The 57,671-nt window shown below is 70.5% G+C and carries 39 protein-coding genes, 1 tRNA gene and 2 riboswitches (1 of these 42 running past the window's edge); of the genes, 24 read left to right on the forward strand and 16 right to left on the reverse strand.

Features of this window, described 5'->3' with window-relative positions:
- Positions 1-223: 223 nt before the first annotated feature.
- Genes ND747_RS18390 through ND747_RS18410 form a run of 5 tightly spaced genes read left to right on the forward strand, consistent with a single transcriptional unit; the run spans position 224 to position 8,868 of the window.
- Positions 224-1,879 (forward strand): aspartate aminotransferase family protein, encoded by a 1,656-nt coding sequence (locus ND747_RS18390; RefSeq protein ID WP_251734890.1) that lies wholly within the window; start codon positions 224-226, stop codon positions 1,877-1,879.
- Entirely contained in the window at positions 1,876-3,804 is a 1,929-nt protein-coding gene (locus ND747_RS18395; protein WP_251734891.1) for an IucA/IucC family siderophore biosynthesis protein, read from the forward strand. The genes ND747_RS18390 and ND747_RS18395 overlap by 4 nt, the downstream gene beginning before the upstream one ends.
- Complete coding sequence (locus ND747_RS18400; RefSeq protein WP_374216265.1) at positions 3,801-5,351, forward strand: lysine N(6)-hydroxylase/L-ornithine N(5)-oxygenase family protein; 1,551 nt, start codon at positions 3,801-3,803, stop codon at positions 5,349-5,351. Before ND747_RS18395 ends, ND747_RS18400 begins: the two co-directional genes overlap by 4 nt.
- A gap of 8 nt (positions 5,352-5,359) precedes the next feature.
- On the forward strand, positions 5,360-7,357 hold the full coding sequence (locus tag ND747_RS18405) for an IucA/IucC family protein (RefSeq protein WP_251734893.1): 1,998 nt from the start codon (positions 5,360-5,362) through the stop codon (positions 7,355-7,357).
- Positions 7,354-8,868, forward strand: coding sequence for a glutamine synthetase family protein (locus ND747_RS18410; protein WP_251734895.1), 1,515 nt, complete (start codon positions 7,354-7,356; stop codon positions 8,866-8,868). The genes ND747_RS18405 and ND747_RS18410 overlap by 4 nt, the downstream gene beginning before the upstream one ends.
- Here the strand turns inward: ND747_RS18410 and ND747_RS18415 are convergent.
- From ND747_RS18415 to ND747_RS18455, 9 genes are all read right to left on the reverse strand, one after another.
- Positions 8,865-11,246 (reverse strand): MMPL family transporter, encoded by a 2,382-nt coding sequence (locus tag ND747_RS18415; protein WP_251734896.1) that lies wholly within the window; start codon positions 11,244-11,246, stop codon positions 8,865-8,867. The genes ND747_RS18410 and ND747_RS18415 overlap by 4 nt on opposite strands.
- 182 nt (positions 11,247-11,428) lie before the next feature.
- Positions 11,429-12,499, reverse strand: coding sequence for a hypothetical protein (locus tag ND747_RS18420; RefSeq protein WP_251734897.1), 1,071 nt, complete (start codon positions 12,497-12,499; stop codon positions 11,429-11,431).
- Between the two features lie 657 nt (positions 12,500-13,156).
- A complete protein-coding gene (locus ND747_RS18425; protein WP_251734899.1) occupies positions 13,157-13,897 on the reverse strand; it encodes an FkbM family methyltransferase in 741 nt (246 codons plus the stop codon).
- Positions 13,898-14,377: 480 nt separating this feature from the next.
- The gene (gcvP, locus tag ND747_RS18430; RefSeq protein WP_251734901.1) at positions 14,378-17,362 is read right to left on the reverse strand and encodes an aminomethyl-transferring glycine dehydrogenase; all 2,985 of its coding nucleotides are present in this window, start codon (positions 17,360-17,362) and stop codon (positions 14,378-14,380) included.
- A gap of 56 nt (positions 17,363-17,418) precedes the next feature.
- Positions 17,419-17,549: riboswitch (glycine riboswitch) on the reverse strand.
- A riboswitch (glycine riboswitch) is annotated at positions 17,550-17,647 on the reverse strand.
- Between the two features lie 67 nt (positions 17,648-17,714).
- On the reverse strand, positions 17,715-18,464 hold the full coding sequence (locus tag ND747_RS18435; protein WP_251734904.1) for a PIG-L deacetylase family protein: 750 nt from the start codon (positions 18,462-18,464) through the stop codon (positions 17,715-17,717).
- Between the two features lie 120 nt (positions 18,465-18,584).
- Positions 18,585-18,878, reverse strand: a complete 294-nt coding sequence (locus ND747_RS18440) for a hypothetical protein (protein WP_251734906.1) — start codon at positions 18,876-18,878, stop codon at positions 18,585-18,587.
- 2 nt (positions 18,879-18,880) lie between these two features.
- Positions 18,881-21,430: a transglutaminase family protein gene (locus ND747_RS18445; RefSeq protein WP_251734908.1), complete on the reverse strand. Its 2,550-nt coding sequence runs from the start codon at positions 21,428-21,430 to the stop codon at positions 18,881-18,883.
- A complete protein-coding gene (locus ND747_RS18450; protein ID WP_251734910.1) occupies positions 21,427-22,923 on the reverse strand; it encodes a DUF58 domain-containing protein in 1,497 nt (498 codons plus the stop codon). The genes ND747_RS18445 and ND747_RS18450 overlap by 4 nt, the downstream gene beginning before the upstream one ends.
- 455 nt (positions 22,924-23,378) lie before the next feature.
- Entirely contained in the window at positions 23,379-24,332 is a 954-nt protein-coding gene (locus ND747_RS18455; RefSeq protein WP_251734963.1) for a MoxR family ATPase, read from the reverse strand.
- A gap of 787 nt (positions 24,333-25,119) precedes the next feature.
- Between ND747_RS18455 and ND747_RS18460 the strand changes: the two genes are divergently transcribed.
- Positions 25,120-26,781: a hypothetical protein gene (locus tag ND747_RS18460; RefSeq protein WP_251734912.1), complete on the forward strand. Its 1,662-nt coding sequence runs from the start codon at positions 25,120-25,122 to the stop codon at positions 26,779-26,781.
- A gap of 121 nt (positions 26,782-26,902) precedes the next feature.
- Here the strand turns inward: ND747_RS18460 and ND747_RS18465 are convergent, their stop codons facing one another.
- Positions 26,903-27,604: a hypothetical protein gene (locus tag ND747_RS18465; protein WP_251734914.1), complete on the reverse strand. Its 702-nt coding sequence runs from the start codon at positions 27,602-27,604 to the stop codon at positions 26,903-26,905.
- A gap of 142 nt (positions 27,605-27,746) precedes the next feature.
- Here ND747_RS18465 and ND747_RS18470 point away from each other — a divergent pair, with 142 nt between their 5' ends.
- The 3 genes from ND747_RS18470 to ND747_RS18480 all read left to right on the forward strand — a co-directional run bounded on the left by ND747_RS18470 (position 27,747) and on the right by ND747_RS18480 (position 29,896).
- Positions 27,747-27,920 (forward strand): hypothetical protein, encoded by a 174-nt coding sequence (locus ND747_RS18470; protein ID WP_251734916.1) that lies wholly within the window; start codon positions 27,747-27,749, stop codon positions 27,918-27,920.
- Positions 27,921-28,222: 302 nt separating this feature from the next.
- Positions 28,223-28,295 (forward strand) — tRNA-Thr (locus tag ND747_RS18475).
- 890 nt (positions 28,296-29,185) lie between these two features.
- Positions 29,186-29,896, forward strand: a complete 711-nt coding sequence (locus ND747_RS18480) for a hypothetical protein (protein WP_251734918.1) — start codon at positions 29,186-29,188, stop codon at positions 29,894-29,896.
- A 213-nt stretch (positions 29,897-30,109) separates the two neighbouring features.
- Here ND747_RS18480 and ND747_RS18485 read toward each other — a convergent pair whose 3' ends face one another.
- Entirely contained in the window at positions 30,110-30,976 is an 867-nt protein-coding gene (locus ND747_RS18485; RefSeq protein ID WP_251734920.1) for an HAF repeat-containing protein, read from the reverse strand.
- Positions 30,977-32,122: 1,146 nt separating this feature from the next.
- Here ND747_RS18485 and ND747_RS18490 point away from each other — a divergent pair.
- The 9 genes from ND747_RS18490 (at position 32,123) to ND747_RS18530 (ending at position 43,273) form a co-directional block, all read left to right on the forward strand.
- Positions 32,123-33,550 (forward strand): glycosyl hydrolase, encoded by a 1,428-nt coding sequence (locus ND747_RS18490; RefSeq protein ID WP_251734921.1) that lies wholly within the window; start codon positions 32,123-32,125, stop codon positions 33,548-33,550.
- Between the two features lie 172 nt (positions 33,551-33,722).
- A complete protein-coding gene (locus tag ND747_RS18495) occupies positions 33,723-34,529 on the forward strand; it encodes an SAM-dependent methyltransferase (protein ID WP_374216266.1) in 807 nt (268 codons plus the stop codon).
- A gap of 153 nt (positions 34,530-34,682) precedes the next feature.
- A complete protein-coding gene (locus ND747_RS18500) occupies positions 34,683-36,242 on the forward strand; it encodes a glycoside hydrolase family 3 N-terminal domain-containing protein (RefSeq protein ID WP_251734923.1) in 1,560 nt (519 codons plus the stop codon).
- 115 nt (positions 36,243-36,357) lie between these two features.
- Complete coding sequence (locus tag ND747_RS18505) at positions 36,358-37,365, forward strand: DUF2278 family protein (RefSeq protein ID WP_251734925.1); 1,008 nt, start codon at positions 36,358-36,360, stop codon at positions 37,363-37,365.
- Between the two features lie 517 nt (positions 37,366-37,882).
- On the forward strand, positions 37,883-38,359 hold the full coding sequence (locus ND747_RS18510) for a hypothetical protein (protein WP_251734927.1): 477 nt from the start codon (positions 37,883-37,885) through the stop codon (positions 38,357-38,359).
- 232 nt (positions 38,360-38,591) lie between these two features.
- Positions 38,592-39,635 carry an ABC transporter ATP-binding protein gene (locus ND747_RS18515; RefSeq protein ID WP_251734929.1) on the forward strand — a complete coding sequence of 348 codons (1,044 nt, stop codon included), beginning with the start codon at positions 38,592-38,594 and terminating at the stop codon, positions 39,633-39,635.
- Positions 39,632-40,516: an ABC transporter permease gene (locus tag ND747_RS18520; protein ID WP_251734931.1), complete on the forward strand. Its 885-nt coding sequence runs from the start codon at positions 39,632-39,634 to the stop codon at positions 40,514-40,516. The genes ND747_RS18515 and ND747_RS18520 overlap by 4 nt, the downstream gene beginning before the upstream one ends.
- A gap of 213 nt (positions 40,517-40,729) precedes the next feature.
- A complete protein-coding gene (locus tag ND747_RS18525) occupies positions 40,730-42,427 on the forward strand; it encodes a sensor histidine kinase (RefSeq protein WP_251734933.1) in 1,698 nt (565 codons plus the stop codon).
- 132 nt (positions 42,428-42,559) lie between these two features.
- Positions 42,560-43,273 carry a response regulator transcription factor gene (locus tag ND747_RS18530; protein WP_251734964.1) on the forward strand — a complete coding sequence of 238 codons (714 nt, stop codon included), beginning with the start codon at positions 42,560-42,562 and terminating at the stop codon, positions 43,271-43,273.
- A gap of 90 nt (positions 43,274-43,363) precedes the next feature.
- Here the strand turns inward: ND747_RS18530 and ND747_RS18535 are convergent, their stop codons facing one another.
- Positions 43,364-44,611: an EAL domain-containing protein gene (locus tag ND747_RS18535; protein ID WP_251734935.1), complete on the reverse strand. Its 1,248-nt coding sequence runs from the start codon at positions 44,609-44,611 to the stop codon at positions 43,364-43,366.
- A gap of 425 nt (positions 44,612-45,036) precedes the next feature.
- On the opposite strand from ND747_RS18535, the gene ND747_RS18540 reads away from it, so the two are divergent.
- Positions 45,037-45,597 (forward strand): hypothetical protein, encoded by a 561-nt coding sequence (locus ND747_RS18540; RefSeq protein ID WP_251734937.1) that lies wholly within the window; start codon positions 45,037-45,039, stop codon positions 45,595-45,597.
- Between the two features lie 180 nt (positions 45,598-45,777).
- Here the strand turns inward: ND747_RS18540 and ND747_RS18545 are convergent, their stop codons facing one another.
- The 4 genes from ND747_RS18545 to ND747_RS18560 form a co-directional block, all read right to left on the reverse strand.
- Positions 45,778-45,924 (reverse strand): DUF1059 domain-containing protein, encoded by a 147-nt coding sequence (locus ND747_RS18545; protein WP_251734948.1) that lies wholly within the window; start codon positions 45,922-45,924, stop codon positions 45,778-45,780.
- Positions 45,925-46,034: 110 nt separating this feature from the next.
- The gene (locus ND747_RS18550) at positions 46,035-47,252 is read right to left on the reverse strand and encodes an ABC transporter substrate-binding protein (protein ID WP_251734950.1); all 1,218 of its coding nucleotides are present in this window, start codon (positions 47,250-47,252) and stop codon (positions 46,035-46,037) included.
- Positions 47,253-47,425: 173 nt separating this feature from the next.
- Entirely contained in the window at positions 47,426-47,932 is a 507-nt protein-coding gene (locus tag ND747_RS18555; protein ID WP_251734952.1) for an SsgA family sporulation/cell division regulator, read from the reverse strand.
- 34 nt (positions 47,933-47,966) lie between these two features.
- Complete coding sequence (locus ND747_RS18560; RefSeq protein ID WP_251734954.1) at positions 47,967-49,493, reverse strand: serine hydrolase; 1,527 nt, start codon at positions 49,491-49,493, stop codon at positions 47,967-47,969.
- Positions 49,494-50,269: 776 nt separating this feature from the next.
- Between ND747_RS18560 and ND747_RS18565 the strand changes: the two genes are divergently transcribed.
- From ND747_RS18565 to ND747_RS18585, 5 genes are all read left to right on the forward strand, one after another.
- Positions 50,270-50,734 carry a hemerythrin domain-containing protein gene (locus tag ND747_RS18565; protein WP_251734955.1) on the forward strand — a complete coding sequence of 155 codons (465 nt, stop codon included), beginning with the start codon at positions 50,270-50,272 and terminating at the stop codon, positions 50,732-50,734.
- 370 nt (positions 50,735-51,104) lie between these two features.
- Positions 51,105-51,662 (forward strand): isopentenyl-diphosphate Delta-isomerase, encoded by a 558-nt coding sequence (gene idi / locus ND747_RS18570; protein ID WP_251734957.1) that lies wholly within the window; start codon positions 51,105-51,107, stop codon positions 51,660-51,662.
- A gap of 1,510 nt (positions 51,663-53,172) precedes the next feature.
- Positions 53,173-54,573: a family 2B encapsulin nanocompartment shell protein gene (locus tag ND747_RS18575; protein ID WP_251734958.1), complete on the forward strand. Its 1,401-nt coding sequence runs from the start codon at positions 53,173-53,175 to the stop codon at positions 54,571-54,573.
- Between the two features lie 104 nt (positions 54,574-54,677).
- Positions 54,678-56,945 (forward strand): family 2 encapsulin nanocompartment cargo protein terpene cyclase, encoded by a 2,268-nt coding sequence (locus ND747_RS18580; protein ID WP_251734960.1) that lies wholly within the window; start codon positions 54,678-54,680, stop codon positions 56,943-56,945.
- 310 nt (positions 56,946-57,255) lie between these two features.
- Positions 57,256-57,671, forward strand: part of the annotated coding region (locus tag ND747_RS18585) for a serine/threonine-protein kinase (protein WP_251734961.1) (this coding region is incomplete at its 3' end). Its footprint extends 394 nt past the window's final position; 416 of its 810 annotated nt are in view.

A 57,671-nucleotide genomic window follows, 5' to 3' on the forward strand; every position in this document is an offset into this window, starting at 1 on the left:
CCCCCCCCCCCCCCCCCCCCCCCCCCCCCCCCTTTTTTTAATGATCCGCCCACCAAGTTTTAATAATCTGGCATTGTTTGGTGGTCATGGTATTTTTTTTATAAGAGACAGCGCCCGGTACCGCCGGCGTCTCTGGCCGGGGGCCGGGCGCGGCTGGTCCGGATCGGCGGATCCACATCGGCTGCGGATCGCGGGAGAGACCGGACGCCGACCGCGAGGCCACGTGAGTAGTCCAGCCGGGCCCCCGCCGGCGCTCGCCGACCTCGTCCAGCTGTGCCTGTCCGCTCTGGCCGACGGGCACCGCCGACGGGGCGGCCCGCTGCCGGCCGGTGGTCCCGCACGGGTGCGCGCGGACATCCTTGCGGCGTTGGGCGCCTCCCCCGATCGGGCCGGTCACCGACCGGCCTGGGCGGGGCTGTTGACCGCCGACGGCATCGGCGCGACGGCCGCACTGACCGAACTGGTCACCGCGCTCGCCGCGGGCAGTGCGGCCCCGGCCGATCCGTGGTGTGCCGCCCATCTGCACTGCCCACCGCTGGCGGTGGCGGTGGCGGCCGACCTCGCGGTCAGCGCGCTCAACCCTTCGCTGGACTCCTGGGACCAGGCGCCGGCGGCGGCGACCGTCGAGACCGAGGTCATCGCCGCCCTCGCCGCACTGGTCGGCTTCGATCCGCAGCACGCCACCGGCACGATCACCACCGGCGGCAGCGAGTCCAACCTGCTGGGCCTGCTGCTCGCCCGGGATGCGACCCCGGACGGGCCGACGTTGCGGGTGTTCCGGTCGAGCGCCGCCCATCTGTCGGTGGACCGGGCCGCCGCGGTGCTGGGCCTGGGCAGCGGGCCCAACCCGCGCGGCGCGCATCGCCCGCACGATCTGTCGGTCGTCGAGATCGCCACCGACGAGCGCGATCGCATGCGGGTCGACCTGCTCCGTCAGGCGCTGGCCGACCATGACGGGCCGGCTGTCGTGGTCGCCACGGCCGGCACCACCGACGCCGGTGCGATCGATCCGCTGCCGCAGATCGCCGCCGTGCTCGAGGAGCACCGCCGACGCCCCTGGAGCAGCACCGGGCGGACGCACCGCCCGAACGGCCCGGGCCGGCCCACGGCCCGGGGCTGGCTGCACGTCGATGCGGCCTATGGCGGCGGGGCGCTGTTCTCCGCCCGCCTCGCCGGGCTGCTCACCGGCCTGACCAGCGCCGACTCGGTCGCGTTGGACCTGCACAAGTGGGGCTGGCAGCCAGCCCCGGCCGGAGTGTTCCTCACCCCCCGCCCGGACGGCTGGCCCAGCCTGCGGGCCGCCCACGCGGACTATCTGCGCGCCGACGATGACGAGGCGGCGGGCTACCCGAGCCTGCTCGACCGTTCGCTGCGGACCACCAGGCGCCCCGACAGTTTCCCGATCGCCGTGACCCTACGTGCACTTGGTCGCCGCGGTCTGGGAACCCGGGTCGATGCCTGTCACGAGCTTGCCCTGCATGCCGAGCGGGAGGTGCAGGCCGATCCACGGCTGGAACTGGCGCGTCCGGTCACGCTGAGCACGCTCGTGTTCCGCTACCGTCCAGCCACCCCCACCTCGGTCGAGGTAGAACCGGCCGGCCTCGACCCGGCCGGTTTCGACCCGGCTGGCCCGAACGGGCTGGACCAGGTGAACGCACAGATTCGACGCACCCTGCTTCAGGCCGGTCGGGCGGTCGTCGGTCGCACCCGGGCCGGCCCCGAACAGGCGGTCCATCTCAAGCTCACCCTGCTCAATCCAGATGCGAGCCGGGCGGATGTGACGGCGCTGCTGCACCTGATCGCCACCACCGGCGATCTCCTGGCCCACACGGGTCAGGTCACGGACGAGGAGCTCCCCCACCGGGGGATTGCCTCATGAGCGCGGACAGTTTCGCGAGCGGCGACGCCGGCACGGTCGGCGACAGCAGCGCCCGCGGCCTGGAGCTGAACGTGGCCGCGGTCGCCGCCGACATCACCACCGAAACCCTGCTGCGCTGCTGGCTACGCGAAAGCGGTGTGCCGGTGCCGGCCGGGACCGAAACCGTCCGGGTCCGGCTGGTCGCGTCGGGGCTGTCCGTGCGGGCCCGGTTGACACACCGCTCGCCGAGCGGTTGGCATCGCTTCGACCAGCCCGAACTGGTCGGCGCGAGCGGTGCACCGGCCGCGCCGGTCGACGCGGGCGTACTCGCGGCACTGATCATCCAGGAGATCACCGCGACGCACGATCCGCCGACGACAGGCATCACGGCACTGCAACGCATCGCCGATTCCACGGCACGGATCGCCGGGCATCTCCAGGCCCGCCGCTCGGCGCCGTCCGTACCGACGGCGACCGCATCGTCCCCCCTGGCCCAGGTACCGCAGGCCCAGGTACCGCAGGCACCGTTTCTGACTGCGGAACAGGCGTCGCTCACCGGGCATCCGTTTCACCCGGCGGCCCAGAGCCGCCATGGGGCCTCCGACGAGACGATGGCCCGTTACTCCCCCGAACGGGGTGGATCGTTCCCCCTGCACTGGTTCGCCGCACATCCCCGCGCGCTGGCCAGCTCCAGCACCCTCCCCCACCCGGACCTGCGGCGCCTGCTGACCAGCCTGTACGACGACGGCCGGCAGCAGGGATCTGCGCCGGTACCAGCGACATCGACACAGGCGTCACGCACGACAGCACTACCGTCCGGATTTGTGCCGATACCAGCGCATCCCTGGCAGGCTCGGGAGCTGCTGGCCGACCCGGACGGCCCGGTCGGTGCGCTGCTCGCGACCGGCCAGCTGGTCGACCTCGGGGTCACCGGAGCGCCGTGGCATGCGACCACCTCGGTTCGGACGGTCTGGCGTCCAGACCGCCCGGTGATGCTGAAGCTGTCGCTTGGCCTGCGCATCACCAACTCCCGGCGCGTCCTGCTGCGTGACGAGCTACGTCTGGGCGAGATGATCGCCCGACTGGTCGATGCGGGGCTCGGCACCGCTCTGGCCGCCCGGCATCCCACCTTTCGACTGATCGGGGAACCGAACTGGGTCGCCGTCGATGCGCCGGGACTCGAGACGGCGCTGCGGACCAATCCGTTCGGGGCATCCGATCGGGTGGTGTGCGCGTCCTCGCTCGTCGCCGTCCGGCCCGATCGGGCGGTGGACAGTCGCGGCCGGGCCCGCGCCGCGATGCTGCCCGCGATACTGGTCGCGCTGGGCCAGCGGCACCACGAGCCGCCCGGACTGCTCGCCGAGACCTGGTTCGACCGGTATCTGGCGGTGCTGGTGACCCCCGTGCTGGAGCTCTACCTACACCATGGCGTCGGCGTCGAGGCGCATCTGCAGAACACCCTGGTCAGTCTGGATGACGACGGCTGGCCGGTGGCCGGCTGGTACCGCGACAGCCAGGGCTACTACATCGGTGAGTCCGCCGTCGATGCCACCCAGCGGCTGCTCCCCGGCTTCGCCGCCGGACTGGACGTGGTGTTCCCCGACCCGCTGGTCATCGACCGGATCATCTACTACCTGTTCGTGAACAACGTGTTCGCGATCGCCGGGGCGCTGGGAGCGGCGGGGGTCGCCGACGAGCACCGCCTGCTCGGACGGGTCCGTACCCTGCTCGCGCGGCTGGACCACACCGCCCATCCAGGCCAGTCAGGTCCCCGGCCGCCCGAGGTACGTCGCCGGCTGTTGTCGCTTCTCCGCAGCGCCACGACGTTACCCAGCAAGGGAAATCTGCGGACCCTGATCGACGGGCGCGACGAACTGATCGGTCCGGTGGCCACCCAGTCGATCTACGTGCAGATCCCGAATCCGCTGTTGGAGGGCGCCCCGTGAGATCCCCCGTTCCGCCTGCCGCCGGTGTCCGCAGCGCGCCTGCCACCGAGGCGGCCGGGGCAGGTCCGCCCCGGCCGGCGGACACCGTCTACGACGTCGTCGGCATCGGGCTCGGCCCGTTCAACCTGTCACTGGCCGCGCTCGCCGACGGTCTGCCCGCCGTGCGGGCCGCCTTCGTCGATCAGGCGCCGGCTTTCAGCTGGCACCCCGGGCTGCTGTTGGACGGCACCACGCTGCAGGTGCCGTTCCTCGCCGACCTGGTCACCCTCATCGACCCGACCAGCCGGTGGTCGTTCCTGTCCTACCTGCGGGCCCACGATCGGCTGTTCCGCTTCTACTTCTACGAGCGTTTCCACATTCCCCGGCGGGAGTACGACGCCTACTGCCGCTGGGTTGCCCGCGGCCTGCCCTCGACACACTTCGGCATCCGGGCCGAGACGGTGCGCTGGGATACCGACGCCGGCCTGTTCCGGGTCGCGCTGCACCGCTGCGGATCTGCCCTGGACGGCGACGCACCCCCCAATGCGACCAGCACATGGTCCAGTCGGGTGATCTCCACCCGGCATCTGGTGCTCGGCCTGGGCAGCGAACCCAGCGTCCCCATCGCGTTCGCGGGCATCTCCCCCGATCGGGCCTTTCACAGCGCGCACTACCGCCAGCGCCGGGCGGAGCTGGCGGAGCGACCACGGATCACCGTGGTCGGATCGGGCCAGTCAGGGGCGGAGGTCGTCGCCGATCTGCTGCGTGACACCGGGCCCGCGGGGCGGCACCTGACCTGGATTACCCGTACTCCCGCCTTCGCCCCGATGGAGTACTCCAAGCTCGGCCTCGAACAGTTCACCCCCGACTATGTCCGGTACTTTCACGGCCTGGCCCAACAGCGCAAGGACACCCTGGTGCCGGCGCAGTGGCAGCTGCACAGGGCGATCGACACGGACACGATCGCCGAGATCTACGATCTGCTCTACGAGCGCACCATCGACGGTGGAGACTCCGCGGCCACACTGCTGCCGGGTGTCACGGTCGAGGCGGCGAGCCAGCGCGGCGAAAGCAGCGAGATCACTCTTGCCTGCCGCCACCGCGACCAGGACGCCCCCTTCACCCTGACCGCAGACGCCGTTGTGCTCGCCACCGGCTACGCCGCCCGTCACCCAAGCCTGCTGGACCCGATCGCCGACCTGCTCGAGCTCGACGATGCCGGCCGGTTCGTCATCGACGACCGGTATCGCGTAGGGACCTCCACCGAGGTCACCGGGCGGATCTATGTCCAGAACGCCGAGCTGCACACCCATGGAGTGGGCGCCCCCGACCTCGGGCTCGGCGCGTGGCGTTCCGCCGTCATCCTGGACGACCTGACCGGCGGCCAGGCCCATCGGCTCCCGCCACCGAACGCGTTCACCACCTTCGGCGCTCCACAGCCAACGCCTCCAACACAGCCAACCGACACCAGCACCAGCACCAGCACCGTGAGTGGCACCACCACGACAGCCGAGGCCGCCGGCGCCGTCTGGCCCGATCCGGCAGTGTTCGACCGGGCGCACCCGTGAACAGCCCGGTGCCACCGCCCGCGACGACATCGTCGACTCCCCCACAGGTCAGACCGGCGAACCAGCCGCCCGCCGGCGGGACCATCGCCCGCTGGCGTCAGGCCGGCGCGGCCCTGCTGGTCCGGCTCATCGCCGAACTGGCCTACGAGGAGCTGCTCGTCCCCCTGGCCGAACCGGACGGCACGCCCGACCAGGAGCAGATCATTTCGGACGTCCAAGGCGTCCCTGGTCCGATCGGGCGGGGTCCGCTCCAGGCCTACCGGGTGCCGACAGCCACTGCCGACTACCGCTTCCGGGCCCGACGTGGAACGTTCGGTTCGTGGTGGATCGAGTCCGTGAGCCTGCGGCGGATCCCCCCAGCCGGCCCGGAGTCGATGGCGGACGATCCGGTGCTGTTCCTGCGGGAGGCGCAGTCCCTGCTCGGCTGGCCCGATCCGGTCCTCGCCGATGTTCTGCGGGATCTGCTCGCGACCCAGGCCGCCGACCAGCGTCTACTGGCCGGCGCGCGGCCCGCGGCGGAGCTCGCCGACCTCGGCCTCGTCGACCTGGAGGGCGCCCAGACCGGTCACCCCTGTCTGGTCGCGAACAAGGGACGCATCGGGTTCGCCGCGGACGTGGCACGCTACAGCCCCGAGTCCCACCACCCCTTCCGATTGGTGTGGGTAGCCGCCCACCCGGACCTGGCGGTCTGGTCCGAGTGCACCGGCCGAACGGGCCAGAGCGATTTCCTGGCCGAGGAGCTCGACAAACCCGTCCGAGCGCGGTTCGCCGCGGTGCTGGCCGGGGTCCTGGCCGAGCTGGCAGCGGACGGGACCGGCTCGCCGGGAACCGCCGCCGCACCCACGGCCTACGTGTGGTTGCCGGTGCATCCCTGGCAGTGGGCGAACGTGATCGTCGCGCTGTTCGCGGCGGAACTGGCCACGGGACGACTGGTCCAGCTGGGCGAGGCACCTGATCGTTACGTCCCGATGCAGGCGGTACGCACGCTGGCCAACATCGATCGGCCGGAGCGCCGCAACGTCAAGCTCGCACTGATGATCCGCAACACACTGGTCTGGCGCGGGATGTCGGCAGCCGACGCTCTCGCCGGCCCGGCGGTGTCCCGCTGGCTGCTCCAGCTGCGGGCCGCCGACCCGTTCCTGCGGGACGCGAGCGGCATCCAGCCGCTGCCCGAGGTGGCCGGAGCCGCCGTACGCCACCTGGCCTACGACGCTCTTCCGGACGCGCCCTACCGGCTACATGAGCTGCTCGGGGTGCTCTGGCGCGATCCGGTGGACCGTTACCTCGCCGCTGGGGAACAGGCGCGCAGCCTCGCCGCGCTGCTCATGACCGGCTCGGACGGGCGATCCCTGGTCGCCGAACTGGTGGCCCGTTCGGGCCGTGACCCACGTGAGTGGCTCCGGGCGCTGTTCACCGCGCTGCTACCCGGGCTGCTGCACTATCTGTACCGGTACGGTATTGCATTCACCCCGCACGGCGAGAACGTCCTGTGTATCTTCGACGCCGACCAGGTCCCCCGACGTATCGCGATCAAGGACTTCGGGGCGGACATCGAGCTGGTTGACGGACCCTTCCCGGAACGCGGCCCGTTGCCGGTGCAGGTGGACGAGCACTGCCGGCGCTGGCCCGGCCGAGAGCTCGCGCATTCGGTGCTCTCCGCCGTCTTCGCTGGGCATTTCCGCTACTTCTCGGTCCTCGTGGCCGATCATCTGCACGTCGGCGAACCGGAGTTCTGGGCGCTGGTCCGCGCAACGCTGGATGACCACCAGGGCCGTTTCCCCGAGCTGCAGGCCCGCTTCGCCGAGGTCGACCTGCTCGCCCCCCGATTCGACCGGGTTTGTCTGAACCGAGAGCAGTTCGCCGGTGCCGGGTTCCACGACCGGCCCGCGCGTGACGGCGGGTTCGACCTGATGCGGGGTACGGTCGCCAATCCGGTGGCCGGCGTGCCCGTCCACTCCACCCCACCGGCGCCACCGGGACGGACGGGACGAACGGAGAACGGATGATGCCTGTGCCGGCGCCGATCCCACCCGCCCGATCGGGCCAGGGAGACACCCTCCCGGCCGCGCCCCCAGCCACGTCCTCGGAGGCGCCCCGAGACGCGCCGGAGGCAGCGGGGGCGCCGACACTGCATGAGCTGACCCACGGCGACGACGCGATCGACGAAATGATCGTTGCCACGGTCGATCTGCAGGGTCGCCTCGTCGGCAGCGCCGTGTCGCCGGAGCACTTCACGGACGATGTTCTCCCGCAGGGACTCGGCGCCTGCACCTACCTGCATGCGGTCGACGTCGACATGCAGACCGACCCGGGCTTCCCATCCACCCCCTGGCAGGGCGGCTTCGGGGACCTGCGGCTGCGTCCCGACCTGACCAGCCTGCGCCGGGCGCCCTGGCGCCGCTCGAACGGGGTGGTGTTCGCCGACGCCTACTGGCCCGACGGGACGGTCGTGGACGTCTCACCCCGGGCGGTGTTGCGCCGACAGCTCGACGCGCTGGGTGCGGCGGGCCAGCGCGCCCTGGTCGGCACCGAGCTGGAGTTCCTGGCCTTCCGCGAGTCCTACGATCGGGCGGCCCGACGGTCCTGGTCCGGGCTCACTCCGGCCAGTCGGTACAACATCGACTACGCGCTGTTCGGCACCGAGGGGCTGGACGACCTGGCCCGGCGCATCCGGCTGGCGATGCGCGAGGCCGGGATCGTGGTGGAATCGGCCCGGGGAGAGGTCCATCCGGGCCAGTACGAGATCGTGTTCCGCTACGCCGAGGCGCTGGCCGCCTGCGATGTCCACGTCCTGTACAAGACCACCGCCAAGAAGATCGCCGCGGCGGGCGGGCAGGCCCTGACCTTCATGGCGAAGTACGACGAGGGTGAGGGCAACTCCTGCCACGTGCATCTGTCCCTGCGCGACATCGTCAGCGGCGACCCCGCCTTCGCCGTCTCCCCCGGCCAGACCAGGACCTCCCCCGTCCGGACGGGACGACCCGCGCGGGCGGATACCGCTGGCATGTCCCCGCTGATGTGCTCCTTCGTGGCGGGGCAGCTGGCCTGCATGGCCGACTTCACCCTGCTGTTCGCGCCGAACGTCAACTCCTACAAGCGGCTTGCCCCCGGTGCGTTCGCGCCGACCGGGATCAGCTGGGGTCGGGACAACCGGACGTGCGCGGTGCGAGTGGTCGGGTCCGGTGCGGGGCTGCGCATCGAGCACCGGGTGCCCGGCGGGGACGCGAACCCGTACCTGGCCGTCGCCGGCATCCTCGCCGCCGGCCTGCACGGGATCCGCGAGCAGCTCGACCTCGAGCCCGGCCGGGTCGGCAACGTGTTCACGATGCCCGATGTGCCCGCCCTGCCGACGACTCTGCGAGCAGCCGTGGACCGGTGGCGGGCAAGCCCCGTTGCCCGGGCTGCCTTCGGCGAGCGGGTGGTCGCCCATCTGGCCCATGCGGCCGAGGTCGAACTGACCGGCTACGAGCGCACGGTCACCGACTGGGAACGTCAACGCGGCTTCGAGCGAGGCTAGGACCGGTGGGCGGAGTTCTGCGCCCCGGTCGGGACATCGTGCTCCTCGATGTCGCGCGCCGCCGGCGGCGCCACCTCGGCCGGAGGAGCGTCCTCGGCGTGTTCGTGTAGTCCGAACCGGCGATGCAGTGCGCGCAGCGGACCGGGCGCCCACCAGCTCGCCTCGCCGGCCACCCGCATGAACGCCGGGACCAGCACCCCCCGGATGAGAGTGGCGTCGAGCACGATGGCCAGCGCCGTGCCCACCCCGAACATCTGCATGAAGCGCACCGACGAGGTGGCGAACGCGACGAAGGTGACCGCGAGCAGCGCGGCGGCGGTGCTGACGATCCGGCCGACCCGAGCGAGGCCCGTGGCGACCGCCTCGATGTTGCTCGCCCCGGTGTCGTGCACCTCCTTGATCCGTGACAGCAGGAACACCTCGTAGTCCATGGACAGGCCGAAGGCGATGCAGAACAGCAGTACGGGCATGGAGGTGTCGAGGGGGCCGGGAGTGAAGTCGAGCAGACCTGACAGGTGACCGTCCGTGAAGATCCAGACTGCGACTCCGAACACCGCGCAGGTGCACAGGCCGTTGAGCACGATCGCCTTGACCGGAAGCAGCACACTGCCGGTGAACAGGAACAACAGAACGAACGTCGCCAACGCGATGAGGCCGAGCGCCAGCGGCAGCCGCGTGCCGATCGCGGACCTGCCGTCGACGAGCACGGCGGGTGCACCCCCCACCAGGACGGTGCTGCCCGCCGGTGCGGGCAGCGCACGGGTGGCGTGGACCAGCGCCTGCGCGCGCGGCGACGTGTAGTCCACCGCGGGGACCACCTGCAGCAGCTGCGCACCCGGTGCGCGGAACCGCACGCTGGTCGGATCGGGGGGTGTGACCGGGCGTCCCCGGACGACGGTACCCAGCGTGTAGTCCACCCGGGCCACATCGGGCAGCCGGGACAGGGTGGCCGCATAGCTGGACAGCGCGGTGGAGTCCAGGTCGCCCTGCCCGTCGACCTGCACGACCACATCCATCGAGCCGGCCAGGTCGGCGGGGAAACGCTCCCGCAGCGCATCGCCGACCGTGCGGCTGGCGGCGGCGCCCGGGCGCAGCACCCGGTCGTCCGGCGTGCCGAAGTGCACGTGCAGGAACGGGGCGGCGAGCACGAGCAGCACCACGATCACGGGCAGCCCGGTCAGGACCGGACGGGCCATGACGGTCGACGCCACCCGCCGCCAGAACGGCGACTCCGCGGACTCCCGCGCCCGCCGCCCCCGCGTACCCACGGCCGCCTCGCCGGTGCCGGCACCGGGAGAAGCCCCTGGGCCAGCCGCCCCCACAGCGGCTCGCTGCCGGCGCCGACGGACCAGTCCGATCAGGCCCCCCACCCGCCAGGCGTTCACCCGCTCGCCGAGCAGCATGAGCAGCGCAGGCAGCACAACCACCGCCGCGACGACCGCCACCAGGGTCACCGAGATGCCCGCATAGGCCATGGAGCGCAGGAAGAACGGTGGGAACAGCAGCATCATGATCAGGCTCACGACCACCGTGGCGCCACTGAAGAAGATCGTTTGACCGGCGGACCGCACGGTGATCCCGACCGCGGACGCCCGGTCCCGCCCGGTGGCGAGTTCCTCCCGAAACCGGCTGACCATCAACAGTGAGTAGTCGATGCCGAGTCCGAGGCCGAGCGCGGTCGTCAGGTTCACGGCGAAGATCGAGACATCGGTGACGCTGCCGATCACCGCCAGTACCGCGAGGCCACCGACCATTCCGATCAACCCCACCGCCAGCGGCAGCAGTGCCGCGACCACCCCGGCAAACGCCACCACCAGCAGAATCAGCGTGATCGGAAGTGCGATCGACTCCGCTACCGCGAGATCACTGGAAACCTGGTTGCTGACGTCATGGTTGACGGCCGCCGCGCCACCCGGCTCGACGGTCACCGCCGGCAGGCTGAACTCCCGGGAGGCGTATCGCCGGACAACGTCGGCGGCATCGTCGTCGTCCGCGACGCTGCCCACGACCAGGGCCGAGCGGCGGTCCCGTGAGCGCAGCGAACTGCCCGCCCCCGTCCAGTAGGAGACGACGTCGCGCGCACCGGGTTGAGCGGCCAGATCGGCGGCGACCGCCCGACCAGCCGCGACGATCCGCGTGTCGTCGACCTCCCCCGAACGGGCGGTGACGAGCAACAGCACATTCGCCCGGCCGTGGAAGTGTGCGTCCAGTACATCGGACGCCCGGCTGGAGTCCGAGCGGGGATCGTCGAACCCCCCGCCCTGCAACTTCCCGAACGCGGTGCTGCCGAGCAGGGCGCCGAGGACGACCAGGACCGCCGTACCGGCGAGTACCAGCCGTGTCCGACGTGTGACCAGAGTCACCAAAGCTGCGAACACGACATCTCCCCCAATCGGGACGGCTTGGAGAGAGACACTGTTCGCGACTGATGCACAGAGTCAAGGTCGATTGTGCGCACAACAACCAGCCCGACCCACCCAGATACTTGACGCGGGCAGGTCGGGCAGGTCGGGCAGGTCGGTCCGGGTGCGGCCTGGGCCGGGTGGGCCCGCGAGCCGGATCAGGCGGAGGTTCGCATCTGTCGGCCGAGGGTGTCCAGGGCCAGCCGACGGGAACTCTTGATCTCGGGGAGGCGGGCCTGGTACGCGGGCGAGGTGGCCAGCGGCTGGTAGAACCCGAGCCGCGGGACAAAGTCCGCGTCGTCGTAGCCCGACGGCCGGTGCAGAGCGTATGTACGGCCGGGGAACAGCAGGTCGTAGTTGTCGGCAATCTGCCAGATGGCCACGTGCGGGTCGACCCGGCGCCGCTGGAAGTAGGCCTCGAGGACGTCGATGGTGAAGCTGATCTCATGGAACTGCTTTACCAGTGCGTGGTAGTGCTGGCCGACCTGGTACTTGATCGGCAGCTCGATCTGCAGGCTGTCGGAGTAGTCCAACAGATCGAGGGCCAGAACCTTCAGGGACGTTTCGACTCCATAGCCCCGAGAGAAGGCCAGCGAGGCGAAGACGTCCGCATCAATGACGAACTCGCCGATCAGCGGCTGGAGGGTGCGTGTGATCGAGGGCACATACCGAGCGAGTTGTTTCGACAGCAACGACCTCAGCATCTCCGTCGTGCGCCCACCAGGTCGGCCATCGCCGGTCACCCGGCGCGAACTTCCGTTCACGAACAGGGGGGCGTTACCGGCTGTCGTGGCCGCCGCGAGAACGCCCACCGTGGACGGGTCGTAGCTTTCCAGGTCCGCGTCATGGAAGATCAGTCGGTTCCCGAAAGCGAGATACGCGAGGCTGCGCATCGCCCCGGCCTTGCCGCCGGTCGTCGTCGCCTCCCTGCCGGCATGCCGCTGAAGTACCGAGTTTCCACGGACGACCCAGCTCGCACCGGCCTCGGTTGCGATGCGCACCAGGTCATGCTCGTCGCCGTCGGACGTCGGATCGACGACCACGCCGATCTCGTCCAACACCCGGCGTTCCTGCATCCAGCGCTGCCGATCCTGCGCGATGATGTCACCAAGCGTTCGGGCAGCCTCCGGGCCACGGGCAGGGATCAGCAGGCTCAGGGTGATGCCCTTGGCAAGCTTGTCCGCCTCGATCGCGTCGAGGTCGAGGCTGGTGGGTTCGAGCGTTCGCACGGACGCCCCTCTCTCGTGACCTTTGTGAGGTACGGATCACCCTGCACCGGAGCTGGCGAGGCGGGATCCGTTGCTGGACAGCGGGTAAATCACACAGCCCGGCGGAAATCTTCGATCGCACCGCCGACCGTGGGATTAGCCACCTCCGTCCGCAACGCTCCGACCGTCACCCGGTTTCCGGTGACCTGGCCGTTTCCAGTACCTCCGTACGCCGGGTCGCCGCATCGACTTCACGACTTCCCGGGTACGACCGATCCGGCACGTGACTCGATGCCGGAGCGTCAAAGTATCGGCGTTGCGGCCGAATCCGTCACTCCCCCCGTTTCCCAACGAGTACCGGCCACCGCCGTTGCCGGCAGCCGGCGATCACACCGAGCCGCCCGCGTCGGCCGAGTTCGGCGAAACCGGCACGCCGAGTGCTGATATCGACACTCGACGTGAGAGCTTTCCGGGCGGGTGAGAGAGAACTACCCGCGCATCGACTCGGCGATGCCAGGCCGGCATTGCCGGGTGGGCCCGACCGACGCCGCCATATCCGGCCCAAACGGGCGAGGTCGACCGCAAGGCCAGCCCAGACCGAAACCGGGCCCACAATAAGGTGATTTACATCACACTAAAACGTCGGACGTCCTGCCCCCGGACGCCCGACGTGCGCGGTCAGGGGTGCGCGACGAAGTTGAAGTGCCGGCCCGTCTCGAAGGTGTCCCGGAACTTCGGCAGGGTGTACGGACCTTCACCGTCCAGATCGAAGATCCGAAGGCCGAGATCCCCGTCAACCAGCAGATACATGTCGTCCGCGGTCGTCCCGTAGTCACGGGCGCCGGCGCCGAACTCGAACACCAGGTGCGGGCGACTGGCCGCGATCAGCTTGGTGGCGCCACGGAAGACGCCGTACTCGGCACCCTCGACGTCGACCTTGATCAGAGCCGGCCGGTAGTCCGCCGGCAGCGCGTCGTCGAGGACCTCGACGGTGACCTCGATCTGTTCGACGTCCTCGGTGTCCGGCACCCGGTCGCGCAGGCCGCTGTAGGCCGGCCGGCTGCGCACGTAGGTGAACGGCAGGACACCCGGCTTGTCGGAAAGCGCAGCCTGGCGCACGTCCACGGTGGGGAAGTCGGCCTGGAGCGTGGCGGCCATGTGCGGCAGCGGCTCATAGGCGACATGTGTGCCGTGCGGAGCGTGCCGCAGGATTGTCCGCAGCACGTCGCCACGGTGCGCACCCACATCAATACAGTTCGACGTCTCGGCAAGCACGAACGACATTAGCAGCGCCAAGTGTCGATCATCGTTGCGGTTGCGCCGCGCAGTCGGCACAACATTGTCTCGCACCAGCTTCAGCGCCGGCCCGAGCCCCAGATCCACCGCCTTACGGCGGAGCGCAGCGACCTGTTTCTCCATCCGCGGATCCATCGGCCCCGCCCTTCTGTTGTCCCATCATCGACCGACCCTAGTGCAGCAGACCCCGTTTTCCACCAGCCCGGTGGGTCCAACTATTGGCGCCGGCAGATCTGTGGTCAACAGCAGGGTGGTCCAACCGGCCCGCAGGGCGATCGACAGGCCGGCTATCGGCCACGGAACGCAGGGAGTCGGCAATATGTCACGCAACGGAAGTGTTGCCGATAATCACAAAGAATGACTCTGCGCCACGAACGGCACTACGTTCCGACATAATTCACTACGCGCCAACACCGTTCCATCGCGTATCGCATAACCGATACGGCGCGACGTGGACGCGCTCCCGGCTGGCCGGGATCGGATCCGGCCGGCCGGCCGGCCCGCGCGGACCGCGCGGGCCTGGATCCCCGGCGGGGCCTGATCCCCGGCAGGAGCATCGGTCCGAGGACGTCCGCCCGGCCGCCGGGGACACGAGCGGGACGGTCAGCCGACGGTGGCGAGCGCCGCCTCCTCCTCCACCGGGTCGGCAAAGGACTCCACCGGCGGGCAGGTGCACACCAGGTTGCGGTCGCCATAGGCGCCGTCGATTCGCCGCACCGGCGGCCAGTACTTCCCGGTACGCAGCGTGGCCAGCGGATAGGCGGCGACCGAACGAGGGTAGGGGTGCGGCCAGTCGTCGGCGGTTACCATCGCCGCGGTGTGCGGCGCATTGCGCAGCGGATTGTCGTCGAGCGGCCAGGTTCCGTCGCCGACCTGTTCCGCCTCCGCCCGGATCGCAATCATCGCATCGCAGAAACGGTCGATCTCGGCGAGGTCCTCGCTTTCGGTCGGCTCCACCATGAGGGTACCCGCGACCGGAAACGACATGGTCGGCGCGTGAAAGCCGTAGTCGATGAGGCGCTTGGCCACGTCGTCCACGGTGACCCCGGTTTCTCGCGTCAACGGTCGCAGGTCAAGAATGCACTCGTGCGCCACGAGACCGTCCCGGCCGGAATAGAGAACCGGATAGTGTGGGCGTAGCCGGTGGGCGATGTAGTTGGCGTTGAGAACGGCCACCGACGTGGCTTCCCGCAGGCCGTCTGCGCCCATCATCTGGATGTATGCCCATGGGATCATCAGGATCCCGGCCGATCCCCACGGCGACCCGGAAATGGGCCCCACCCCGGTGGTCGGACCGGCCTCGGTCCGCAGCGGATGGTTGGGCAGATAGGGCAGCAGCTTTTCACCGACAGCCACCGGCCCGACCCCCGGACCGCCGCCGCCATGCGGAATGCAGAACGTCTTGTGCAGGTTCAGATGGCTGACGTCGGCGCCGAACTGGCCCGGTTTCGCGAGGCCGACCAGCGCGTTCAGGTTCGCCCCGTCGACGTAGACCAGACCGCCCGCCTCATGCACAAGAGCGCAGGCCTGCCCGATGCCCTCCTCGTACACCCCGTGCGTCGAGGGATAGGTCACCATCAGGGCGGCGAGGACGTCCGTGTGTGTCCGGGCGGCCCGGGCGAGGTCGTCGAGATCGACGTTTCCGTCATCGTCGCAGGCAACGACGACGACCCGCATTCCGGCCATCGCGGCGCTGGCCGCGTTCGTGCCATGGGCGGATGACGGGATCAGACACACGTCGCGCACGGGCGCGCCGGCCGGCGCGCGGTCACGGTGATAGGCGCGGATCGCCAGCAGCCCGGCCAGCTCGCCCTGGCTGCCGGCGTTCGGCTGCACCGAGACACCCGCATAGCCGGTGATCCGGGCGAGCCATTCCTCGAGCTGGCGGATCAGGGTGAGGTAACCGGCGGCCTGGTCCAGCGGGGCATACGGGTGGATGTCGGCGAACTCCGGCCAGGTGACCGCAGCCATCTCGGTGGTGGCGTTGAGTTTCATCGTGCAGGAACCGAGGGGAATCATTCCGCGGTCAAGGGCGAGATCGAGATCGGACAACCGACGCAGATAGCGCAGCATCGCGGTCTCGGACCGGTGCTCGTGAAACACCGGATGCTCGAGATATCCCTCCGTGCGGATCAGTGCGGCGGGCAGCGCGACCGCGGTCGTCGCCGGAATCGGCCCGTCCAGTTCGGCCTGCGTCGTCACCTCGGCGGCCGCGGCCGGTGGCACCCCGAAGGCGGCCCAGACCGCCCGCAGGTCCGCCTCCACGGTCGTCTCGTTGCACGAGATGCCCACGTGATCGTCATCGACGAGGCGCAGGTTCACCCCGTGCTCGAGTGCGCTGGCGACCACCTCGGCGGCCCGGCCCGGTGCCGCGGCGACAACCGTGTCGAAAAACGACGAGTCACCCAACGTGATTCCGCCGAGGCGCAGCCCCTCGGCGAGGCGCACCGCGAGGCCATGCACGCGTCGGGCGATCCCCGCCAGCCCCTGCGGGCCGTGGTAGACCGCGTACATCGAGGCGAGCACCGCCGGCAGCACCTGCGCGGTGCAGATGTTGCTCGTCGCCTTCTCTCGTCGGATGTGCTGCTCGCGTGTCTGCAGGGTAAGTCGGTAGGCCGGGGCACCGGCCGCGTCGATGGACACGCCGACCAGCCGACCGGGCAGCGTGCGTTCCAGACCGGAACGGACGGCGAGATAGCCGGCATGCGGGCCGCCGAACGACAGGGGCAGACCGAACCGCTGGGTGCTTCCGACCGCGATGTCCGCGCCGAGCTCGCCGGGCGAGCGCAGCAGGGTGAGGGCCAGCAGGTCGGCGGCGACGGTGACGATCAGGCCTCGCTCGCGGGCCTGCGCGATCACACCCCGGTGGTCACGCAGGGCTCCGCCCGGCCCAGGGTAGGACACCAGCAGCCCGAAGGCCGAGTCGAACAGCTCGGCGGGCAGCGACGCACTGCCGCCGAGCTCGACGACCTCGACGGTGGCGCCCAGCGCCTCGGCGCGGGTCGCCACGACCGCGATCGTCTGCGGGAGTGTGTCGGCGTCGACCAGGAAGACCCGCCGTCCGGCCTTCGCCCGGCGCAGCGCGATCTGCATCGCCTCGGCCGCCGCGGTGGGCTCGTCCAGCAAGGACGCACCGGCCACCGCCAGCCCGGTCAGATCCGTGATCATGGTCTGGAAGTTGAGCAGGGCCTCGAGCCGGCCCTGGGAGATCTCTGGCTGGTAGGGCGTGTAGGCCGTGTACCAAGCCGGATTTTCCAGGACGTTGCGCTGGATGACGCCCGGCATCACCGCGGGATGGAAGCCGAGACCGATCATCGAGGGCACCGGCCGGTTGGCCCGCCCGAGCGCCCGCAGCGCGGCCAGCACGGCCGGCTCGTCGAGCGGGGCTGGCAGGTCAAGGGTGCTGTCGGCGATGATCGCGGGCACGGCGGCGTCGGTCAGGGATCGCAGTGATTCGTGGCCGAGCGCGGCCAGCATGGCCTGGCGGGCGCTCTGGCCCGGGCCGATGTGCCGATCGGCGAAACGCGGATAGGACCCGGGGGGAACCGCCACCGGCGGGGTGTTCTGCTTGCTGCCGTCGTGCGTCATGGGCCGCTCCGGAGGTCGGGCGGAACCGACGGGGTGCGCCGGTGCCGCGACGGGCCTCCCCCTCTGTCATATGGCCTGAGAGCTTCGCCGCGCCTCGACCGCGGGCTCGCCATGACGGGCGGGCGCGCGAGGTCGGCGGCGGCTTTCACCGTCGGCGGGACGCCTCGGCGTCCACTTTCCAGAGTTGCCTGACCCGGCGGTTGGGGGCCTGAGAGTTTATGGGGAGAGCTTGCTCCTTCGGCGCCCCGGCCATGTGGTGACCGGGACTCTCCCGCACGGGCGTGAGCGGCAGCGGTATGCAGTTGGTAGGTCGACAGTAGCCGCGATACGGCCGCCCGGCCACCCGGTTGGCTCAGATGAAGACGGTCTCGGTCGAACGCAGCAGCCGGGCCAGGAACGGCGGCGGAAGAACGGCGGCGTCGGCGGGATGGTCCGACAGGGGGGCGATCTGCGTGCGGTAACAGTCGACGGCGCGTTCCTTGGCCCGCATCACCCGTTCGGGCAGGGTCACCGACCTCGCCCGGGACCAAGGCACGTCCGGATCATCGGGTACCGACCAGTGCCAGGTCCACACGGGGTATTCGACCAGCCGGGCCCCGGCGTGGTTCGCAGCCAGCGCCGCCGCGCGTCCCGTCGCCTCGTGATCGGGATGCCGATCACCCCGCCAGGTGGTGAAGACCCAGGTCCGGGCGGTCAACAGCGGCTCCACCAGCGCGGCGAGCGCCGCTTCGTGCCCGGCGACCCGTCCGTCTGGCAGCCCCGCCCGGTGCACCTGGGTATCCCCGAGACCGAGCGCTGCCAGCGCCGCGTGCTGCTCGGTGATGCGCTGCTCGGCGAGCTGTCGGGCCGACAGTGTCGGCGAACCGGGATGCGACCCGTCACCATCAGTGACGGCCATCACGGCGATCCGCGCACCCAGGTCGCGTAGCCGGACGAGCAGCCCCCCGACGCCGAGCACCTCATCGTCCGGATGGGGGGCGACGACAACCACCTGTGGCGGCGGGTCGCTCAGATCGAACTCCGGCCAGCCCGGCTCCCACTGCTGCCAGGCCGACGCAGGGGTACCGGCATCGGTGAAGGGCCGGTCGACGTCGAGTCCCATCTATCCTGCATACGGCACGCCGGCCCGTCACGCCGGGCGAACGCCCCCACGCGCGGGACGACCCGCCTCACTCGGGTGACCACCGGCCCGGGGGCTGTCCGGCCGGCCCGAGGACCCGCCTCACCGCCCGGGTCGACGCAGCAACTCGCTCTTGGCCGCTTCCTTGTCCGTCAGCGCCCCGTTCCGCTCCCGCTGGAAGACCTCTTCTGCCATCCGATCGGACGAGGTCTGGCTTGCCACCTGCCGGGCCATTTCGTCGTTGGACGTCTCCGCCCCGGCGGGCCGGGTATGCCCCTGCCACCCGCGGGTCCCCACCGCCTCCCGGGCAGGCACCGCCTCCCGGGCGGGCACCGCCTCCCGGGCGGGCACCGATGCCCCCGTCCGCGCGTCCGCTCGCTTCAGTGTCTGTGCCATGACTACTCCTCCCCCTGTTCACCTACCCACATTCCAATACCCGATGTAACTGAAAGAGAACCACTTGTCATCACGTGGGGCGCGTCGGCCTGCCCCTGCCAGGCCCGAGCGGGGTTCGACGCCGCCCACAGCAGCCGACCTGTCTCGACGGCCGTACGGACATCCGCAGCCCCACGCGTTTCGGTCGCCCCCCGCATCCCCGCCACTGCCCGCGGCTTGGCGGCTGCCCGCAGGTCGGCAGGCTCACCCAGACCGACGGCTGCCCGCACCTCGGCGGCCACCGCGACGGGCGCGATCCGGTGCGCGATGCGGCGGTGTCGGGACACGGACCTGTGCAGTGCCTGTTCCAGCGCGTCGGTCTGCCGCCAGGCCTCGGCGGCGCCGCCGCGGCCGGGGGCGGCCCGCAGCCGACTGTCGGTCAGATCGCCGAACAGGGCGACGGTGGCCAGTTCCGCCAACCCGCGCAGCGCCGTGCCGGCCGGTCCACCCGCCGGGGCGACCGCGACCGCGGCCATGGCCACGACCTCGGCCGGGCTCGCGGCGGGCGGCATCGGCTGGCCCGTTCGGGCCAGTACGTCCAACGCCTGTCGCCAGGCGGCGACGATGCGCATCCGTTCGGTTCCGCGCCGCCGTGCCCGGCGGCGACGCAGCCCCGGCAGGGACCAGGCCAGACCGAGATAACCAGCCAGAACGAGCAGGGTCGCCGTTCCCGCCAGCCGGACCCCCCGCGCCCAGTCGGACCAGCCAGGCGATGGGCTGATCGGCCGGGGGCGCGGATCCGTCCCGGGAACAGCCCCACCGGACGGCACGGCCACCGTGACGCCGAGCACGGCGTTGACAAGTTCGGCCTGCGCCATGGACTCGCCCTGGGCGGCCCCGGCAACGGCGGCGCCCCGCACGTCACCCGCCATCGGCGTGGGGAAGAAGGGCAGCCAGCCGGCACCGGCAAAATGGATCTCCGCCCAGGCCAGAGCATCGGCGCCATGGACCGTGCGGGGGACGCTGGGATCCGGGCCGGGGGCGCTGAAGCCGACGACGAGCCGGGCGGGCAGGCCGAGCAGCCGGGCAGCGAGCACGAACACCGTGGCGAACTGTTCGGAGGTCCCCCGTCCGGTCTGTTCGAGGAAATGGGCGATCTGCGCGAGGCTGTGCCCCGCGGGGGCGGTCGGGTCGAACACGAAGTTCGCCCGCAGGTACTGCCGCAGCAGCGCGGCGCGCTGGTAGGGCGAGCTGCCCCCGGCGGTGGCGATCGTAGCCAGGTTGCGCAGCACCGGCGGCACGGTGGCCGGCAGGGCGCGGTCGCGGGCGTCGGCCGGCGCGGCGGACACGGCGAGGGCCAGCGTCTGGGCAGGAGTGAGCACGGATGGCGACCAGGACTGCACCCGAAGGTGGGTGCCGGGGGTGAGCGGCTCGGTCCGCAGCAACGAGCCGGCACAGGCCGCCACCGCAAATCGCCCCGGCGCTGGCTGGCCGGCTGTGGTCGCGGCGACCGGACGGGACGGGCTCGAGAGCACGGCGAACTGCCTGGGCTGCCCCGACACCGGGATGAGCTGACCACCAAGCCCGGCGATGGTCAGCTCCTGCGTCACCGCGGCGCCGGTGTCGGTTGGCCAGGCGACCTCGGGGCAGCCGGCGGAGGCCGTCCCCGCCGGCAGGTAGCGGGTGGTGGCCGTCCAGGTGGCGCCGTCATAGGCGTCGAGGACGGCCAGGCGCAGTGCCACCGGTCCGGTGGTCGCCGGCGTCAGAGCCGTCCGAAACAGGACCTGGTCCGGATGGGCGGTCCAGCCGGCCAGTCGGCTGAGCGGGCTGAGGTCCGCCACGGCGGTGGCGGCGGGCGCGCGGTAGCTGCGCGGGTCGATGGGTGGACGGTCGTCGACCCGCAGCGGGCCGCCGGCCAGTCCGATCCCCACCGCGACCACGGCAATCACCGCACCCACCGGCCGGGCCAGGGTGGCCGGGCGGGCCGCTGCGCCCACCGCCGTCCCGATCCGGGGCCGGCGGACCTGAACGAGTAGGGCGGCGAGCGCGGCGAACCCGGCGGCGGCCAGCAGGTCCGAACCACCCGCCGCGGTGCCATAGCCCACCGTGACCAGCAGCAGAATCGTGCCCGGCAGTGCGGGTAGCAGCCGGGTCCGGGTGCGGACCACCAGTTCGGCGCCGAGCGCCGCGGCCAGCCAGGTCAGTGCGACCGGCCCCAGCAGCAGATCAGCCTCGGCCGGTACCGGAACGGCCGTGTCGAGTAGCCGCGCCCACCCGGTGACCACCCCCGATCCGACCAGGTGCAGCCGGGACCACACCCCACCCGCCGGGACGGCGATGGTCGCCGCGGCCCAGGCCACGAATCCGCTACTCCACGCGACGACCGTCACGACCGGTGACGATGGTTGGTGCCGGCCACCCAGCACCGCGACCAGCGTCACGGGCAGGATCACCGCAGCCACGACGTCCACCAGGATCTCGGGGCCGGCGAACACCTGGTGCCACCCGTAACCGGCGACGAACACGAGCCCGCCGATCAGCAGCAGCGCGGCCAGGCGGGTGCGCCCGCTCATCGGCGCCCCGCCCCGAGGCTGCCGCGTCCTCGCGGCCAGGCGGCCGGCCAGCTGTCGGCCAGTGCCGCCGCGTCGCGAACATCGATGACGGTGAGCCGTCCGACCGTTCCCGTGCCGCCACCCCCCGCTCGGGCCAGATGGGCGGTCCCGCCCCGCGGGCCGACCACGCCCGCGATCGACGAGCGGCCCCAGGCACGCACGGGCGAGGCCGGCCGCAGCCGGGCCCGGTCGGTGGAGTCGCGCCGAAGCACGGCCCGGGCGGTGGCCTCGGATCGTGGTCCGACCCGCACCAGCACCACCCGTCCGTAGGCGTGTCCGACCGGTGCGAGAGCGGCTGCGGCGGACCGGTCGAAGCCGCCGGTCACCAGGACGAGCGTGCCCAGCCCCCCGCGCCGCAGCGTGCCGAGGACGTCCAGGGTGGCGTCGCCGGTCAGCTCCACGGCGGCCAGTTCGTCGAGCAGCATGTCGGCGTCGCGCCGCCGACGCCGCCCGAGGGCACGTAGTCCGGCGGTGGTCACCAGGCGGACCCCGAACGCCTCCCGCGCGCAGGTCATCACCGCGGCGGCGGCCACGTCCACAGCCGACTCGAACGCCGCCCGTCCGGCCGGACCGGGGGGGTAGGCGTCCGGCCGGACGTCGAGCACCACGGTGGCCGCCGGCTCCGTGGGATCCATGTGGGTACGGACCATCAGCTCGCCGGCCCGCGCGCTCGAAGGCCAGTGCACCAGGCGGAGATCCTCACCCACCGCGTAGGGCCGCAGCGTGTGGATCTCGAGCCCCCCGGCCGTGCCATGTCCGGTCTGGCCGTCCGGCTCACGTGACGGCGCCGAGGCCAGCGGGGCGAGCAGCCGGACCGGTGGCCGGACGTGCAGGGTCGCGGTGGCGGGTAGTCGCTGGCTACGAGTGAGCAGTCCGAACGGGTCCGATCGGGTGATCTCGACCGGGCCGATGGCGATCACGCCTCGCTCGTCGGTCGGCAGGGCCACGTCGACGGTGCGGGTGCCGGCGCCCGCCAGCCGGGTGATCGGCACCAGCAGCAGTTCGGGCGGCGGGGCTGCCCGCGAGGGTCGGGCGTCTCCACTCGACGGGCCGGCATCCCCGGCCGACGGTTGCGAGCTGGCCGCAGCCGCGCCCTGCTCCGAACGGGGGGTGGTCACGCTCAGGGCCAGGCGGACGACAAAAGTGGGCGCCGTCCACCGCGAGTGGTTGTGCAGGGTGATCTCGAGGGTGGCGGGTTCCCCCCGCGCCACCCGGTGCGGCGACACGCTGAGCTCGGCCGACGCCCGCGGATGCCGCACGGCGACGGCCAGGGACAGTGCCACGGCCGCGGCGGCGGTACCGCCGAGCACGCCGACCTCGGGGTAGTGCACCAGCCGAGCACCGGTCAGCAGCAGCGTGGCGGTGGCGAGCAGGCCCCAACCGAGCGGTGTCGGCCGTAGGCGTGACCGGGCCGGCCGCGCCCGGGCCCGGGCCCGCGGTGCGACCGCGTCCACCGACGTCGGCCCGGTTGTGTCCCTGGTCCTGAGGCCGGCGCCCAGCCACGGAGCGGACCTGTGGGCAGGCATACGGACAGGCGCGGACTCCGGCTGGCGGACGGCCGCAGGCGCAGGAGCACTCGCCGGCTCACGGGCGGTCGCCGGGGCGGGGGCGGGCAGCGGCGGCCGGCGGGCAGGAGCAGGGGTCGGCGCGGGGACGGGGACGGGTGTAGCGGCCGGGGTGGGTGTGACCGGTCGTGGCCGGTGCCGCTCACCGAGTCCTCGGACGACGGGGCCAGTGCTGCCCGGCGGAGTCCGCGGAGCACGCCACGGGCCATGGTCGGGAGCGGCACGCCCGGCCCGATCGGAGGGGTCGGCGCGCAGCGGTCTGGTGTCCGCCTCGGTCCCGCTGGCGCGTCGCATCGTCGTCGGCTGGTCGTCGGGACGCGGCGGTCGCCCCCGGGGTGGCACGGTCAGATCCCGATGAGCCGGCGTGGGGAGGGCACCGACTGCAGGATCTCGTCGACCACGTCCTCGGCGAGGACACGCCGCAGTTCCGCCTCCGGGCTGAGCACGAGCCGATGGGCGAGTACCGCGCCGGCGACGGCCTTGGCATCGTCGGGTGTGGCGAAGACCCGTCCGTGGGCGGCGGCACGGACCTGCACGGCGCGGAGCAGCGCGATGCTGCCCCGCGGACTGGCCCCCAACCGGACGATGTCGGGAATGGTCCGGGTGGCCGCGACCAGCTGGACGAGGTAACGGCGCAGGTTCGGGGCGACGTGAACGGCCAGCGTCTGGGCCGATCGCGCCATGACATCCTCGGCCCGCATCACCGGTTGAAGGTCGTCAACCGTCCGGCCCACCTGCGTGCCCTCGAGGATTTCCAGTTCGGCGTCCAGCGATGGATACCCCACGCGCAACCGCATGAGGAACCGGTCCAGCTGGGCCTCGGGCAGGCAGTAGGTGCCGTCCATGTCGATCGGGTTCTGCGTGGCCACGACCATGAACGGCCGGGGCACGGAATAGCTTGTTCCGTCGGAGGTGACCCGCCCCTCCTCCATCACTTCCAGCAATGCCGACTGCGTCTTCGGAGACGCCCGGTTGATCTCGTCTCCGATGACGAGATTGGTGAACACCGGCCCGGCGCGAAAGCCGAACTCATGGGTCCGCTGGTTGTAGACCATCGTGCCGGTGATGTCGGCCGGCAGCAGGTCGGGGGTGAACTGGATGCGCTGGCATCCGGCGTTCACCGAAGCGGCGAGGCTGCGGGCCAGTGACGTCTTGCCGAGCCCGGGAACGTCCTCGATGAGCAGGTGCCCTTCGGCGAACAGGCAGATCGTGGCGAGTTCGACCACGTCACGCTTACCCCGGATCACCTTTTCGACGTTCGCGACGACGTTGCGGAAGACCGCGGCGAACTCGGCCATCCCGAACTCGTCACCGCGCAGCGGACCGGTGCCGTCGTCGCGCCCCGTCACGCCACGCCTCCGGTCGCAACGGTCGGATCGGTCGGACTACTCATCACCGTGCGCTCCTTGGGGCAGGACCAGAGCGGGCTGGAAGGCGGACCAGGCCGGTAGGGGGGACAACCGACCCGGTCCGCCAGTCGGGCGGTGGGGGGTTCCGCCCGGGAACGATCGCTGCCCGGCCGTCGCCGAAGGTGCGCTCCCGTTCCACTGCGGTAGACGACGGACGAACGACTTTCGTTGTGTCGATGCCCAGAAGAAGTTGTCGATCCGATGGTCGGCCGGCAGACATGTCCGTCACCAGACGCGACCACCCCGAGCTGCACGGCGACAGCTACGCGACGACATCACGAATGGCAGCAATCAGGTCGCAACCTGTCGGCCGGGTGTCGCGTCTAACGCTGCGAGAGGGGATGCTCCGCCCGAACAGGCAGCCACTCCTCCAACAACGTGATCACGTAAAACACAATGACTTCCCGTGCGTATTGGGCAGTACGCGCGGGTCATGGTGAGTGCTGCGCCCCTCCCGCAGCGCTCACCAGGCGGTGTCCGTGCGAACGGGCGGGGTGGCGCGCTCGCACGGACACCGCCGTAAACGTCGGGCCCGCCGTAAACGTCGGGCCGCCGCTGCTCGTCACCCCTGCGGCCCCGTTGCCTGGCAGGCGCCATGACCATGGCGTCCCCCGATCGGCCCGGACAGTCAGGTCGGGCCCCGGCCGGGGCATCGAGTAGTCAGGGGAGGCCAGTCGTGGTGTTTCCGCGGGGCAGAGCAACCAAGATCGCCACGGCCATCGCCACGGCCACGGGCTGCCTGGCCGCAGGCCTGCTGCTCTCGGCCGCAGGCGCCCCGCCGGTCATGATGTGGTCCACCGACGGTGACGTCTGGCTACCCTGGAACACCGCCGGTGTGGTGACCCACCTGCAGAGCACGACCGGCCGGGCGGACGCGGCGATCACCGTACCGGCAGCGGCCGGCCACCACCTGACGGTCTTCCCCGACGGGCCGAACCTGCTGGTCCTGGACGCGGACACCCACCTGCTCCAGGTGATCGAACCGCAGCGGTTGGCCCCGGCCCGCGCTGTGGCCCTGTCGTCCGGGGCCATCGTGACGGTGGCCCCGGACGCGGTCTACGCCACGGACGGCCCGCGCGGGCAGGTGCTCCGTCTGGACCGCACGCGCCTCACCCCGCGTGGGCCAGTGCTCGACCTCGGTGGGCCGATCGGCAGCACCGCCCGGACAGCGGACGGAACACTGTGGGCGCCCGTTCGGACCCGTGGCACCGTGGTCCCGATCCGGCACGGAGTGCCCGCCGCTGCGATCCGGGTGGCCCCACCGGGGCATGCGATCGACGTGGTGCTCTCGGGTGATCAGCCCGTCGTCCTGGACGCCACCGCGGCCAGCGTGACCCCGCTCATCGGACGACACCCCGGCCGTTCGACCGCGCTCGCCCGCCAGGCGGACCCCACCGCCGCCAGCACCGCTGCCCACAGACTGGTCGCGGCCGGGCGCTCCCCGACCGGGCTGGCCGGTGTGCTCGATCCGAGCACCGGACGGTTGATGATCGCCGATCTCGCGCACAGCACGGTGACATCCGTCGATCTCCCGGCTGACGCGTCTCCCCCGGCGGGGTCATCCACTCCACCCGCCCCGCCCACGCTGCCCGACATCGATCGCCCGGCTGGCTCGGGCCCCACTGGGGCCACTGCCGCACCGAGCGGAACGGATCCGCGGGCCAGCCGTCCGGAAGCGACCCCCGAGCCGGCACGTCGGCTGGGCGCACCGGTCTGGCAGGACGGGCGGATCTACGTTCCCGACCAGGACGCGGGCGTGGTCATCGTCTTCGACCGCCAGACGCGGAGCTTCGCCCCGCCGGTCGCCCCCATACCGGCCACCACGTCCGCCGCCGGCCCGGACGCCGAGCTCGCGGTCACCGCTGACGGCGACCGTATCTGTATCAACGACGCGAACAGCCCCCCACTGGACATGATCTGCGAGGGCCGGCTTACGGTAGTGTCCAAGCTGCCTGCCGGAGTGCCCGCCAAGACCGGGGCCACCCCACCACGGCCGCTGCCCGCCGCGCCACCACGGCCGACGCCGCCGCCAATCGGTTTCGCCGCGGCGACGGCCGTCCCGTTCGCCGCCCCGGGTGGCCCGGCCGGCCCGAGTGGCCCGGGTCGCCCGGGCGGCGCAGCACCGGACGGCGCGGGTCTGTCGGACCCGTCCGGACCGGTCGCGCACCAGCCGACCGCACTCCCACCGACGACGGTTGCCACACCCGCCGTCCAGACCACGCCCGCGGCCACTGTCGCCCCGACCGCGCTGCCGAACATCCCCCGTCCGGAGCCCACACCGTCCGCCGGGCCTGGGACCGGCGGCGCGCAGGCCGCGCCCGCCCCCGGCCGACGCTGACCACATCCGCGATCGCCCGATCGGACCAGGCGCCGACAGATACCGACGGATACCGACAGATCCGAGAAGCCGCGGGATATCCACGGCCCCAGGGATCGCCGGAGATCGGCGGCCCGGCAGATCAGGAGCGGAAGTCGATGGCCAGCCGGTCCGGCGACGTCAGGCTGACGACCCGGAAGTCGGTGACCCGCGCCATGCCGACCCCGATGTGCACCATGCCCTCGAAGTCCCCGGCGACGGCATAGCTCAGTCCGCCGGCGGCATCCTGGCCGCTCGAGGCAGTGCGCAGGGTGGACGCGCCCTGGTCGTCGTGGGCGGTCGCCGAGCTCAGGACCAGTTCGAGCTGGGCCTGGCCGACCAGCGGCAGCGGCGCCCCCGAACCGGGCCGGATCACCTCCGTGACGTACCGCGCCTGATATCCGGGCGTACCGCCGGTGAACTCGACGACCAGGCGTTCGTAGCGGACACCGTTCTCCTCGTTCGGCGCGCTGCGCAGCGAGACCACCCGCACGGGGGTGGTCCGCGTCGGAGCCGGCACCGAAGCGGGCTGGTTCGACCAGCTGCGCGCATCGGAGCGGGCCCCCCCGATCGGACCCCCCGGTGCTCCCGTGGACGTGACACTCGTTCCGCCCGGGCCCCCCGCCACGGCGGTGCCGGAGCCAGACGAAGCGCTGCCAGCCGCCGACGGGTAGGCCGAGGCCGAGGCGGAACCGAACACCGACGGTGCCCCCGGCACGGCCGCAGGGGACGATGAACTGCCACAGGCGGCCAGCAGCGCGGCCACCGCCGCCAGTCCGACGAGCGGCTGCACCCTGCCGGTCATCCTGATACCCGTGTTCCTGGCCATCCGCGACGCCCCGTTCTCCACAACCGACAGCCCGGACAACAGCGCAAAGGCCTGGACTGCACTACATACCCGAAATGCATACCCGAAATGCGCTCGCGGAAGACAGCCGGGCACGTCCATGGTCCTGGCAGTCGAGAACCGGAAGACCGTCGGTAGGATCCTGCTCGTCTCCCGCCCCGAACGCCCCGAACGCCCCGAACGCCCCGAACGCCCCGAGCGCCCGGACGCCTCGGCGCGGTGGCGACCAGCAGACGGAGCCGATGCCGATGCCGCTCTGCTGGCGCCGGGCTGAACGAGGCGGGCCGCATAGGCGGCGATGACAGCCTGAGTTCGGTCGCGGGCCCGGAGTTTGGTGAGGATGCGTCGCATCCGCCGGCTTCGCCATCCAGCACACCGCCCGCCGGCGCGGCTACTACGCTGGCCCGGGCATGGCCCGGGCGTTACCGCCGCCCACGCCGCGCCTGCGGCGGCCTCGTGCCCGCCAGCCGCCTCGACGCCTGACTGATGCCTGCGACCAGCGGGTCAGGCCCACTGACCGCAGGCCTGCCCGGCGGCACCTCCCGCCGCACCACGTCGGGTATCGTCAGGGCACCGGCCGGTGTGGCGCAACTGGTAGCGCACTCGACTTGTAATCGAGCGGTTAGGGGTTCGAGTCCCCTCACCGGCTCACTGTGATATCTCGGGTGGCCGGCGACAGTTGAACCCTCAGTGGGGTTCAACTGTCGTGTTTTTTCTGGGGGTCGGCCGGTGGGCTGGTGGTCGCGGGTGAGATGGATGGTGGCTTCGCCTGGCAGTCCGCCTGGTGGGCATGACCGTCCCGGAGCGGGTGAGGATCCGGTGGATCGTGGCCCGCGACATCCTTCTCAGTGACGTCGACCTCAGTGACGTCGACCTCAGTGACGTCAACCTCAGTGACGTCGACTCGGTTCGGCCATGTGGTTCGCGTCCCGATCGCACCATCCGGACTCCACCGGACCGGACGCAGCAGCGCCTGCACAGCCGGAACCGGTCGAAGCAGGGATTTTCACACAGCGTCGCAGCTCCGTCGGCTAGCGTGACATGAAGCGGCAGCGAGGTACCGGAAAACCGCCACCCTGCATCCGAAGGGCAACCGAGCGATATCAGCGGCGTCTGCGCACACCGGACCCGTCCCGCCCGAACGGAACCTTCGGCCCTTCAGGTCACCCCACAAGCGACAGGTGTATGCGTGTGTTCGGATTGGGTATTCGCCGCGGCACCGGTCAGCCCTGCTTCCGCCCCGCCCCTCCCACCTCTAGCCTCCGAGGGTATCGACCTGGCCGCCGAGGCCATCGGCCTGGCCACCGGCGCCTCAGGATGCGATCGGCGACCCAGGCAACCCGCCTCTCTCGCTTCACTATTGGGCGAGCGCCTGGTTATCACCTGGTTACGTGCCTGCCAGCGGGAGATGGCCTCGGAGTCGACTGTCGCTCATGCGTCATCGACAGACCTCGTCATATACTCCTGGTTCATCGAACCAGATTCCGCCCGGGATCAAATTTCCAACAACCCTACTGGCGAGTTGTATACCGCGAGTCCATGGAGGAAGACAGAACGGTGGCTAGCCAAATACCGCGGAAGAGGGCCGACGAGGGGAAAGTTCGCCTCAACACACGCGACCTGCGCGCGATTGAGTGGATCTTCGACATGTACGCCGCCTTCGAAACCGACATACCTGAGATCCTGGATCCCGACCGGATCATTTCGCGAAACGCGACCCGGTCGATCGTCACCCGCTGGGTGAACGCGGGGGTCGCCCACGCCGAACCCGTGCTTGCCAACCAGGGCCGCCTCGTTCGGCTGACGTCGGACGGAGAGCAGTTCGTCAGCACCAGCGACGGCGCTCCCGCTGCGCCGCCAGGCGCCCCGGCCGCGGCCGTCCATCACGCGATGGTGGCTCGAGCACGACTGAGCCTGGAACGCAACGGCGTCTCCGGCATGGCCGTACGGCGCTGGCTCAGCGAGCGGCAGTGGCGGATAGAAAACGAGCATCTGATCGCCGCCGGTGGGCATGTCCCGGACGGGATAATCTATCTCGAAAACGGCCGCTCCTGCGTTCTTCAGGTCGGGCACACGAGTGTGGAGGTCGCCCGCATCAGGTCACTGCTCGAAAAACTGCTCGAGAACCACAAGATCGTGGTCGTCGCCATCCCCGGCGACGTCATGAAGATCTCGAACACGGCCTGGGAAGAAGCGGGCATCAGCGAGCCCACAGCCGACGGTGATGGCGTACACGTGGTAATTGTGTGACAGCTCGGGGATGTCGAACAGCAACGGGGGAACGATGTTTATCGGCCAGTCGGCCAGCGGAGAACGGGGGTCTCCGCATGGACGCCAACTCTGATTTTTCGCGTTCGTAAAACTCTGCCGCACGCACCAGACCGGCCTCGACAGGAATCCCGATTTCTGGGCTTGCGTCATTCGCGCGCGCTTTTTCCCGACACAGATGCTGCTCGGCAGCGACTACGGCGCCCAGAAGGCCGGGCGAGAGACGGGAGCAGCTGCCTCCTCTGCCTCTCCGAGCACGATGCCGGTGGCCGTCACGGAGTAGGCCGCGCTCAGCGGACCACCCAGCGTGCCGAGGTCGGTGAGCACACGCTGCTGCCAGCGGAACGCGTGCCCCTCACCGTTCGGAAGCCCGACCGTTCCACAGACCACGCCATTGTCGTTGAGCCCGGCCGGATCGACCGATCCCGCGCCGATGCCACGGATCTCGGTACGACGGCCGTGCGCCCACAGAAACCCTCGAACACACGATCCGTAGCTGCGGACAAGTACCTGGCCACGGCCGTTCACCGCAACCGCCTCGCTGTGCTGATCCCCTTCGAGCGGGCCCAGACTGGTCATTCGGCCCTTACGCCACCAGAACGCGTGGGCCTGACCGTCCGGTGACTCGCTGTTTCCGACCACATGGCCGACGTTGTTCACACCGATGGCATTGCTCCATTCTCCGCCGAGGGTGCCAAGATCGCGCATGCGACCGTTGGACCAGATGAACCCGCGGCTGGTCCCGGTCGACGTCAGGCTCGTCCCGACCACTTGGCCCAGGTCGTTGACCGCCGCCGCGGAACTCCCCGGTCCACCGAGGGTGCCGAGGTCCCGGCTGGCGCCGCCCGACCACAGACAGGCGTGCTGTTCTCCGTTGTCCGTGGTGCTGCAGCCCACGACCAGACCCAGGAAGTTCACCGCGGCGGCGGTGCTCATGTACCCACCCAGCTGGTCCTGCCCACCCAGGTACGGCAGAGTGGTGTGCGCGCCGTAACTCCAGCTGAAGGCCTGGCGGATGTGTCGCCCGGTGGTCTCCCCGACCACGGTCCCAGCCTGGCTCATGGCGATCGGACGGCTGCTCCCGGGAAGGCGGCGGATCGTCCCGGCACGCCACAGAAAGCCGTCGACGCCATAAGGACTGGTCTGCCAGAAACCGGCCAGAAGGCCACTGGCGTTACCACATACCATATTTCCGGAAGCGCCTGTCGGTCCAGCGACGGCCGAGGCGGCAGGGCGTTTGCGCTGCGCTGGAACGACCGGCACGGCGGTGGCTCCCGCGGGCCTCCCACCGACTATGCTGATCGGCTCCGTGGCCGTCAGAGCCGCAGGGCACAGACCTGTTCGAGGGTCATTCACCATGGCAGATTTCACGCTCCTCATCCTGGCCAGGAACCACGACCTACAGCCGAACCGCAGCTGACATCCGGTCCCTGGGCGGTCTCCCCAGACCCCCGACCAGCACCAGCAGGAGACCCACAATCCAGGAGCTCGGCATCTCCCGCCCAGGACCACCCGATGCGCACCGGGTGCGATATCCGGGCAAAGGATTCCGACAGCACCACGGAGCAGCAACCTACGACACATTTCTGGGCCACCGAGATACTACATAGCCACACCCTTCACGGGGAAGCGATGGTTGCCGTTTCCTGCGACCGGCAGTGAATTCCCGGTCATTGCCCAGTCAGATACCAGCGAACGTTTATCCATTTCCGGTGGAGCGGCTGGTTACCGTTTGGGCAAAGCCGGCCGTTCGCTCTCGACCACCTGCGCGGGCGGACAGCGATTGTGACGCCACCCGCCCGTGGCGACCTCTTGGGTGCCGACGTGTGGAATCTCCGAAGATCGGCCGTCTTTGGGAAGCTGTTCAGTGTGAGCGGGGGCCCGATGCTGATGCCGGCGTGAATCGATGCAGCCGGAGCGCCGTCCACGGATAGTTTCGGTGCTTCGACAGATGATGATGATGGCCGTTTCGGCCAGCCGGCAGAAACGTTGTCCGGCAAGGCGCAGAATCCTCGATCGACACAGATGGCAATGTTACCTTCGGGCCGCCTCAGTGGAAGCGAAAAATTGGCGGTGAAGGTGCCGAAATTGCGACCATCAAGTCATTATCCGCGGGAAGTCCGGGACTTCTCTCGCCCAGCTCGCAAATGGAAAAAAGCGAACATGAGATCTTCTGTTCAGAGGTCCGGGTATCGTGTGGTTCGGCGGGTGTGGCGTGGGCTGGCCGTCGTGGCCGCCGCGCTGCTGGTTTCCCTGACACTGCACGCGGGCGTCGCCACCGCGCAGGTCACCACGACCATCATCGCGGACACCGCCAACGGTACCGGGGCCGGGCAGGTCAACTATGCGGGCGACAACTGGTCGCCGTGCACCGGCTGCCTCGCGGGTAGCCTGGACAACAGCTACCACTTCACCTACGACCGTGGTGCGGTGGCCACGATCCGTTTCACGGGCACCGACATCTCGATCCAAGGCGTCGGCCACCCGAACGGCGGCATAGCCTCGGTCGCCATCGACGGCGGCCAGCCCACCCTGGTGGACACGTATGCTCCGGTTCCGACCTCGATTGTGCTCCTGCATGCCACGAACCTGCAGACCGAGTTCCACACGGCGACGATCGTCAACACCGGCCAGCACAGCACCCGGTCACCCAGCACGTTCGTCGCCTTCGACCTGGCGGTGGTGGGCACGGACGCCGGGGCCCCGCTGCCCGCCGGATTCCGGTCGGGTCTGCCCTGGCTTTCCGGTACCTGGGCCAACCTGCTCCAGGCCCCCTCGGTGACCGACGCCTTCTGCCAGTCCCGTGGCACCCCCTGCGACCTGGCCAACGTCTTCGTGGCCCGCAACAGCTGGGCGAGCATCGTCGAGCCGTCGTTCGCGCAGCTGAACTACGCGAACTGGCCCGGCCGGCTCGTGATCACCGTCCCGCCGTTCCCGGAGGGACAGGGCAACACCCTCGCCACCTGCGCCACCGGCGCCTACGACGCGTACTGGCGCACCTTCGGCAACACCCTCAACACCACCGGGCGGCAGAACTCCATCATCCGCCTCGCCTGGGAGGCCAACGGCAACTGGTACGAGTGGTCCGCAACCGATCCCACCGCCTACATCAACTGCTTCCGGCACATCGTCACCGCGATCAGATCGACCGCGACCCCGGACCCGACCATCTCCTGGGCCATCAACGCCCACTACTCCCAGAACCCACCGAGCCACAACCCGCTGGACATCTACCCCGGCGACGCATGGGTCGACGTTGTCTCCATCGACAACTACGACCAGTACCCCGCCTCGCACACCTACGCCGAGTTCACCTCGCAGGCGAACGCCCAGGGCGGCATCACCTGGCTGTACAACTTCGCCCGCAGCCACGGCAAGAAGTTCGCAGTCAGCGAATGGGGAGTCTCCTCAGGAAACGGGGCGAACGGCGGAGGAGACAATCCCGACTTCATCAGCTGGATGTACGACTGGTTCCGCGCGAGAGCCGGCGGGGGGACGTTCCTCGACGAGATGTACTTCAACGTCTGCTCTCCGGGTAACGTCGGCTCGAACCTGAACGCCTCTCCGACCGCGACCTGCGTCTTCCTCAATCCCAAGGCCGCCGTGCGATACCGGGAACTGTGGAGCCGCATCTGACCTGACCGCGACGGCAGTGGTCCGGGACCACGTGGGCCCCCGCCATCGCCCCATCCGGCAGTGCCGGTACCTGGGCCCGGAGAGCAGCGGACTTCGGGCCCAGGTCCGCGGCGACGGCGCTGCGACAGCTGTTCGGCAGCTGTTCGGCGCAGCGCCGCCAGGGAAGTGCATGATGGGCGATATGGGGACGGACGAACCGGCACAGAGTGCCTGGTCGCGGGTGGACACGAGCGTGCCGCACTCTGCTCGGGTCTGGAACTACTGGCTCGGCGGCAAGGACAACTTCCCGGCCGACCGGGAGCTCGGCGACCGGGTCTACGAGGTCTACCCGGACATCGTGCGGGTGGCCCGGGCGCAGCGGGAGTTCCTCGTCCGGGCGATCACCTACCTGGCCGGTACGGCCGGTATCCGCCAGTTCCTGGACATCGGCACCGGCCTGCCGACCGCGGACAACACCCATGAGGTCGCGCAGCGGATCGCGCCGGAGTCCCGCATCGTCTACGTCGACAACGACCCGCTGGTGCTGGTGCACGCCCGGGCGCTGCTGACCAGCGCACCCAGCGGGGCCACCGCCTATGTCGACGCCGACGTCCGCAACCCCGAGGAGATCCTCACCGGGGCCGCCGAGGTCCTGGACTTCAGCCAGCCGGTCGCGCTGGTCATGTTCGGCATCGTGGGCAACGTCGCAGACAACGCCGAGGCCTCGGGCATCGTGACCCGCCTGCTCGACGCGGTGCGTCCGGGCAGCTACCTCGCCCTCAACGACGGCACGCACGGCGAGGACGTCGACAAGGCCATCGAGATCACCCAGGCCGACGGGCATCCGTACAACCTGCGCACACCCGAGCAGGTCACGTCCTTCTTCGACGGCCTGGAGGTCGTCGAACCGGGAGTCGTCTCGACCCCGCTGTGGCGGCCCGCCGCCGGCTCCGAGCCCGAGCCGCTCCACATCTACGGCGGAGTCGGCCGCAAGCCCTAGCCCGGCAGGATCTGCCCGGTTGTGAGCTCCCTGCGGTCCTGACCGCCCCGCGGCACCCGTCTACACGAGTCCGAAATATACCGTAAACATGGTGCTTCGGATCTTCACACGGCGCGTGCGGCACGGCCGGCCACAGGACGCGAGGGGCTCCCCATGAGCAGGACGAGCGGCGAGGGCGGCCGACCGCATCATCGGCGATCCTCCCCCACCGGGTCGGCCCCGCCCACCGGGCCCGGCCGGTCCCGACGGGCGAAGCCGGTCGCGGTCGCGGTTGCGGTCGCGCGCTGGCGGCTCACCGTGCCGGCGCTGCTGATGGCGGCGCTCGGGTTCTCGGCTGTCGTCGTGGGCGGGTTGGGCCAGCCGCACCCACTCGATGCGGGTTCGTCCGCGGAGGTCGACAGCCCGCCGAGGACACCCGCCGCGACCGGGTCCAGCCCCGGTCTCGCCGTGGCCCTCGGAGCCCGCGTCGACGCCGACGGTGACGGCCACCCGGATACGGGGGCCGGCGGCGGTGCCGGCGGGAAGGGCCGCGGTGCCGGGACGCCATCGGGCACCCGCACCGGCACGTCCTCCACCTCGGCGGCCGGCCGCGGGCAGCCAGACACAGGCACGGGAACAGGCACGGCGGGTACGACGGCTGCCGGGCCGAGCGCAGCGGTGATGGCCTGCGCCTCGGCCCGGGCGGGGACGCTGAGCATCGAGGAGCAGGCCGGCCAGGTCGTCATGGTGGGGGTCCCGATCACCGATGCGCGCACGGCGATCGACCTCGTCGCACGGTCCCGGCTTGGTGGGGTGTTCCTGGCCGGGCGTTCCACCCAGGCCGCGTCCGACCTGCGGGGCGACCTGAGCGCCGTGCAGGAGGCGGCGCGCCGTGACGTCGGGATCGCCGTCCATATCGGGGTGGATCAGGAGGGCGGCCAGGTCCAGGCGCTTTCGGGGCCGGGGTTCGAGAAGATCCCGAACGCCGTCGAACAGGGTAACTGGGATGCGTCGACGCTGCGGGACCGCACCGCCGGCTGGGCCCGCGCGCTGGCCGGCGCCGGGGTGACGCTGGATCTGGCGCCGGTCGCCGACACCGTCGCCCCCGGCACCGCTCGGGCCAATCCGCCCATCGGCGTGTCCCAGCGCAACTTCGACACCGACCCGGGCGGCGTCGCGGCGGCCCTGCGTGTCGCGATCCCCGCTATGCAGGACGGCGGCCTGCTGGCCACGGCGAAGCACTTCCCCGGGCTCGGTCGGGTGCATGCCAACACCGACACGTCCACCGATGCCGTGGACGACGTGGCTGGCCCGTCCGACCCGAACCTGGCGCCGTTCCGCGCCGCGATCTCGGCCGACACCGCGGCGGTGATGGTGTCCCTGGCCCGCTACCCGCGGCTCGACCCGACCACACCGGCGATCTTCTCCCGGCCGATCGTCACCGGTCTGCTGCGCGAGCAGCTCGGTTTCCGCGGGCTGGTGATGTCCGACGATCTCGGGGCGGCCGTCGCCGTCGGGTCGGTGCCGGTGGGGGAGCGAGCCGTCCGGTTCGTCGCCGCCGGCGGGGACCTCGCGCTGTCGGTACGGGGCGCCGATGGTGTGACGATGACCGCGGCGCTGGCCGCCGAGGCGCACCGCGCTCCCGCCTTCGCCCACCGCCTCACCGAGGCCGCCACCGCCGTGCTGGCCAGCAAGATCCGCACCGGCCTGCTCCCCTGCGACGGGGTGCGCTGACACTTGGCGGCGTACCGCGACCAGTGGAGTTCAGCTGTCGTTCACATCGGGTCGGTCGCTGAAAGGCATACTCGGCTGCCACAGCCAACCCGACAGCAGACCTGTGGAGTTCGTGATGCCACTGAAATCCTATGGCGTTCTCGCCGGCCGGGTGCGCGACCGGAAACGTGAGGGCAGCAGCGACAGCCCGCATTACCAGATCCTGGTCGAGGCCGGCGGAACGCAGTTCCGGGTGGCGGTGAACGTGCTGTCATCCCAGGCTCCGGCGGAGCTGCTGTTTCGAGCCGACGAGAACTTCGATCATCCCGTCCTGCCCGGACTCGCCGCGCTTGCGGACGGGTTCACGCTGCTGGACAGCGCACCGGGCGGCCTGGCCCTCGACTTTCTCCGGGCGAATCTGTTCCCCCGCACCGCGATGCGCGTCATACCGTCGGCCCTTCCCGGGCCGGACAACGACCTCGCCGACCGGATCGAACACTTTGTCCAACGGGCCGAGGCCGACCCCACCGCCCGGCTGTATGCGTTCGGGCAGCGATGGGGACCGGAATCCACCGCCGACAAGATCTTTGGATTCACCCCTGGCAACGGTGTCCATGACATCCACATGAACCAGGGCAACAGCAGGAAGTTCGCCGGGGACGACGGAATCTGGCAGGACGGAGCGCTGCTCTTCGCTTTCCCCGGCCAGTGGGTGGCGGTGTTTCTGGCGTTCCAGAACCAGGTCTGGCACACCGACCCCGTCACCGGTCACGCCCTGCCCGGAACGCCCCCGGCAGCGCCCGGCGGCCAGCCCGCGCCGGGCGAGCCCGACCGGCAGGTCCGCATTGTTGCCGCCCTGCCCAATCCGGTCGGGCCCGCCCCCGAGGACGAGACCGTCACCCTGCTGAACACCACCGATACGAGCATCGACCTGGCCGACTGGACGCTGGTCGACCGCGCCGGACACCGCGGCTCCCTACCCGGACCGGCTCTGCCCGCTGGCCATGCGGCGCGGGTCACCGTGCCTGCTCCCGTCGTACTCGGCAATCACGGCGGCACCATCACCCTACTCAACCCGGACGGCCTGAAGGTCGATGGGGTCGCTTACACCGCCGCTCCCGAAGGACGCACCCTGACCTTCTGACCGGAGCACCCCCGGCCGGGATTGCGTCCGTCGGGCCGCCTTCACTGTAGTTGCCGACGTACGTCGCGCCATACTCTTTTCCGGCCTGCCGGAAGGTTCCGTACCCGCCGTGGGCGGCGGTCGTGCTGAACGTCCGGCTTCTGTTTTTTGGATCGTAGACACGGAAGCCGGAGGTGCACGTGCCTACAGGGCCGACGATCCGGTCACCTCCCGCCGTGACACCCCCCAGCGACTCAGGAACCGCCGGCGCGGCCTGCAGGATCCGATCCGACACGCCACCGACTGCAGCCTCGGTCCCTGGCACCGTCGTTGCCGGCGGCCCCGAGGCTCTTCGGCACAGACGCAGCAGACGCAGCACCAGAAACTGTGTTGGTGACAACAGAAGCCGGAACCGATCAGATCTCGGGTGGCGCGTGTTACGACGAAACTTCTCGTCGACCGCCTACGACGCAGGTCCCATGATCACAAGGTCGACCGGGCAGAACATCGGAAGACCAGGCGAGAACCGAGGGTGACGATGAACGACACCGATTCTCTTGATGTTCCCGCGACCACGCCGGAGCTCGAGGGAGAGCTGGAACTGAACTGGCTGGAGCCGCCCAGCCTGCTGGTACTGCGTCATCCCGTGGATCTGCACCTCAGGCTGTCGAACATCAGCCGGCGAACACTGGACATCACCCACTCGCGCGATGCGACCATCACCCTCCTGTCGGCTGACGGTACTTCCACGGTGGCCGGCACCGGCGGCTTCTCCGCACTTGGGAAAGAAGCCCGAATGCCACCCGGGGACTCGGTCCACGTTATTGCCGACGGCCACTTCGGCCATGATGGTTCCGCGCGCGGACATCCCAGCTCGGGCAACTATCTCCTGGTGGCGGAACTTCGGGTCGGTGTCCAACCGGAAAACGACTGGAGGTACCGGGGCGGCGTCGTAGTGAGTCGAGCGGTGCCGATAACGCTTCGGGTGCTGCCGGCCCGGGGAGAGAGTTCGTAGGCTGGCTCGTCCCGGCGCCCATGCGATACGCGCCGTTCGCTCGCGGGGACCCGCCCCCACGAGCGACGAGGTGCGTGTTGGGCATCCGTACGACCTCGGGCGTACTCCCGGAGGGGGACGGGCTGCCGCGGGCACCGGCAAAGATCGGCCCTGCGGCGGACGGCAGGGGCCTCGAAGATCCCTAACGTTCTCGGTGTCAGACGACGGCACCCGAGACGGGACCAGAGATCACATGATCGAGGCACGCGGGCTGGAGAAGCGGTACGGCGACAAGGTCGCCGTCCACGACCTGAGTTTCACGGCACGGCCGGGGGTGGTCACCGGCTTCCTCGGCCCGAACGGCGCCGGCAAGTCCACCACCATGCGGATGATCCTCGGTCTGGACCGACCATCCCGCGGCGAGGTGCTCGTCAACGGCCGCCGTTACCGGGACACGACCGCCCCCATGCAGGAGGTCGGGGTGATGCTCGAGGCCCGCGCCATCCACACCGGGCGCAGCGCCGCCAAGCACCTGCTCGCCCTCGCCCACACCCATGGCATCGGGCGCCGCCGGGTCGACGAGGTGATCGACCTGGTCGGCCTGCGCGAGGTCGCCCGCAGACGGGCCGGCGGGTTCTCCCTCGGCATGGGCCAGCGCCTGGGCATCGCGTCCGCCCTGCTCGGCGACCCGGCCACACTCATCCTCGACGAACCGGTCAACGGCCTGGACCCCGACGGCATCCGCTGGATCCGCGGCCTGCTGCGCGACCTCGCCGCCGAGGGACGCACGGTCTTCCTGTCGTCCCACCTGATGAGCGAGATGGCGCTGACCGCCACCCACCTGGTCGTGGTGGGACGCGGTCGCCTCATCGCCGAGACCACCGTGGCCGAGGTCATCGCCGGCGCGTCCCCGGCCGCCGTGCACGTACGTACCCCCGACGCCTCGGCCCTGCGCAGCGTGCTCGGCGGTGTCGGCGTCACCATCACCGCCACCTCGGCGGACACCCTCGACGTCACCGGCCACACCAGCGAGCAGATCGGCATCCTCGCCCGCCACGCCGGCCTCGCCCTCTACGAACTCACCCCCCGCCAGGTCTCCCTCGAGGACGCCTTCATGGCCCTCACCCGGGATGCCGTCGAGTACGCCACCACCGCATCCACCTCCCGCACCGCCCCCAGCCCCACCACGACCAGCCCCACCACCGTCGTCCCCACCACCGTCGTCCCCACCACCGTGGCCGACCCCGAGCAGACCCTCGCCCTCACCGGCGCCACCGGATCGGAGTCCCGGGCATGAGCACGCAGACGATCACCCCCGGCGCTTCGGGCACGTCCGGCGCCCCGGACACCCCGCCGCCCGCCGCCTCGGCCACGGCCACGGCCCGGCACGCCCGTCCGCAGCAGCGCGTCACCCAGCTACGGGTGATCCGTTCTGAATGGACGAAGCTCACCTCGCTGCGCTCCACCGCCTGGACCCTGGCCGCGGCGCTGGCGGTCACCATCCTGCTCGGGGTGATCCTGTCCAGGGTGACCGCCAACGACTGGACCAACTACAGCGCCGAGGACAAGCGCACCTTCGACGCCGCCGCGACCAGCCTCAGCGGCATGTACCTCGCCCAGCTCGCCATTGGCGTCCTCGGCGTTCTGGTGATTTCCGGCGAGTACGCCACCGGCATGATCCGTGCCACCCTCGGCATCGTGCCCCACCGGCTGCCGGTGCTGTGGGCCAAGGCCATCGTCTTCGCGACCGTGAGCTTCGCTCTGATGGTGGTCGCGAACCTGATCGCCTTCACCGCGGGTCAGGCCATGCTCTCCTCGGCACACATCGACGTCTCGCTGTCCGACCCCGGCGTCCTGCGAGCCGTGCTGGGGACCGCCTTCTTCGTCACCACGATCGGCGTACTCGGCCTCGCCCTCGGCGCCCTGCTGCGCAACACTCCCGCCGCGATCGGCGTCCTGTTCGGTGTGCTGCTGGTCCTCCCCCAGATCGTCGGCGCCCTTCCGCAGAGTCTGACCAGAATCGGCGACTACCTCCCGTCCACCTCCGGGGACGCACTGATGCAGGTGGTCCGCTCGTCCAGCCTGCCCTCACCCACCCACGGCGCACTGGTCCTCGTCGCCTACCTGGTCGTCACCCTCACCGCCGCCGCCCTCCTCCTCGTCCGCCGCGACGTCTGACGGCCGCCCCACCCAGATCCCGCACCACCGCACCACCGCACCACCGCACCACCGCACCCAAGATCACCCCCGACATGTGGAGGGTTATACGAGAATTCGAGGCCCAAATCCTTGAACAAGCCTCCACATGTCAAGTGATCATGAAGGTCCTCGGTGTTGTGGTTGTCCGGTCCGTCCTCGCTTCCCTGTCCACGAAAGGTCACGATGTCGACCATGGCGACGCTCCCGGACGAGGCCCCCACGGCTCAGCCGGCCCGCCCGGGCGGTGTGGGCCGGACGGGCAGCGCAGGTCAGACGGACGACACCGGCCGGACGGACAGCGCAGGTCAGGCGGAACTGGCAGGCTATGAGGAACAGGTAGGACGCAGTCAGCTCGGCGCAGTGGTCGGGCCGGTCGAGCCGGGGGTGCCGGTCGAGCCGGGGGTGGTGCTCGGGCGGATGCGGCACGGGCGGGTGGGACGGTTTCTGCGCAGCCATCCGAAGCTGGTCGACGGGGCCCTCGCCGCGTTCCTCGGGCTGTTCGCCTGGGCGGCGCTGCTCAACACGCTGGCCAGGACGGCGGGCGGGCGCGAGGCCGCGACGATCGCCCTCGCCGTGGCAGGTCTGGTTCCGCTGATCTGGCGGCGCCGGTATCCGGCCGGGGTGTTCGCCGTCTGCATGGTGGCGGGAGTGCTGCAACTGCTGGTCGGACGGGTGGTGGAGTCGAATCTCGGGGTGCCGATTGCGTTCTACACGGTGTCGAAGATGGGGACGCGGCAGGTGCGGCTGGGAGCGACCGTCGCCGTGATGGTCGGCGTCGTCCTGGGCAGTCTCAGCTGGCAGGAACGAAACCGGGCTCCGATCCTCGCGAACGTGGTGGTGCTGGGACTCGTCGCCGTCACCGCGGGGGTGCTGGGACGCAACGCGGGAACGCGACGAGCCTACCTGGCCGCCCTCACCGACCGGGCCGACCGGTTGGAACGGGAACGAGACCAGCAGGCGCAGATCGCCGCCGCCGCAGAGCGGGCCCGCATCGCCCGCGAGATGCACGACATCGTGGCCCACAACCTGTCCGTGATGATCGCCCTGGCCGACGGCGCCCAGTTCGCCCTCGCCAGCACAGCCCCGAAGCCCGACATAGCGCCGACCGCCCCGGCGACCCCGGCCAGCCCGACTGACCTGACCGACCCAGCGAACCCAGCGACCCCGGCCAACCCGGTTGGCCCGGCGACCCGGGCGACCCCGGCCAGCCCGGCCAGCCCGGCCAACCCGGCCAACCCGGCCAACCCGGCCAACCCGGCCAACCCGGCCAACCCGGCCATGCAGGCGATCACGCAGGTGTCACGGACCGGGCGGGAGGCACTGGCGGAGATGCGCCGGTTGCTCGGCGTCCTGCGCGCGGACGGCACCGACGACGGCACCGCACCGCAGCCCGGCCTCGACGATCTCGACGGGCTGATCGAGCAGGTCCGTGGGGCCGGCCTGCCGGTACGACTCACCGTCCGCGGCAAGCCGTTGGAGCTGCCCGCCGGGGTGCAGCTCACGCTGTACCGCCTGGTCCAGGAGGCGCTGACCAACACCCTGAAACACGCCGGTCCGGGCGCCACCGCCACCGTGGAGCTCGTCTATGACCGACGTGGCATCTCCGTCGACATCCGCGACACCGGCCAGGGCAGCGCCACGCCCCGCACACCGCCAGTGCCCTTGTCGACAACGGCGACAACGGCAGCAACGGCAGCAACGGCAGCAACGGCAGCAACGGCACATGCCACCGGCAGCGGGCAGGGCCTGGTGGGCATGCGGGAGCGCACCGCCGTGTACGGCGGCACCGTGCAGGCCGGTCCGCTGACGGACGGTGGCTGGCAGGTCCGGGCCCGGATCACCAGCAGCGGCGTCGCCGGCACCGGGAGTCGGACTGCGGACAGTGGATGATGCCGACACCGTCGGCGGTGGGAGGGTGCGGGGGTGAATGCCGCTGCCGCCTCGTCTCCACCAGCCTCCGGACCGGGCGCGCCGGGAACGGTGACCTCGGTGCTGCTGGTCGATGACCAGCCGTTGTTGCGGATGGGCTTTCGGATGGTGCTCGACTCGCAGCCGGACATCAGCGTGGTCGGCGAGGCCGCGGACGGGGTGCAGGCGGTCGACCTGACCGGGCGGCTGCGGCCGGACGTCGTCCTCATGGATGTGCGGATGCCGACGATGAACGGCATCGAGGCCACCAGCGCGATCGTCGCGGCCGGCAGTGACTCGAAGGTCCTGATCCTCACGACCTTCGACCTGGACGAGTACGCCTTCGCCGGCCTGCGGGCCGGAGCCAGCGGCTTTCTACTCAAGGACGTGCCCCCCGCCGATCTGCTCTCGGCGATCCGGGCGGTCGCGACCGGAGACGCGGTCGTCTCGCCCGGCGTCACCCGCCGGCTGCTCGACGTCTTCGCCCACCATCTCCCCGGCCCGGCCGGGACCCCCGCGTCACCCGATGCGGCCGATGCGGCCGATGACAGGAGAGCCGGCGGCGGCCGGGAGCCGGCAACGCAGCGACCGGCGGACCGGCGGCTGGAGCGGCTCACCGAGCGGGAGCGGGACGTTCTGCACGAGGTGGCCGCGGGGCGGTCCAACGCCGAGATCGCCACCCGGCTGGTGCTGTCGGAGGCCACGGTGAAGACCCATGTCGGACGGATCCTGGCCAAGCTGGAGCTGCGGGACCGCGTCCAGGCGGTCGTGTTCGCCTACGAGATCGGCCTGGTCCGCCCATCGGAACGCCCGCCCGGGCCCCGGTGACGTCCCGGGTTCCGGTGGCGTCCCGGGTTCCGCCATTCGGTGATCAGATCGCCCGGGTCGCCCGCCGATGGCCGTCTAGTTGGGCGCGGATCACGCAATTGATCGTCCGGCGCTGCGGGTGGCGCTGCGGGTGATGTTCTGCCGGCGTTCGACGTGGGCCGGATCCGGGCACGGGCCGCCGAGCAGGAAGCCCTGCCCGTAGCCGATCGAGGTTCCGAGCACCGCGTCGAGGTCGGCCGGATGCTCGATACCCTCGGCGACCACCGTGCTGCCGAGGCCGTCGGCGATGCGCGCCATGCCGGCCGCGACAGCCGCGTGCGCGGGGCTGTGGGCCATGTCCCGCACGATGATCCGGTCGAGTTTGATGATGTCCGGTCGCAGACACAGCATGACGCCGAGGCCCGCATAGCCGGTGCCCACATCGTCCAGGGCGATCCGGACGCCATGCGCACGCAGCCGGTCGACCACGGCGAACAGGTCGTCATCGTCGTCGGCGATGTACTCCCGTTCGGTGATCTCCAGGATGAGCCGCTGCGGGCAACCCGTGTACAGCAGGCGGTCGGCGAGCTGGTCGGTGACGATCGACGGGGAGGCGTTCACGGCCAGGCGGATCCCCGGCGGCAGCAGCGGGAGCGCCGCGAGCGCCCGGTCCACCGCGGTCAGTTCCAGTTCGGGCCCGAGGCCCACCTGTGCCGCGTCGACGAACATGGCCTCCGGGGAAGCGCGCGAGCAGAACCGGGACAGCGCCTCCACCGCGATCGTCCGTCCACTGTGCAGGTCGACGATCGGCTGGAAGTGCATGTAGGGCGCGCCGTCGGCCATGACCTCCTGGATGTGGCGCCAGATCCGGCTGCGGGATTCCCACATCCGGTGCAGATCCGTCACATAGCCGGTGAGCAGGCTGGCGAGCAGGTTCAGCAGCCGCAGCTCCTGGTCGCCCAGCAACGGCTGCGGCTGCCGGCTCAGGCAACCCACCAGGCCATAGGTACGCCCGTCGGCGTCGAGGACCGGCGTCGCCGCGTAGGCCCGGACACCAAGCTGATACACCGGAGCCATCGACGCGGTCCGTGGATCATCCAGGGTGTCGGGAATCAGGTTCGGCAGCCGGCCGGACAGCACGTGGTGGAACATGCCCTGCTCGCGCCGCACCGTACTGCCGGCCATCAGTCCGGGCGGAAGCACCCGGCCACTGATCACCTGCAGGACGAGCAGATCCCCGTCCAGCCGCCCCAGCCATGCCGCCTCCATGTGCAGTCGGCGACGCAGCAGCTCCAGCAGTTCGACCAGCGCGGTGCTCGGCGCGCGCACCCTGGCGCGCGGGCCCAGACACGTGACCATTGATCCTCACCCCACAGCCGCAATACCCCGACGACGCCTAGGCACACACCGCTACCAATAGGTACCCAGGGCGACGACAGCCTTGTTGACCTGTGTCCCTGGCCGTCCGGCGCCTCTGGTCCGACCGTTCTGACCGCACCGGCCGGCCCGATGCCGTCGGTCAGACAACCGCGATGATCAGGCCCTCCACGCTGCACGGGCGCGGATCGTCCGACCGGCCGGCGACGTGGCTCCGAGCCGGAACGACCGGGAACCACGCCTCCTGGTGCCGCCGGACGTCCGGTATCCGACGACAGGCCGCAGAACCGGCCAACCATCGGTAGGCTTCGCGACGCCTCGGCCAGGTGGCGCTCAGCCACCGCCCCACCGGGCCAAGGGCTACCCGCCGGTGGGGTCACATCCCTCGAGGACAGAAAGGTACAAGCGTGCGTAACGCGCGATGTCTGGCAGCGGTCACGGCCTCGTTGCTGGCCCTGGTCCTGCTGGTCGGCTGCGGCCCGAAGTCCTCCTCGACCTCGGTGACCGGGAGCTCCACCTCGTCGACCGCCGCGGACAGCGAGTACAACGGCGCGTGTCCGACGAACGGGAACAGCAAGGCGTTCGCCAAGACCCGTTTCACCCTGCACGCCGGTCTCGCGCTCGGTGCGTTCCACCGGTACATCTACAAGCCGCTGAAGAACGGCGGTTTCAAGTCCGGCGCGGACAAGCGCAAACGGACCTTCGCCAAGGCCGCGGTTGCCGGGGTCTTCGTTGTCCACGAAATCAAGGTTGCCAACGGCTTCGCGCTCGCCAATCCGAGTCTGTGTCGAGCGACCCAGTCGATCCGCGGTACCTTCTCCACCCTCACCAGCCGACTGCGCAGCGGAACCGCCACCGAGGCCGACGTCAACAGCGCCGAGCAGGCGTTCGGCAGCCTGCAGCAGACGGCCACCCAGAACGGCTTCGGCTTCAAGGAGCGCAACGCGACGGTTCCCGGAGCGGGCTGACCGGAGCGGGTTGCGAACCGGCGCCCTGCTGACGAGGCGAGGCCCTGACGAGGCGCACCGTCGGTGGCCCCGGCCCCTCGCCCCGGCGCACATCAACCGTGCGCTCGGGGCGGGGGGTGGCGCCCGGCTGGTCGGCCGGGCGATTCGCCCGGCGAGAAGCGCTCACCGGGCGAGAAGTGCTCAGTAGGCGAGGAAGAGGATCTGGTCGCGGGTGTACTCGTGACCAGGGTGGTTCTCCGCCAGATGGGCCTGGGCCTTCTCGACGAGCTCGTCCTCGTCGGCACCTTCGATGAACTCGCCACACGGGCAGTTCAGTCGCACCGCCACTGCTGCTCCTTTCCCCGAGGGCCATGTCGCCATGGGTACGGTCCGGTCACGGACGGACCGGCGGCCGTCCCGTCCGTCCAGTGTGGCACGCCACAACCGGGGGCCGCGCGTCATCCGCGGCTGGTGCCGCCGCAGTATCTCGGGTCGAGCACGGTCAGGCCGTTGGCCTGGGCGTTCACCGCGACGAACGAGAAGCAGTCGGCGGGCCGGCCAAAGTCGGCGGCGAAGTCGACCGGGGTGACCAGGCCACCGGCGGTGTAGTCCCTGACCGACCGCAGTCCGTCCACGAAGCTCTGCCGGGTCGGGCAGTCCCCGGCGGCCTCCAGGCCGCGGACGAACATGTCGGCGACGATGTAGCCGACGAGCGCCAGGGTCTGGTCGGCGTCCTGCAGCTCCGGTGCGTAGCTGACCATCGCCTGCCGGTAGGCCGCGGTCGCTGGCGACTGCAGCTGCGGCGGGACGTAGGCGGCGGCGCTCATCACACCGGCGAGGCGGGTACCGAAGTGGGCCAGCTGGGCGGAGTTCACGGCCGCCTGGTTGGCGAAGATCACCCTCGGAGCGACGCCGCTGTCCTGCGCGGTCGCGACCACCTGGGCGAACGAATCCGGGCTGATCGAACCGACCAGGGTGTCGAAGTTTCCCCGGCGCAGCAGGTCCACGACCGCGGCGATCTGGGTTGGCGTCGCGGTGTCGTCGACGACGGCGAGGTCACTGGAGATTCCGGCCGTCTGGAGGCTGGCCTGCACGTCCGCGCCGTTGGCGGAGGTGTAGGCACTGCCGATCGTCGGCGCGACGACGAGCGCACGGGTGCCGCCCCGCTGGCGCAGGAACGAGCCGATGGACGGTGACACGCCCTTGATGTACGAGAAGGTGAACATGTTGCGGTACCGGGCCCAGACATCCTCCACCCCGAGGCCCACGACCGGGATGGCGTGGGTGGACAGGTAGTCGGCGCTCCCGCTGGCCACCACGGACGTCTCGAGTATGCCGAAGACGTTCACGTTCTCCACGAGCTCCTGGGCCATCACCGCGTTGGTCGCGGCCTTGGCCTGGTCGTCCCGCCAGGTGTAGGTGATCCGCCGGCCGTGCACGCCGCCGGCTTTGTTGGCCGCCCCCAGGCGTGCGTCGATCCCGGCACGGGCCGGGACGAAGGAACTCGAGCCGACGTTCGAATCCGGCAGCAGCAGGCCAACGTTGATGGCGTCCGCGGTGACTCCTGGCGTGGAACAGCTCACCGCCCGGTTGGACGAGTCGCCTCCGCCGCAGCCGACGAGCGCGGCCGTACACACGAGTGCAGCGGTCAGCACTGGCAGCAAACGGGGTGTCACTACATGATCTCCCTACGGTGATACTGAACGTCGTACAGTCACCGTATTTTGATCAACCCAATAATTTAGCTATTTGTTCACAACGTGCCTGTGGCGCACATCGATGCAACACATCCGATATTCGGCGCGCAAAAATGTCCCAAAACGCCCAATAGGTACCACCGAATATTCGATCAGGTACCCGCGTGATGAGGGCCGGCCGAGAACCGGCCTCTGGTCCGGCGCCGTCCGGCCATCCCGGTCGGCGCGGCCGGACCACCCGGCAGGAACCCGAACTCGGCCACCCAGTTGATTCGGCCGACCTCGGCGTCCGCCGGAACCATGGCGAAACTGCGCCACAGGAAGGCGATCACCTCCGCTGCGGGCAGTTCCAGATCGGCGAGGCCGGACGGGCTGGACAGTCGCAGCGCGAGCGCCGACGCACCGGCAGCCACGGCCGGCCGGACCCGCACGTCGCCAAGGCCCACCGGCCGTCGGGTTCCCTCGGCGAGCAGCCGGCGGGCGAACCGCCAGACGATCTGGTCGCCCCCGGGCCCGCCGATCGTGAGGGTCACGGCGATCGGATCCGCCGCGTCGAAGCCAAGACCGACCAGAACTCGCCGCGTTCGCTCGCCCGGCCGCACCACCTGCACGTACATCACGCGCCGCAGAACTCCGCGCCGCCCCCAACGGCGGAACATCCGCCCTCCTTCTCCTGCGCCGGCGCCGGCGCCGCTACTGCCAGCCGTGCGGATCGACGCCACCCGGTATCCGGTCGGCCGGCGCGTAGGGCTCACGGGTGAACACGAACGACGCGACCTCCAGGTTCGCCAGCCGGCCGGTAGCGTCGCGGCGGGGGACGAGGGTCTCCCCGGCAAAATAGCCGTCGAGGCCCGTCCAGGTGCCTTCCGCAGGGCCCGGCCGCAGCCGCGAAGCCCGCCCGTACCGACCCTGCGGAACCAGAGACAACCCACCGTCACCATGCACGTTCACCAGATAAGGTGCCGGACCCCAGTACCAGACACCAGTGATGTCCAACGGGACGCCGGCGGCCAACGGGGCAGGCACCCATTCGGCCGGCAGCGCCGGTTGCACGGTGTCGACCAACTCGACGAGGTCGAGCGCGAGCTCCCCCACCGCAACCCCGCTCGTCGCGTTCGCCATGGCCACGGCGGCCGTGCCGACGGGACGACTCCACAGCGCGGCGACAAACCCCGGCATCGAGCCCCCATGCCCCACGAACACCGCACTCCCGCCGGTCCAGCCCACACCGCCCGTCCAGCCCACACCGCCCGTCCGGCCCAGGCCTGGCGCACCGCCTGGCCCGGCCACGCCGCCGGGCCGACGGATGAGCTGCACGCCCAGGCCTGCGCCGAGCTGCCACTCGCCGCTGTCTCCCTCGACGGCCGCCGGCTCCCGCATCTCGGCCAGGGTGTCCAGGGACAGGACGGCGTCGGTGTGACCACCGAGGACACCCGCCCAACGGACCAGATCGGTCGTGGTCGACCACAGTTGGCCGGCTGGTGCCATCACCCCGGCGTCATGCGCCGGCTCGGGCAGCAGCACGTCGGCATGCGGATGGACGGCGTACCCCTGCGCATGCGCAGGGACCGGCGCCACAGTGGTCCGGGTCAGCCCGAGGGGTGCCAGCAGCTCCCGCGCCAACGCCTGCTCCCAGCTCATCCCACGCAGCCGGGCGACCAGTTCGCCGAGGACGGCGAACCCGACGTTGGAGTAGTGATGGCGCCGGCCGGGACGAAACCGCTGTGGGCTCGGCCCGACCGCATGGGCAACCGTGGGATGCTCGCTCCCCGCAACCCGCTCCCACCAGGGCGGCGGTGTCTCGGCGGCGATCCCGCCGCGATGCGCCAGCAGCTCGGCGATCGTGCGGTCGCCCACCGCGGTGCCCGGCAGATGTTGATCGAGCGGATCGTTCAGGGACAACCGCCCCTCGTCCCGCAGCCGCAGCACAAGCACCGCCGTGAACGTCTTGGTGATCGACCCGATCCGATACTGGGTGCCAGGCCCCGGCCCGACCCGTTCGCCCTGCACCGCACCCTCAGCATGGGCCGCATGCCCACCATCGGCCGCTCCTGCGGCCGGGCCCACCATGCGTCCCCGGCCCGCCGCCCAGATGGGCTGGCCGTCCCGGGCCACAGCCGCGACCAGCGACGGGGCGCGAGCACCCGCCTGCTCGACTGCCACGCGCCGCAGCAACTGCCGTTGCGTGTCAGCAAGCAGCGGTTCTGGTGGCGTCGACATCGGCCTCCCCCACTCGGGCCGGTGCACCCGAACCCGCAGGTTGGAGCATAGGCCCGCCGCTGCGCATCGGGGCGCCGGGCATGGCCGGGGGCTGGCCGTGCCCGGCGCCGGCATACCGGCCCGGCCCGCTCCGACCCGCATGCATACCCGGCCCGGAAAGAGACACCCACGATCTGGGGACGGAGCGGCCGGCACCACATTCCAGCATCAGCCGCCCGACAGAAATTCGAACAACAAAAGAAGGCAACAGGACGGACTGGTGCGACCGCTCTGGATGCTTTTCCGTCGCAGCCCGGCAGGATGACCGGCAGGGAAGGGCTGAGGATTGAGGTCCGCCGCATCACAGCCGTTTGGACGGCAGCCAACAGGACCAAGGTCCATATAGGTTCCGCGTGCACCGCCGCATGATGGATGAGGTGGCGCGGCCCTACGCGCCGCCGGGCGGAGCAGGAGTGACATGGCGGCGTTGGCGATTGTCCCGGAGGCGGAGCCGCGACCGCCCGACCACGTCCGGCGAGCGACCCACGCCCGCCGACGCTCCCGGCACCCGGCCGGCCCCAACCGGCCGGCCCGGCTCCCCGCCGCACCCGCGTACCCCGGCGTCCGACCACGGCGGGGCGGGCTCCACTGTCCGGGTAACCGTGCAGGTCATGGGACCCGTTGTCGGTCTCCGTTGCTGGCCGGACCGGAATTTCCCAGCTGGGCGACGGCGCACCTGGCGTAACCGCGGTCGGCGATCCACGCCGGTCTCCCCCCGATCCGAGGACGGCCCTACTGTGTCTGACTACTGCTGGTGCCTGGCCACCCCGGCCATCGAGGAACTGATCCGGGAACACGACGAGCTCGTCGAGCTTTCCGCGCTCGCCCGCACGGCCTATAGGTGCGGCGATATCGAGGCACTGGTCGAGTGCTGCAGCGCGATCACGCAGGTTCTCGGGCCGCACACCGAGGTCCAGGAACGCGGTCTTTTCCCGCCCATGGCCGTCGAGTTTCCGGAGAAGATTGCTATTCTGTGCGGCGAGCACCGCCGGATCGAGGCCGTTCTTGCCGGCGCGACCGATGGCACTGCCGGCACCGATCCCGCCTGGCCCGCGCGGGTCATCGAAACGCTGACGCTACTGCGCCGGCACATCGTGAAGGAACAGGAAGGCCTCTTCCCGGCGGCGCTGTCCGTCCTGTCCAGCGAGGACTGGGAGCTGCTCGCTCGGATACGCGACCGTTGTGGCCAGCTGACCGCCTGATCAGCACTCCCGACCAGCACCACGTCGCGGCACACCGATCCGATGACCTTGTGTCCGATGACCTCGTGCGCCTCCCGCACACACCATGCGTCCACACCACCGTCCGTCGCCGCTGCCGGGCCAGGCCCAGGCCGGCCCGGCCCGGTTTCGGAGGGCCGCGGCGGGCCCTGCCCGCCATGGAGCTACCCCGCAGGGGCAAACCTGCAGGCCGGTGGGACACCGGTGGCGAGGTTCGACGCAGGATGTGAGCAGAGCTGCCCGGGCCCCGGGCGCGGACGGCCGGGGGCAGCGGGAGGATGGGCAGATCCCCTGCAAGCTGTTTCGGGAAGGCGAGGCAAGACGCGTGAGTCCGCAAGCATCGGTTCCCCTCGTGGACATCGACGATCAGGTGGTGCTGCTCGACGCCGACCGCCAGCCCTGCGGGACGGCGCCGCGGCTCTCCGTACATGACCATGACACGCCCCTGCATCTGGCCTTTTCCTCGTACATCTTCGATGGCGACGGGCGGCTGCTCGTCACCCGTCGGGCGTTGGAGAAGCGGACGTGGCCGGGCGTGTGGACCAACAGCTGCTGCGGTCACCCCCGACCCGGCGAGCGGATGGAGACGGCCGTCGAGCGGCGGGTCGCGCAGGAGCTGCGTCTGGCCGTGACCGACCTGCGGTGCGCACTCCCGGACTTCGCCTACCGGGCAACTGCCGCGGACGGGCTGGTCGAGAACGAGTTCTGCCCGGTCTACGTGGCGCGGGCGCTGGGCGACCCGGACCCGGATCCCGGCGAGGTGGTCGAGTGGCGGTGGGTCGAGTGGGCCGACTACCGCGTGACCGCCGAACGGGCCCCGTGGGCGCTGAGCCCCTGGTCCGTCGACCAGATGGCAGCCTTCGCCCGGGCCACCCATCCCCTGGCCATCACTGCCCGTTCTGGCCACTGACCCGCTGCCAGGGACGGACGTTGACCCATCTGTGCCAGCAGGGTCCGGACATCCTCGTCGGTACTAGCACTAAAGAACTAGCGCCGACGGCATTTTTTCTGATCAGAACTAGCCAGAACCAGCGTGCCAACCTTTACTCAAGGTGACGTGTTCAACGCACAGTGGCCGAGCACGGGCCGCATTCAATATGCACCGCGTCGCGTTAGGATCACTCGTGGTCTACCGTGCCGCCTCGGGCCGGCAGCGGGGCCGGTCCGGATGCATCGGATCGCGAGGCACGGCCCGACCAGGATCCCCCGGGGCACTTGTACCGGCACCCGGACCCCCCGCGTCCGACCTGGCCGGGACCGGCCGCGAACATTCGCCCCGATGCCACCAACCCGTCGGGATCTGTATTGGCAACTCTCCAAGGTCCTTGACTGGGAGAGTATTTGGTCCCGGTTGAAATGGTGTGTCCCCGCAGTGGCCGGTGCTCCAGGCTGCGCGGCGGGTCGGCTGGCCAGTCTCCCGGCTCAGCCACCCGCCCGCCGGCCAGCCCACTGACGGCCAGGCTGTCCCACCAGCCCACTCGCAGGTCCCAGCAGGTGACAGGCTGGTTCGACCGACCGGCGGCAACGACGTTCGCCACCCCGTCGCTCGCACCGGCGGCCTGCCCGGGCCGGACCGTCGGGCATAGTTCCGGCAACGCTCCCGCCGCATACCGTCCGTGGTGCGCCAAGCAGACGCCTCGATGGCCGATACTCGCCCCCGCCGGGCTGGATGCCTGCCCGGATGCCGACCCCGAATACCTCTCGCCGCGACCCTGCCCGCTGTCCCCACAGCATCCGAGCGAAGCGGACAGCACCATAATTACCTCACCTGCCCGAAAAGACGCGAAGAGAATCCCGACGTTGGCCACCCGCCACCCGGGAAAACGCCACCAGAATCCGCGCGAAGCTTTTCCGCGCCGACCCCGATGCTAACCGACGGTAACCTCGAGGATCTCGGCGCACGCCATGGCGGACCATGCGGTGACCAGTCCTCGATTGGTTCGCCAAAGCGCTTGCCGCCCGCGCCGGTCATGGGGGAGGCTTCCGGTGCACGCCGAGGAGCACTTCTTTCCGGATCATGAGTGCGGCACAACGTGCCAGCCGCGTGACACCACGGGGGTTCTAGCGGTATGGAAAGATCGACGACGCGGTGTACGGAGCCCCAGCAAGAAGGATCTTTCTCGGGTCCGATTCTGCTGGGCTGATCCACTCCGGTCACACCGAAAACTGCTGCCACGGGCTTGACCGAAGCCGCGGCAGCCGGCGTCATTCCTCGAAGAATTTTCGCTGCGGCGCAGCCTGGTGCGGAAATCCGCATGCTCCGGCGTCCGTAGTCGATCCACCATGCCCAGTCCTGGGTTTTCGGCCGGGGTCGTCGCCAGGTGCCACCGCTCTTACACCACCGCGGCGAGCCCTGCATTACCACGGCCAACCCTGCATCGCTACAGATTCTGCATCACCACAGAGAGGTGGAGCCCGACATGACCGAGCCCGTTTCGACCGACTCCGCGGCAGGCGAGGAAGCTCGGCTGAGCCTGAGTACGGCGGCCGCGCGCAATCTTGCGACGACCACCAAGTCCGTCCCGCAGTCGCAGGAGATCACCTCCCGGTGGCTGCTGCGGGTGCTGCCCTGGGTCCAGACCGCCGGTGGTGTCTACCGGGTCAACCGGCGGCTGGCCTACGTGCTGGGCGATGGCATCGTCACGTTCACCTCGACCGGCTCCGAGGTTCGGGTGATTCCCGGCGAGCTCGCCGAACTGCCCCCGCTGCGGGGCTACGGTGGAGACGCGCTGAGCGCTCTCGCCGACCGTTTCACCCAGCGGGAGTACGCGCCGGGTGACGTCATCGTCGAGGCCGGCACGCCCGCCGACGCGGTCTACCTGATCGCCCACGGCAAGGTCGAGCGGCTCAGCCCCGGCGAGTACGACGACGAGCGCTCCCTCGGCGTCACCGTCGACGGCGGTTTCTTCGGCGAGTCGGTGCTCGTCGAATCCGATCTGAGCTGGGAGTTCACCGCCCGCGCGCTGACCGCGGCCACCGTGCTGGTGCTTACCCGCGAGCAGTTCGCCGAGGTCGTCGAGCGCGACGCCGAGCTTGGTGAGCATCTGGCGGACTACCGCTCCCGCCCGGCGCCCGCGACCAACAAGCAGGGCGAGGCGGAGGTCGCGATCTCGTCCGGGCACGTCGGCGAGCCGGACCTGCCCAGCACGTTCGTCGACTACGAGCTTGCCCCGCGCGAGTATGAGCTCAGCGTGGCTCAGACCGTGCTGCGCATCCACTCCCGGGTCGCCGACCTGTACAACGAGCCGCAGAACCAGCTCGAGCAGCAGCTGCGGCTCACCGTCGAGTCGCTGCGCGAGCGCCAGGAGCACGAGCTGGTCAACAACCGCGACTTCGGCCTGCTGCACAACGCCGACCTGAGCCAGCGCATCCCCACCCGCTCCGGCCCGCCGACCCCGGACGACCTCGACGAGCTGCTCAGCCGCCGGCGCAGCACGCATTTCCTGTTCGCCCACCCGCGCACGATTGCCGCCTTTGGCCGGCAGGCCACCGCCCGGGGCATCTATCCGGCCACCGTGCTGCTGCACGACCAGCACGTGCCGGCCTGGCGCGGCGTTCCGATCCTGCCGCTGAGCAAGATTCCGATCTCCGCCACGGGGACCAGTTCCATCATTGCGGTACGCACCGGCGAGGAGAACCAGGGCGTCATCGGCCTGCACCACACCGGCCTTGTCGACGAGTACGAGCCGGGCCTCTCGGTGCGTTTCGCGGGTATCAGCGACAAGGCGATCATTTCGTATCTCGTGACTACCTACTACTCCGCTGCGGTCCTCGTGCCGGACGCACTCGGAATCCTGGAAGGCGTCGAAGTCGGGCGCTGACCACAGCCACCGGGGCCGCCGCCGTGGGCGGCGCGAAACCACCCACGGCGGCGGCCCCTGCCCGGCCTTTTCCCGACGGCACAGAAGGGTTTTCCCGGAGAGCCATGCAGCCGTTTACCCTCCCCGAATTCTATGTGCCCTATCCGGCGCGGCTGAGTCCGCACCTGGACATTGCCCGGGAACACAGCAGGGCATGGGCCCGGGCCATGGAGATGATCGACCCGCCCGAGGGTGAAGTCGCGATCTGGACCGAGCAGGATCTGGACGCCCACGACTACGCCCTGCTGTGCGCCTACACCCATCCCGATGCCACCGCCGAACGACTGAACCTCATCACCGACTGGTACGTATGGGTGTTCTTCTTCGACGACCATTTCCTCGAGCTGTTCAAGCGCACACACGACATGGCCGGTGCCCGTGCCTACCTCGACCGGCTGCCGGCGTTCATGCCCGTTGACGGCCCGATCACAGCGGAGCCGACGAATCCGGTCGAGCGCGGCCTCGCCGACCTGTGGACGCGCACGGTACCGGCCCGCTCCGCCGACTGGCGGGCACGTTTCGTGGAAAGCACGCGCGCGCTGCTCGACGAGTCGCTGTGGGAACTCGCCAATATCAACGCGGACCGCCTGTCGAACCCGATCGAGTACATCGAGATGCGCCGCAAGGTCGGCGGGGCGCCCTGGTCGGCGAACCTCGTCGAACACGCGGCGGACGCCGAGGTTCCCGCCGCCGTCGCCGCGACCCGGCCGTTGCAGGTCCTGCGGGACACCTTCGCCGACGCCGTCCACCTGCGAAACGACCTGTTCTCCTACGAGCGTGAGGTGACCGAGGAGGGCGAGCTGTCCAACGGCGTGCTCGTGGTCGAACGCTTCCTCGACCTCGACACGCAGACCGCCGCCGATACCGTCAACGACCTGCTCACCTCGCGGCTGCACCAGTTCGAACACACCGCCCTCACCGAGGTTCCGGCTGTCCTCGACGACCATGGCATCGACCCCGCGGGCCGGCTCGCGACCCTCGCCTACGTCAAGGGACTGCAGGACTGGCAGTCCGGCGGCCACGAATGGCACCTGCGGTCGAGCCGCTATATGAACCAGGAGGCCAACCTGGATGGGCTGCCCCCGGGAGTCCCCGGAGTGCCGGGAGTGCCGGGAGTGCCGGGAGTGCCGGGAGTGCCGGGAGTGCCGGGAGTGCCGAGCCTTGGCATGTCGGCGACGCAGATCCTGCCGTCCCTGCTGGCCACGGCGCCGCAGCGGGTACGCCGCCATGCGAACGTCCCGTTCCGGGTGGTCGGCCCGACCCGACTGCCGGAGTTCGCCATGCCGTTCGGCACCGGGCAGAGCCCGCACCTGGGCACCGCCCGACGGGAGATCGTGCGCTGGGCGCGCGCGATCGGCATGCTCGAGCCGGTCCCCGGCATCTGGGACGAGCACAAGCTGATCGCCTTCGACTTCGCCCTGTGTTCGGCCGGCATCCACCCGGATGCCTCCGCAGCCGAGCTGGACCTCACCACCGGCTGGCTGACCTGGGGAACCTACGGCGACGACCTCTACCCGGTGCGTTTTGGACGCACCGGGGACCTGGCCGGGGCACGGTTGTGCAACGAGCGGCTGCGGCTGTTCATGCCACTGGCCGGGCCGCCCGCCGGCGTCCCGGCGGATGCCCTGGAGCGTGGCCTCGCCGACCTGTGGGCGCGTACCGCCGGCCCGATGGAACCGAGCGCGCGGGCGGCGTTTCGCCGCGCGGTCGAGGTGATGATTGACAGCTGGCTGTGGGAACTCGGCAACCAGGTCACCAACCGCATCCCCGACCCGGTCGACTACGTCGAAATGCGCCGGGCGACCTTCGGATCGGATCTGACGATGTCCCTGTGCCGGATCGCCCGGGCCTCCGCCGTGCCGGACGAGGTCTTCCGGGCCCGGCCGATGCGGTCGCTGGAAAACGCCGCCGCCGACTACGCCTGCCTGCTCAACGACGTCTTCTCCTACCAGAAGGAGATCCAGTTCGAGGGCGAGGTCCACAACTGCGTGCTGGTCGTCGAGAACTTTCTCGGCTGCGGCCGGGAACGTGCCGTCGCCGTCGTCGGCGACCTGATGAACGCCCGGATCCACCAGTTCCAGCACATCGCCGCCGAGGAGCTACCGGCGCTGTACGACCAGCTGGAGCTGGATGACGACGCCCGACAGGCGCTGCACGGCTACGTGGTCGAGCTGGAGCACTGGCTGGCCGGGATTCTGCGGTGGCACCAAGGGACCCACCGATATGAGGAGACCGAACTGCGCTACCACCCGGCCGCGGGACGCCGGCCCTTCGGCACCCCGACCGGAATAGGCACTGCAACCACGGACGTCAGGGGCCTGGTCGCTCGTTAACGTCACCCCCCAATCCGATCGGATTCGCCCGGTCGTGGTAGCTACCCCGCGCGTGGACACCCGCGCCATATCGGGATTGTCCGGGTACAAACGAACTCGTCGGGTGGCGGCACAGCCGCGACCGGGCGCGCCGGCGATCCCATCCTCGTGGCCGAGTGGTTTCGCGCGGTCGTAGGGCGTCGCAAGACCCAGCGGTCTCGCGCGGCCAGGCGACCGCGCGGCCGTCGGGAGTCGCCGTCGCTCGGTACCCGGCACGGCGGCACCTGTGGTGGTCGCCGTGCGCGAGGGGAGCATCCGAGGGGGACGTGACGTGTCCTGGAAGTCCTTGCAGGCGGACGATCCATCCGCAGTAGGTCCATACCGGCTGGTCGGACGGATCGGCTCCGGCGGAATGGGCATCGTGTATCTCGGGGTGGACGCTGCCGGCGTCCGCGCCGCGGTCAAGGTGATGCGGGAGGAGTACGCGACCGACGAGAGCTCCCGCCACCGCTTCCACCGCGAGGCGGGCGCGGTCGCGCACATCGACAGTCCCCAGGTCGCCCGGCTGCTGGCCGCCGATGTGGACGGTGATGTGCCGTGGCTGGCCACCGAGTACGTCGAAGGGCCGACGCTGTTCGCGTCGGTCACCTCGGACGGCCCACTGTCCGGTGATGCGTTGTGGCGGCTCGCCGGCGGGCTCGCGGAGGCCCTCGCCGCCATCCACAGCGCCGGTGTCGTGCACCGCGA

The organism is Frankia sp. R82 (assembly GCF_023716925.1).
GTDB lineage: Bacteria > Actinomycetota > Actinomycetes > Frankiales > Frankiaceae > Frankia.

Bases quoted from the DNA above. Each gene is read 5' to 3' on its own strand.
- ND747_RS18395 (WP_251734891.1), top strand. From the start codon at position 1,876: ATGAGCGCGGACAGTTTCGCGAGCGGCGACGCCGGCACGGTCGGCGAC.
- ND747_RS18410 (WP_251734895.1), top strand. From the start codon at position 7,354: ATGATGCCTGTGCCGGCGCCGATCCCACCCGCCCGATCGGGCCAGGGA.
- ND747_RS18425 (WP_251734899.1), bottom strand. From the start codon at position 13,897: ATGGAGAAACAGGTCGCTGCGCTCCGCCGTAAGGCGGTGGATCTGGGG.
- gcvP (WP_251734901.1), bottom strand. From the start codon at position 17,362: ATGACGCACGACGGCAGCAAGCAGAACACCCCGCCGGTGGCGGTTCCC.
- ND747_RS18435 (WP_251734904.1), bottom strand. From the start codon at position 18,464: ATGGGACTCGACGTCGACCGGCCCTTCACCGATGCCGGTACCCCTGCG.
- ND747_RS18440 (WP_251734906.1), bottom strand. From the start codon at position 18,878: ATGGCACAGACACTGAAGCGAGCGGACGCGCGGACGGGGGCATCGGTG.
- ND747_RS18445 (WP_251734908.1), bottom strand. From the start codon at position 21,430: ATGAGCGGGCGCACCCGCCTGGCCGCGCTGCTGCTGATCGGCGGGCTC.
- ND747_RS18455 (WP_251734963.1), bottom strand. From the start codon at position 24,332: ATGGCCGAGTTCGCCGCGGTCTTCCGCAACGTCGTCGCGAACGTCGAA.
- ND747_RS18465 (WP_251734914.1), bottom strand. From the start codon at position 27,604: ATGACCGGCAGGGTGCAGCCGCTCGTCGGACTGGCGGCGGTGGCCGCG.
- ND747_RS18470 (WP_251734916.1), top strand. From the start codon at position 27,747: ATGGTCCTGGCAGTCGAGAACCGGAAGACCGTCGGTAGGATCCTGCTC.
- ND747_RS18480 (WP_251734918.1), top strand. From the start codon at position 29,186: ATGGAGGAAGACAGAACGGTGGCTAGCCAAATACCGCGGAAGAGGGCC.
- ND747_RS18485 (WP_251734920.1), bottom strand. From the start codon at position 30,976: ATGAGCCAGGCTGGGACCGTGGTCGGGGAGACCACCGGGCGACACATC.
- ND747_RS18495 (WP_374216266.1), top strand. From the start codon at position 33,723: ATGGGCGATATGGGGACGGACGAACCGGCACAGAGTGCCTGGTCGCGG.
- ND747_RS18500 (WP_251734923.1), top strand. From the start codon at position 34,683: ATGAGCAGGACGAGCGGCGAGGGCGGCCGACCGCATCATCGGCGATCC.
- ND747_RS18505 (WP_251734925.1), top strand. From the start codon at position 36,358: ATGCCACTGAAATCCTATGGCGTTCTCGCCGGCCGGGTGCGCGACCGG.
- ND747_RS18510 (WP_251734927.1), top strand. From the start codon at position 37,883: ATGAACGACACCGATTCTCTTGATGTTCCCGCGACCACGCCGGAGCTC.
- ND747_RS18515 (WP_251734929.1), top strand. From the start codon at position 38,592: ATGATCGAGGCACGCGGGCTGGAGAAGCGGTACGGCGACAAGGTCGCC.
- ND747_RS18520 (WP_251734931.1), top strand. From the start codon at position 39,632: ATGAGCACGCAGACGATCACCCCCGGCGCTTCGGGCACGTCCGGCGCC.
- ND747_RS18525 (WP_251734933.1), top strand. From the start codon at position 40,730: ATGGCGACGCTCCCGGACGAGGCCCCCACGGCTCAGCCGGCCCGCCCG.
- ND747_RS18530 (WP_251734964.1), top strand. From the start codon at position 42,560: ATGGGCTTTCGGATGGTGCTCGACTCGCAGCCGGACATCAGCGTGGTC.
- ND747_RS18535 (WP_251734935.1), bottom strand. From the start codon at position 44,611: ATGGTCACGTGTCTGGGCCCGCGCGCCAGGGTGCGCGCGCCGAGCACC.
- ND747_RS18555 (WP_251734952.1), bottom strand. From the start codon at position 47,932: ATGTTCCGCCGTTGGGGGCGGCGCGGAGTTCTGCGGCGCGTGATGTAC.
- ND747_RS18560 (WP_251734954.1), bottom strand. From the start codon at position 49,493: ATGTCGACGCCACCAGAACCGCTGCTTGCTGACACGCAACGGCAGTTG.
- ND747_RS18575 (WP_251734958.1), top strand. From the start codon at position 53,173: ATGACCGAGCCCGTTTCGACCGACTCCGCGGCAGGCGAGGAAGCTCGG.
- ND747_RS18580 (WP_251734960.1), top strand. From the start codon at position 54,678: ATGCAGCCGTTTACCCTCCCCGAATTCTATGTGCCCTATCCGGCGCGG.